The following is a 57,440-nucleotide window of genomic DNA, read 5'->3' as shown; positions in this document are numbered from 1 at the left end:
ACACGGCCTTGCCCTGCCAGGAAATGAATACTTTCCTGTCTTTGGAGATCCGGTATTCAAACGGATTCTCATCCAGTCTATTTCGCTTGTCGATCGGCACTCAGCTTCACCTTCGCTTAGAGTTCGGCTGCTCTCATTGTAAAGGAGCCCGAGCCTCTCCGGCAGGTGAATAATGGCTGAACCCGAACAAACCCAGGCTGGCCCCGAAGGGCTTCCCAGGTCTGTTCCAGCTCTGTTTAAAAGCTGCCAGAGCCTAGTTTCTGCCGCTACCAATCAAGATTCATTCAGCTGCTCCAGCACCTTGCGCAGCCAGCGGATGTCGTTACGGATGGACTCATCGGCATGGTCGATGATCAGCCTGACGGCGGACCGCTTCGCGTCGGGCACGCTGCCAAGCGCGGGATCGGACTCCTCGATCTGGCGGATGCGGCTCTCGAGCCTGGCGACCGCCTCCCCGATCAGATAAATCAGCTTCTGCTTGTCCACTTTGTCCAGGAACATGAGGGAAGAATACAGCGAGGTCGCCGAGCTGAATTTCTGGAAGGCGGCATAGATTTCCTCCTCCAGCGCTAGCCTTCCTTTTTCCGTGATGCCATAGGTTGTTTTCTCCGGGCGGTTGTCGGTTTGGACGACCTCTATTTTACGGATGAGCCCTTTTTTGGCCAGCACCTCGAATTGATAATAGAGCGTTCCGTCGTTGATCGTCACATTGCCGTCCAGCGGCTTCAGAACCTGCTTTTTGATATCGTAGGGATGTCGATCCCCTTCGCTGAGCGTTCCGAGGATGAAGATTTGAAGCGACATCGGCGAGCCTCCTTAACGTCCATCGTGAACCGAATAGAGGCCGACCAGGCGGCAATGCCCGTCAGCCCCTTTGGTATTCAGTTTACATGAAAAGCGGCTGTCCTGCAGTCTCGGCATGGTCCAGAGGTTTCCTGACCGCCTTGAAATGATGGATCACGCTGTTGACGATCAGCGCGCCGAGCCCGACGAGGCCGAGGCCAAGCAGATAATCGGCCGTCCGGCCGCCGCCGAACAGGATGTTGTAGTCGAGGTGGACCGTATAGTACATCGGAGAAATGTAGCTGAACCACTCGAAGTAAGCCGGCATCATCTCGCGCGGCACGACGGCTCCGTTCGCGATCGTCTGCGTCAGCAGGACCGGCAGGTTCACAATCATGCCGGCCTGGCCGAGCAGGAGGCAGAACAGGCTCGTGAACGTGATGGCGACGAACATTTCCAGCGCGTGGACCATCCACATCTGCAGGAAGGCTTCGGCGCCGTAGCCATGGACGGAGAAGTAGATCGCGAGCCCGACCAGCGGAGCGATCAGCGAGAGCAGCGCGTTCACTCCCTGCAAGGCTCCGAAGGCGCGCCATTTGCCCATGCGTCCCTTGAGCTGGTTCAGCGTGCCGATGCTCATCATGGAATAGATCATCGCTCCGACGTACGTAGCCATCGTCAGGAACATCGGCGCCATCTGATTATGCGTTCCCGCAGGCTGCGGGTTGGTGGACACGATAGTCGTCTCGACCTTGCCCATGATGCTTTCCACGGTCTGCTTCGACTGGTCGGCAGGCATCTTCATGCCCTGCAGCAGTCCCTCGAAGCTCTGAGACTGGATCTGAGCGATGATCTTGGACGAGACCTGGTTCACCACGCTGTGCATGCTGCTCGTAACCGTAGCGGGATTGGATTCATTGATGAAAAAGTCCAGCTTGGCCTGCTCGCCTTGCGCAGACAGCTTGCCTGTAAAATCGGCCGGAATATGCATGATGAACTGAATATCCCTGTCCTCAAGCTGCTGCTTGGCCTGATCGAGGCTGGCATCCGTCACGACATGGAAGGGAAGCTGCTCCTTCAGCTGCTCGACGAACTTGGCTCCGGACTGCTGATCCTCGTTGACGATGGCTACCGTCAAATCCGGAAGATTTTTAGGAACCGCGCTGTAGCCCGACATAAAGATGCCGATCATGATGATCTGGTAAAAAACGATCATGAATACGCCGCTCATGATCATCTTGTTTTTCAGAAATGCTTTCATGCTTCCACTCCATCTCTCTTTACTTGATATTGAATACTTTATTTAGAGTAATCTAACTAAAGTGATGAAGTCAATGCGGATCGGCATGCATTTCTTTTAGTAGGCAAGCATTTCATGGCGATATCATGAACGTTCGCGCATGCATTGCCTCCCCGGAGAGGGGGAAAACGCGCAGCCGATCGGCTGCGCCTTCCTCATGGAGCTTGAATAGAATGCCGCTAAGCGGCGCCTGGCGCAGAGCCTTCCTTCTGCAGTCCATGCGCCTGAAGCCGTATGCCTCTGCCAAAGCAATACCGTACCAACCGCCTTACTCTCCGGCCAGCTCCAGCCAGCGGTCCGTCAGACCGGCCAGCTGCCGCTCGTCCATCTCCCGCTCCTCCCATCGCTTCTCCAGCGCCTCCGGGCTGCCGTTTACGGCAAGCCGCTCAAGCTCGGCGCCGGCTGCCGCGACCCTCGCTTCCAGATGGGCAATTTCCTTTTCGAGCCGCTCCATTTGCTTTTCAAGCTGCTCCGGTTGCTTACCGAGCAGATCCTTTCCAGGCTGCTCCGTCTGCTTCACGTTTGCCTTGCTGCCGCTCCTCGCGTCCTTCCTTTCACCGGGAAAGGCGGCCTGGGCCGGAGGAGCCGCAGCGCTCCCGATCGCGGCAGGCTCCGGATTGCGGTCTCCTGCGAAGCGGCTGCCCGCTGCCGGCTGCTTGGCCTTCTCCGCCTTATACCCGTCATAGTTTCCATTCCAGGAAACGATGCGGCCTCCGGAGAGCTCCCAGACGCGCCCGGCGATGCGGTTGATGAAGTACCGGTCATGGGACACGGCCAGGATCGTGCCCGGGAACTCCTCGAGCGCCTCCTCCAACGCTTCTCGGGAGGCGGTGTCGAGATGGTTCGTCGGCTCGTCGAGCAGCAGCAGGTTGGGCCGCTTCCGCACCAGCAGGGCGAGCCGCAGCCGGGACCATTCTCCGCCGGACAGAGCCTTGAGCGGACGGAACACGGCGGCTCCGTAGAATTGGTACCGCGCCAGCAGATGGCGCGCCTCGCCTTCTTCCATGCCCGCTTCCGTCCGGAAGTAGTCCAGCACGGACTTCTCCGGCTCGGAGGCAGGCTCCTGCTGGGCCAGATAGCCGATCTCCAGCCGGGTTCCCAGCTTCAGCTCGCCTTCATCCGCGGACTCCCGGCCCAGAAGCATCTTCAGCAGAGTCGTTTTCCCGCTGCCGTTGTCTCCGATCAGGACCGTCTTCTCCCCATAGAGGAGCTTTCCTTCGGCTCCCTGCAGAAGGATGCGGTCGCCGTACCGCTTCGAAACCCGCTCGAAGGCGATGACCTGCTTCCCCGACCGGTCCTGCGGATTCAAGCTGAATTCCGCCGTCTTCGGCTCCAGGACCGGGCGCTTGACGGCCTCCATCTTCTCCAGCGCCTTGCGGATCGACGCCGCGCGCTTGAAGAACTTTTCGTTGTCCCCGATTCGCCCCCATTCCTCCAGCCTGCGGATCGTCTCCTTCATCTTCCTGATCGCCTTCTGCTGTTCCTGGAATTCGGCGAACTGCCGCAGCAGAAGCTCCTCTTTCAACCTGAGGTATCCGCTGTAGTCGGACAGATAGGTGTGGGCTTCGCCGTCCTCCAGCTCGATCATTTTCGTTCCGACGGCATCCAGGAAATAACGGTCATGGGAGACGATGACGCAGCTGCCGGCATACCCTCGCAAAAATGGCTCCAGCCACTCCATCCCTTTCAGATCCAGATGGTTGGTCGGCTCGTCCAGCAGCAGCAAATCGGGACGCGTCACCAGCTGGGAAGCCAGCACGACCCGGGTCTTCTCCCCGCCCGACAGGCTCCCGAGCGTCTCCCCGTCCCGGCTGCGGTCGATCTGCAGGCCGCTCGCGACCTGATCGATGAAGGTATCGATGTCGTAGCCTCCCCCCTGCTCGAACAATTCCTGAACCTCGGAATAGCGGACCAGCAGCCGCTCCAGCGCGGAAGGAGCCAGATCAGGATCGGCCATCCGGCTTTCCAGCCCCGCGAGCTCTTCCTTCGCCTTCATCAAGCTGCCGAATCCGCTGGCGAGCACCTCGTACACCGTCATCGAATCGTACGCTGCGGGAATTTGCGGCAAATATCCGATGCGGGCATCCCTGCGCACCGTCAGCATGCCTTCGTCTGCAGAGTCCCGGCCGGATAGGAGCCTCAGCAGCGTCGATTTGCCGCTGCCGTTGCGGCCGATCAGGCCTACCTTCTCTCCATCCTGGATTTGAAAAGCGGCACCGTCCAGCACAAGATGGGCGGCGTGATATTTTCTTACGTTCTGAGCGTTGACGATAATCATGGATTCATCTCCTATTAGGGAAGACGCTGCCTCAGCGCAAAAAAGAGCCGCGGCAGCTGGCCGCGGCTCTATGGATGGCATGGCGATCCGTAGAGGTCAGGGCAGGCGTCTTCTCGCGATGGGGCCGTTCGTACAGGGCAGAATGGACAGAGCAATCCCGTTCGCCGAACAATCATGCACGATGCCAGCCATGGCAATGGGCAGCCGGCTGACGATAGAATGGGCACATTCGCGGTTCACCTGCTTCACCTCCTGTAGGGCGCGCTCCTCCATCCATGGAGGGTCAACGCGCGTAGTTCCCTTATTGTATCCACTATGAAGCCGGAATGTACAGGTACCGTTTGGCTACAAGCCAATTCTGCCCGGCCGCTTCCGCGAAGGCGGCGGCTTCGCATGGCGGGCGCCCTGCGAGAATCTAGTTCAATTTGATGCCGCTCAGCACTCGGTCCCACAGCGCATCGTCCTTGATATCATGCGGTACTTCCAAGACGCACACCTGGCTCATTTTCCAATCGGCTTCCTGGACCGTCTTCAGCTCCGCGACCGGATTCAGAACAAGCAGCGTGAACTCTTTGCCGCCCAGCACTCTCGTCAGCGCAGCTTGCATGGCGGCCGCCTGGTCATATTCGGCATACCACCGGATGAAGAGCGGATGCCGGCTCTGACTCAAGCCCTCCCACAATCTCGCGACGCGCATGTCGAGCTTGGCCTTGTAGGCCGGATACGAGGAGCTCCAGTGCTGGCCCTCAAATATGGGGAAATCATGGACGGAGATGATATTGTACAGCGCATCCTTGATGAAATAGGACTTGATCAGCTTTTTTTCGACCGGCTCCAAATAAATGGGCTCCCCGTCGTCCAGATAATATTGGGGATAAAAGGTCTCCTCTGCCATGACCAGATGCTCCAGCTTCATGAAATCATGGAAACGATGATCGAACAGCCGGGCCACATCGCCGAGCGAAAGCGACACCATCCAGTCGAGCGGCATGGAGAACTTCCTGAGCCCATGCCTTCTCATATGAATGGCCGGGGAGCAGGACGATCCCAGACTGACGATCAAATCATAGCTTTTCATCACCTTTTTCAGCCTCATGTCATCCCTCTTTCCTACTCTTCCTTTCCCTATCAGACTATGCCGGAAAAATCAGCCGGGATTGGACACGTCCGCCTTGAAGGAAAGGAAAGCGCGCGGAGAAGTTGATTTCGCTTTCTCCGTCTGCAGACCGATTCGCCGGGCGGCCTTTCTTCCTCATAATGAGGAGATGGAACGGACCGTGTACGAAAAGGGAGCCAAGAAAGGGGAGCTCGGAATGGATGATGGAAGAGATTACGCCATGTATGCCTCGGTATTCGGCTTGTTCAGCTTCAGCTGGTTCGGGTGGGCGCAGGAGAATCCGCCCAAGAGCTGGCGCCTGTATCTCGGCATCGCAGCCGGGATCGCCATGCTGGTCTGCCTGTTCGGCGTCTATTCCAGCATCCGGAACTGGGATGCCCCGTCGGCATTGGATGAAGCGGGATCATTCCAAGGCTATCTGATCTCGGTCTATGCCGAGGTGCTGCTCGGAGGGCTCGGCGCCTTCTACCTGATTGCGACGCGAAGATCGGCGTACGTATCCGCATGGATCGCCTTTGTCGTCGGCATCCATTTCTTCGGATTGGCCGGCGTGTTCGACGACTGGAGCCTGCATGTGCTGGCGGTTCTCCTCGTGGCCGTTTCACTGGCGGCGGCAATCCTCTCCCGCAGGCTGAAGCTGGCCGTCAGCGCCTTGACGGGCATCGGCTCCGGGACGGCGCTGCTGGCCTTCGGCCTGCTCGGCCTGATCCGGTTTCTAATGGCCTGATTCCGGCAGAAAAAAGCGCAAGGCAGACCGGCCGCCCCGGCAGCTGCAAGCTGCGGGAACAAGCCATCGGCTCCGATCCTAGAATCGGAGCCGATGGCTTTGTTTGATGCAGCCTTGCAGCCGGCATCCTTGCGGACCATGAGGTCAGTCCTGCACGATCGCCAGCGCGAAGCCGTCGTAGCCTTTGCGGCCGACAGTCTGGATCGCGGTCGCGGACAGCCTCGCCTCTGCCGCCATCAGGTCGATGAAGGCGCGGACTCCATGCACCCGCGGATCGGTGCTGTGCCTGCCGACCACTTCTCCGCCGCGCACGATGTTGTCGCCGATGATGACGGTGCCGGGACGGGACAGGCGCAGCGCCGACTTCAGATAGGCCGGGTTGTTCGGCTTGTCGGCATCGATGAAGATGAAATCGAACGGCTCGATTCCCGCCTTCTCCATCTCCTCCAGGCTGGCGCGAGCATCGCCCGTCCTGACCTCTGCCTGGGCTTCAAGGCCGGCAAGCGCGATATTGCTCCGGGCGACATCCGCATGATGAGGCTCCAGCTCAAGGCTGACGAGCGTTCCGTCCTCGGGCAGGGCGCGCGCCATCCAGATCGTGCTGTAGCCTCCAAGCGTTCCGATCTCCAGAATGCGCCTGGCTCCCTTCATTCGCACGAGCAGCTGCAGCAGCTTGCCTTGGGCGGCGGTCACGTCGATCTCCGGCAGCCCTTCCCTGCGGTTGGCGGACAGCACCTCGCTCAGAACGCGGTCTGCCTCGATAAGGCGGTCTTCGATATAATCGTCTACTTGCGTCCAGATCGGCATCATCATGAATCACTCCTTCGGCGAAGTAGCCGAGCGGCCTCGGCTCTTGATTTCACTTTATCCGAAATGAAAGCATAAATATAATATATGTTATGCTTTTAATGATACATTTTAATTATAATATAAAGTCGAAAAGCGGCTTCCGAGCAAAGGAGAATGAACGATGAACCTGCATGCCCTCCGCTTGTTCCACGCTGTCGCATCCTCGGGCAGCGTAACCCGGGCGGCCGAGCGGCTGAGCATCAGCCAGCCGGCCATTACAGCCCAGATCAAGAAATTCGAGAAGGAGCTTGCCCTGCCGCTGCTCCAGCCGGAAGGCCGGGGAATACGGCTCACGGACGCCGGAAGGCAGGTCAAAGAGCTGGCGGACCGCCTCTTTGCCGTCGAGAGGCAGATCGAGACGCTGGCGGAGCAGTACGGACGAGGCGAGCAAGGACGGATTTCGCTGGCGGCCACCTATTTGCCCGCGAACTTCCTGCTGCCCGCCTGGCTCGCCAAATTCAAGCAGAAGCATGAGCGAGTGGAGATGAGCGTGACGACGACCAACTCCAGCGGAGCGCTGCGGCGGCTGCAGCGGATGGAAGCCGATCTCGCCCTGTACGGCGGGCTGCCGGAGGAGCATCCCGATACGATCCAAGCCGAAGAGCTGTTTCAGGACGAGCTCTGGTTCGTCGTCGCTCCGACGCATCGGCATGCCGGCCGCGCGATCGGCCTCGACGACATGATGAGAGAGCCCTTCATCATGCGGGAGGAGGGCAGCTCCACAAGAGAAAGGCTGTTCTCCCTCTGCCGCACCTATAATGTCCCTTCCCCCCGGATCGCTCTTCAGTTCAACGGCCTCCATGAAGCGGTCAGCGCCGTCATCGCCGGTTACGGAGCCAGCTTCGTGTCCTCGCTCGTCGTCCGGGACGAGATGCGCCGGGGGGAGCTGAGCCGGGTGCATGTGGAGGGCGTGAGCATGCGGAACAGCATCGCGATCTGCACCCGCCGAGGGGAGCGGCTGTCTCCCGCCGCCGCCAGCCTGGTCGCCTTGATCCGGGAGAACAGGGACGGAATGGGCGGCGGACAAGCCGGCTCCCTCTGAGCTCCAATCCGGTTGCACCTCTCCCGTCCTCCCCTTCCGATCACCTCCAGGATGGCTTCAGCGCCTATTCGCGTCTCGCAGCGATTGCTGTCAAGGACGCACCCTCAGCCTTGCTTGCGCGATGCGCTCAGCCTCGGCCGGCAAGCAGCTTCTCCGCGAAATCGGCATCCTCCATCATCGGGCTGCCGAGCGCGATGAAATCCGCCAGACCGTCCCCCAGAACGAAATTGGCTAAGCTCTCCGTGTGGATCTTGCCTACCGCGATGACCGGAATGCGGATGTGCTGCTTGATGGCGGCGGCATAAGGAACTTGATACCCAGGCTGGGAAGCGAGCGGCTGAACGGGCAGCAGCCCGCCTGCGGACACATGGACGGCATCGAGCCGCGACTCCAGCAGAGCGGCTGCCTGAGCCACCTCCGCAGGCGCAAGTCCGCCTTCGGCAAAGTCGGAAGCCGATACCCGAAGCTGCACCGGATAGCGGGGACCGACCTCCTCCCGGATGGCGTCCAGCACTTCGCCGATGAACCGGACCCGGTTCTCCAGCGGCCCGCCGTACATGTCGCTGCGGCGGTTGGAGAGCGGGGAGAGGAACTGATGAAGCAGATAGCCGTGCGCCGCATGCAGCTCGATGCCGTCGAAGCCGGCTTCCAGGCTTCTTCTCGCCGCCTCCCGGAAGTCGACGAGCAGCCGCTTCAGCTCTTCCTTCATGAGCGGCTCAGGCATGCCATAGTGGCTGTCGTAGGCCAGCGCGCTCGGAGCGGCGAGGCGGCTCGTCACGTCAGGCCATGATTTCCGGCCTCCGTGCGAGAGCTGGACGAATACCGGCGTCCCCTCGCGATGGACCGCTTCGACGACCTTCCGCAGCGGCTCGACATGGGCGTCCGTGAAGATGCCGATATCGCTGCTGTACAGCCTTCCATCCGCCGATACCGCCGTCGATTCGACGATGACGAGTCCAACGCCTTTGGCGCGGCTGGAGTAGAATTCGACATGGTGATCGGTCGCCATGGCGTCGATCGTCCCCTCGTTCTGCTGCAGCGGGGCGAGCATGAGACGATTGCCTAGCTTCAGGCTTCCGATGGCTCCCGGACTGGCGACCGTCGTGGAACGGAATGTGGTTTTAATGGTCATAAGGCTTCTCCTCCCGGCTTGCGGCTCTAGTTGTTCTCATTGTACTCTCCAGCGAGGACAGGAATACAGGCTGCATTCAAGGCATTCGGAGCCTGAAACCTTGAAATCATCGCCATTTTCCTGCTCCAAGGATAAAATGGACTTATTATAACAGGCAAGGAGGTCTTCCTTCATGGACGCGATCGACCATCAGATTCTTCAGCATCTGCAGCGCAACGCCCGCATGCCCCTGTCCGAGCTCGGACGGGCGATCTCCATGACTCAGCCCGCGGTGTCCGAGCGGGTGCGCAAGCTGGAGGAAAAGGGAATCATCGACTCCTACCGCGCCATCGTCTCGCCGGAGAAGCTCGGCAAAGCGGTGACGGCGTTCGTGCTCGTCCAGACCGGCAGCTGCGGCAAGCTGGCGAAGTTCGGCGGCGAATCGCCGGAAGTCGCGGAGATGCATCAGCTCAGCGGCCAATACAACTTCATACTCAAGGTCCAGACGAGGTCGATCGCTTCCTTGGAAGCTTTTCTGGTCCGCTGCAGCGAATTCGGCTTCACGACGACGATGACGGTGCTTTCTACACCGCTTGCATTCAAGCCGCTGTCCGAAGAAGCGGACGGTTTCCGGGCGATCTGACCGGGAAGGAACAAGCGGTCGGATCACGGCAAGTAGGATTCGTGGATTCATCCGGAATAATGCGGACGGGAATCAACCGTATGTCCGCGCTGATGTGTGGGGAACGCCAATCTATCTGGGCTGCGTCCTGCTGCCGCAGATTTCTTGAACGGCTCACAGATCGGGCCGGCTTGTCCTTCTCCGGAAAGTGTCGCGCCGGTTAAAGGATTGCATGGAGCGGACGGAGAACTAGACTTCCTTAAAGACAAGAAAGCAATCAGAGCGCCGGAGGGATGACGACCATGCAAAATCGGATCCTTGCGCCTGGCCCCGTGCTGACGGACAACGGCACGCTGGCTCAACGGGGGTACTCGACGGAAGCCGTGCTGGATTTCAACCGGAACCGGATCAAGGCACCGCCTTGGAGGATCAAGGAATGGGATTTTTACCAGGTGTCCAATGACGACTACTGCCTGCAGATGACGATCGGGCATGTGTCTTATGCGGGGGATGTGTCGGTCAAGCTGTTCGAATATGCCACGGGCAAGCGCTACGACTATTCCGTCATGCTCCTGCTGCCGTTCGGCCGGCTGAACATGCCACCCTCGGCGGATGCAGGCGATCTTGCCTATCGCAAGAAAGGAATGTTCCTGTCGTTCCAGCCGGGAGAATCGGAGCGAAGGCTCACCTGCAGATGGGAGGGAGGCCGACAGCCGCCGCTGGAGATCGACGTCACGCTCTCCCAGCGGGACCGGAATTCAATCGTGATGGCGACGCCCTTCGACGAAAGGGAGACCTTCTTTTACTACAATCACAAGATCAGCTGCATGCCGGCTTCCGGTTTTGCCCGGATCGGGGAGCAGGAGTATCGTTTCGAGCCTGATTCGTCCTTCGGCTTGCTGGATTGGGGGCGCGGCGTATGGCCGTTCAGCCATGAGTGGTTCTGGGGCAGCGGCAGCGGTCATGCCGCGGGGAAGAGGTTCGGCTTCAACATCGGCTTCGGCTTCGGGAATACCGCCGCCGCAACGGAGAACATGCTTTTCTATGACGGCAAGGCGCATAAGCTCGGCCGGGTGGACTTCGATCTTGCCGGAAGCGGCGGGTACCTGGCACCGAAGAAGTTCACCAGCGACGACGGCCGGTTCGAAATGGATTTCGTTCCGGTCTACGACCGCTGCACGGAGACCAAGCTGCTGAAGATCCACACGAGCTGCCATCAGATCTTCGGCCGCTTCAGCGGCTGCGCGGTGCTCGATGACGGCGAGAGGATCGAGGTCAAGGATCTGATGGCGTTCGCCGAGCACGCGGTCAACCGCTGGTAGCCGTCAAGAAGGATATTCCAGCCTTCTGCCGGGTGGATTTCAGTTGATTCGCCCGCCGGGATCGGATCGGCCTCAGGCTGCATTCGATTCCCTCCTGCATTCGGAGCGTTTTGTCCCTCGCGGACAAAGCGCTTTTGTTCTTTTTCGGGAGCCTCAGCTTCTTGCTTCTTGCTCCTTGCTCCTTGCTCCTTGCTCCTTGCCTGCCTTATCGCAGCCATCCCCCATGCATTGCCTTTCTCTGCTACCTCTTCCACAAAGATGTTTGATGATCAAGATTCTCGATAGATGAAATTTTTGTTTGAATGAAGTAAAATAAAGACCAGCGATTCACAGCTGGAGAAACGAAGTCGAAATAATCCGTTGGAACCGTCTCAGCCGAAAAACAACCGACAAAAAGGGGAGAACGTCATGGCAACACTCGTTCTGTACGCGACCAAAACAGGAGCCGTCAAGCAGTGCGCCAACGTATTGGCGGAGGAGCTTCCCGGCAGCATCCTGTGCAATATCGAGACCGGGATGCCCGATCTGGCCGCTTTCGATTCCGTAATCGTAGGCGCCGGAGTAAGAGACGGCAAAATCTACAAGCCGATCCGGGACTACATCAAGAAAAACAAGGACGCGCTTCTGGGCAAGCGCGCCGGGTATTTCATCTGCAATGAAAAGCCGAAAAAGACGGAAGAAATCATCGAGGCGAACTTCTCGGAGGAGTTGAGGCAAGCGGCCGTAGGGATCGAATCCTTCGGCGGCTACAAATCCTATGCCGCGCCAGCGGAGGGCGCCGACCAGCTCAAAGGCCTTTTCGTGGACCGGATCAAGGCTTTTTCCGACCTTTTTAAATAAAGCGGCAGCAGAGGGAACAATCGAAAAGCAAGCCGTGTTCCCGAAAGACGCTTATACGGTTGCATTCCCTTTTCTTCCCATCCGGATCTCAGGCCTGCCTACCATTCATCTGTCATGACAATCGGCCTGATGATGCCGTCCTCCACCTGCATCCGGTCGATGCAGAGGATCCGGCTGCCGGGATCGCGGTCGCCGATGATCCGCCGATGGTACACGATCAGCCATTCGTCCTCTTCCGCCAGATGCAGATACCCGTGATGGCCCGGACCTTCGGCGACCGGAGGCTGGCTCTCCAATATCGTTCCCTTGTTCTCGAACGGTCCCAGCGGACTGCCGCTGGTGCCGTATGCGACGCGGTAAGTGCCGTTGGTCCAGCCGCCCATCGACCACATCAAATAATAGAGGCCGCCCTTCTTCAGCATGCAGGGTCCCTCCACATACCCGGGCGGAGTGATGGAGTGGATCTCCTCCCCGCATTCAAGCGGCTCGAAGCCGGTCATCTCCTCATTCATGCGGGCCGCGTTGCAATGCTTCCAGCCGCCGTAGTAGAGATAGACCGCTCCATCGTCGTCCTTGAACAGATGGGCGTCGATCGGCTGCGCCCCATGAACGAAGCGGTCTACGAGCGGCCGGCCGAGATAGGCTCGGAATGGGCCTGCCGGACTGTCCGCGACCGCTATCTCCAAGCCTCCGGTCTCCTCGTCCGACTGGATGTCGTTGCTGGCGAAGATCAAATAGTACTTTCCGCCGCGCTCGATGATCGTAGGAGCCCAGACCGCCCTCCATATATGCGGGAAGCCTTCCATCTCGACAATGCCCTCATGCTTGTGCCAGTGGATCAGATCATCGGAGCTGAATGCGTCCAGATTCATCTGGTCGGTGTAGGCCGTGAAGGAACGGGTCGCGTAGATCCAAAACTTCCCTTCATAGATCCGGGCTTCCGGATCGGCATAATAACCCGGTATCACGGGGTTCACGATTCCTCTCATGCATGTCTCCTCCTTCAATGGAGGCATCCCTCTTTATTGGAGGGATGCTTTTTGCGCCTCATAGGCTCCGAGCTTTAACGGCAGCGGACAACCAAGTCGATCGGATACCGGCCGGCGTTGCGTCCGTACAGGGCGAGCCCGCCCTCCGAGGCCCTCAGCTCCAGCTTGAAGCGGCGGGCTGAATCCAGCTTGGCAACCAGCCGCGGCGGCAGTGACGCCCGGCACAGATAGCCGTAGGAACCGGCTTCGTCCAGCTTGTTGTCAACGGGCTGATAATGCCAGGAGAGAATGCCGCGCGCGTCGGCGGGATTGTCCGGCAGCGCGAAGCTGGCGGCTGGTTCGCCGTCGATCAGCACCTCAACCCGGGATTCATGCCTCTGTTCTCCCGTCATGGGGTAGCTGTTCTTGTTCCATTCGGCGTCCGCGGAATCCCCGTGCATATAATTGATGTCGGTCCGCTGCTCTTTGCCGCCTTCGCAGTTGCGGGCGAGCAGCCGCTTGGAGCTGGCTTCGAACCAGATGTCCACGTCCGTGATCAAGGCCTGCTCCCCGGCATCCGGCAGCACCGCGTCGAAGAAGAACGAGCCTTCCTTGCCGCCGTTCTGCTTGTGGCCGCCGATGGCCTCCCATTGGGAAGCAAAGCTGTGCTCCGAGAACGAGCCGACCGGAATGCCGAGCGTGCTGCCGTCCGTTCCGTATCGTCCTCCCTGACGCCCGCTCCGGACGTCGAACGAAGTGAAGTTCCGCGTCACGACCGTCCCTTGGCCGTCCACGAGACGCAGGCCAAGGATCGCCAGCGCGTCGCGCTGCGGCATCGTCAGCACGAGCGGCGGCAGCTCGGAGGCTCCGTAGCCGTCCCAATCCAACGGGACGGCTCCGCTGCTCTCGACCCGGCGCACCCCGAGCTCGTCATAGGCGAGCTCCCATTCCAGCGTCAGCCTCTCGCCATGATAGCGGTCGGAGAAGCTGGAGCGGAGCAGCGGCACCGTCGCTTCCGCTCCGGCATCCACCGTCGCGCATGGAGCCGCATCCACGACGATGAAATCCGCCGCATGCAGGTCGCGCAGCGTCATGCCCGGTACGATGCCGTCATAACCGAAGTCTTTGGCCGAGCCGTCCAGCCGGTAGTAGCCGTTGAATTCGTTGGTGACGTCCCGGAATTCCGTGAACACGAAGCCGCACAGCTTGTCGTGGCGCCGGAACTCATTGAGCATGTACCGGTAATGCCAAGCCAGGTCGCTGTCGCCGGCCCCTCCCTCGATGCCCCAGACGTTGCCGCATTCGCTGTTCATCAGCGGCGCGTCCGACTGCTTGTTGCCGCCGATGTAGTTCAGCTCCGACCCCGGGAAGGTTCCCGCGGCGACATGCTCCAGGTGGTCGCGCAGCTGCCGGTAGCCGTTGATGTAGAAGTGCCAGGAGTTGAGATCCGACTCCACATGGTCCCAGTTGCACGGAGAATTGTCCTCCACGATGCGCGTCGGATCGATGCTTTTGGCCCACCGGTAGCGCTCCCTGACCCATTCCTGCGTCTCGGGAAGGTACAGCTGCCGATGCGCCGCGTCTCCCGTCACGGATACCGTCCTGCTGTCCGTTTTCAGCCCCCAGGTCTCATTGAACATGACCCACGAGAAGATGGACGGATGATTGATATCCCTCTGTATCGTCTCCAGCGCTTCGCGCTCATACGACGCCCGTGCCGACTCGTCCGGATCGCCCCAGAAGCAGGGCATGTCCTCCATGACGAGAATGCCCAGCTTGTCGGCCCAATACAGCTTGCGGGGCTCCTCCGGCTTGATGTGGATGCGGACGAAGTTGAGGCCGAGCCGCTTCATCATATAGATCTCGTCCTGCATGTCCCGGTCGCACGGATAGGTGAAATAACCGGTCCGGTGATAAGCCTGGTCCAGCGTTCCGTTCAAATAGACCGGCTTGCCGTTCAGCGTCAGCCAGCGGTAGCCGCGCTCCCCGAACCGGGCTGTGCCGATCTCGCGGATGCCGAAGTACGTGGACACCCTGTCCTCTCCGGAGAGGGTAGTCAAGGTGACGGCTCCTTCGTACAGATGAGGCGTTTCCGGACTCCACAGCTGCGGCTCCTCCACCTGGAAGGACACGGAGACTTCATTGTCGCCCTTCTTCAGCCGATGCACGGATTGAGCCGTGACGCCGCCTTCCGGGAAATCGAGCGCAAGCCGCGCTTCCCCATCCTGCGCGGCGCTGATGACCGCGCTGAGCTCCACGGTTCCATCGATGAAGGTGCTGAATTTCGCATGCCGGATATAGGCCTCGGGACGGGCCTCCAGCCATACCGTCTGCCAGATGCCGCGGATTTCCCCGTAGCCTTGCTTGCCCCGGGCCTGATGGCTGTGATCCTCATCCTGCGCGCGCACGACGATTACGTTCTCCTCCTCCGTCTTCCAGGCCGAGGTGACGTCGAACTCGAACGTGCCGTACCCGCCCTGATGGGAACCGGCATGCAGCCCGTTCACCCAGACATCGCATTCGTAATCTGCCGCGCCGAAGCGGAGGAACACGAGAGAGCCGGCTTCCGAGGGAGCCCAGCTCGCTGTGCGGCGATACCATCCGGTCCCCTTCACGTTCTCCCCGATTCCGGATAAGGGACTCGCCCATGAAAACGGTACCATAATGGTCGAGCCGAAGTGGCTCTCATCCTTGGACTGCCAGCCTTCCGATGCGCCTATTCCTTCCTGATCCAGCCGGAAAGACCAGGATCCGTTGAGATTGAGCCAATCGCCCCGTTCCCAATCCGGTCGGGGGTATTCAGGACGGGGAATCAGGAGGCCTGCATGGGCGGTTATGGATTCAAGCATTCGGCACACACCTTTCGAATGGGAATTGAACCCATTCTATCAGCTATATATGAATTAGGCAATGTACATTATAATTTTACAATGTTTCGAATTCCTTGTAGACTGAAGCTATTCATTTATGTAAAGGAAGCGTTGACATGAGCGAAACGAAACAGGAACTGATCCGCTACCCGGCTTCCCGGATGATCGACGTGGCAAAGGCTCTCTCCAGCGACGTCCGGCTGCGGATTCTGGAGGCGCTCGGAGAGAAGCCGATGAGCGTCAGCCAGCTGGCGGAGGTGCTCGGCGCGGCCCAGCCGACCATATCCATCAACGTCCAGACGCTGGAGCAGGCCGAGCTGATCGCCTGCCGCCAAGGCTCCGCCCGGGAGAAGATCTGCTCCGTCAATTACCGCTCCATCCTGCTGGAAATGCCGGCCAGAGCCGGCGACGCCCTGCACCGCACGGAACAAATCCGCATGCCGATCGGCATGTTCTCCGCCTGCTCCGTCCAGCCGCCCTGCGGCATGGCTTCGCGCGACGGCTCCGGCATCGGATCGCCGGACGATCCGCGGGTGTTCTACATGCCGGACCGCATTCACGCCTCCGTAGTATGGTTCTCAGGCAGCGGGAGCCTCGAATATCGCTTCGCCAATCTGATGCCGCCCGGCACCGAGCTCGAGGCGATCAGCCTGACGGCGGAGCTGTGCTCGGAGGCGCCGGGCTTCCGCGAAGAGTGGCCGTCCGACATCTCGCTCTATATGAACGATCTGCTTGTCGGAACCTGGACGAGCCCGGGCGATTTCGGCGGCCGCAAAGGCCGGTTCACGCCGGAGAAATGGCGGGGCAATACCGAGTATGGCCTGCTGACGGAATGGAAAGTAACCCGGACGGGAAGCCTGATCAATGGCGCTTCTTGCGGAGACCTTTCCATCGATGCGCTCGGGCTTTCCTACAGCGAGCCCGTCCGAATCCGCTTCGAGATCGCCGAGAATGCCGCCAACGCGCGCGGACTGAACCTGTTCGGCTCGGATTTCGGAGACCACGCCCAGGACATCGTTCTATCCTTTACAAGAAAAGCGGAGCCGGGGGAATAACGGAAGCATTCCTCGCTCTGCACTGCCCTTCATTCTTGCAGGCAGCCGAATTGCTCCGATCTTCTGTTTCCGGAGAAATGAAGCCAAAAAGGCCGCAGCGTCAGCTGCGGCCCTTGTCAGTTGGTTAATGGCGCTCCGGATTGCGGTTCCTCATGCCTGCAAGGCCGAACAGGCCGAGCAAGCCGAGCCAGCCCCAGTTGGAGCCGCTCTTGCCGTTGGCGGCTTTGGCCGTGTAATTTTTGGCGGCAAGGCCGTTCGTGTTGTAGCTGTTGGTCCGGTAGTCGTTCATGCGGGTGCCGTCCAGTCCGGTTCCATACGAGGAGACGCCGTTCATTCCGTAGCCTGTGCCGGTGCCGGTGCGGTTCAAGCCTGTTCCGTACGTGCTTGGATAGCTGGGAGTGACATTCAGTCCGACTCCGTTCGTGCCTGCGCGTTTCATGCCCATGTCGTTCATCCCCATGCGGCCGGCGCCCTTGCCGTCCATCAAGCTTGTGCCGTTAAAGTCGGCATTGATTCCACGCTCCATATTCCGCATCATATCGTTGTTGTTGGCGAATGCGGGACTTGCGAGCGATGAGGCGATTCCTGCTGCGGCAACAAGCGTAAGAGCGAGCTTTTTCATTGGTTTGACCTCCATTTGATCTATAATGGCGAACGCAAATAGGTTGCCCTCCGCGAAGGCCGCTATGCATGGCTGATTCCGGCATGTCTTCTGCCGCTTGTGCCGGACGGGTCGATTCAAAGGAATGCAAAAAAACCGCCGCGGCGGGCGGCGGTTTTTTCAACCGTGAAAAGCGGTGGATAACGGGAGTCCCAGGACTTCAGGACTTCGAAAGATGCGGCCCCTTGCGGAACGATCCGAACTGCCCCACTGCAAATGCCATTCCATCGTTTTGGCGGCGGCCTGCACCCGAGTGTCCACAGCTGGCTTCTGATAACCCGGCTGGCCTGCTTCGCTCCTCTAGGTCCTCTTCATATACGCGCGGACAGTGATCGGGGCGAATATGGCGACAATGACGGCCGCGCCGATAAGCGACAGGCTCAGATCCCAGCCCACCGTCCCGTTGTTGGCCAATTGCCGGACAGCGCTGACGAGATGGGTGATCGGATTGATCTTCACGAAAAATTGCAGCCAGTTCGGCATCGTATCGACCGGAACGAAGGCATTGGACAGGAAGGTCAGCGGGAACAGAACGAGCATCGAGATGCCCTGCACGCTGGATGCGGTGCGCGCGATGACGCCGAAGAAGGCGAAGATCCAGCTGATCGCCCAGGCGCATGCGATGACCAGCAGCGCGGCAAGGACGATATTCCCCAGTCCGCCCTCAGGTCTGTAGCCCATGATGAAGCCCATCGTGAAGGTCAGGACGGTTGCGATCGTATAACGGATCGTATCGGCGAGCAGCGCTCCCGCCAGCGGCGCGATGCGCGCGATCGGCAGCGATTTGAAGCGGTCGAACACGCCTTTGTCCATATCCTCCCGCAGCTGGACGCCGGTGACGACAGAGGTGCCGATGACCGTCTGCACGAGAATGCCGGGAATGATGATCGGCAGGTAGCTCGCCACATCGCCCGAGATGGCGCCTCCGAATATATAGGTGAACATCAGGGTGAAAATGATCGGCTGAAGCGTGACGTCGAACAATTGCTCCGGCGTGCGCTTGATCTTCAGCAGCCCACGGTAGGCCATCGTGAGCGAATTGCGGATCGTTTGGCCCAAGCCCGTATGGTTTTTGAGCGTGCGTGCGGTTGGTTGGCTCATGCCGTCGCCTCCTTGGCGGAAGCGGCTTCCGCTTCCTGCTTGACCTCATGGCCGGTAATCGTCAAAAACACCTCGTCGAGCGTCGGTTTCTGCACGCTGAGCTCCGACAGCGATATCCCCTCAGCACGAAGCTCGATGAGCAGGTCGGTGATGACATCGGCGTTGGCCATCGGCGCGGTGATTTTGCCGGCTTCCGACGACAGGACGGATGCGACGCCGAGCACGCGGTCGACGATTCTGCGCGCGCTGCCGGTCTGCAGCGCATTCTCAAGCTTCAGATGCAGCGATGAGGTGCCGACCGAGGCCTTCAGCTCGTCGACGGTGCCCTCGGCGACGACGCAGCCCCGGTCGATGACCGCGATCCGGTCGGCCAGCTGATCGGCCTCGTCGAGGTATTGTGTCGTAAGCAGCACCGTCGACCCCGTTTTCACGAGGCGGCGGATCGTATCCCACATTTGCGTGCGGGTGCGCGGGTCCAGGCCGGTCGTCGGTTCATCCAGGAAGATGAGCGGCGGCTGCGCGATGAGGCTTGCCGCCAGATCGAGCCGCCTGCGCATGCCGCCGGAGAAGTTTTTGAGCGGCCTTCTGGCCGCTTCCGTCAAGCCGAATTCCTCCAGCAGCTCCTCCGCCTTGCGCTTCGCCTCCTTGCGTCCGAGCCCGAGCAGACGGGAGAAGATCACGAGATTCTCCGTCGCGCTGAGCGACTCGTCGACGGACGCGTACTGCCCGGTCACGCCGATCAGCTGGCGGACGATCTGGGCTTCCTTCACCGTATCGTGGCCGAAGATTTTCGCCGATCCGGCATCGGCTTTGAGCAGCGTGGCCAGCATGCGGATCGTCGTCGTCTTGCCCGCTCCGTTCGGCCCGAGAACGCCGTAGATCGACCCGGCCCGCACGTTCAGATCGACACCGTCCACCGCCCGGTTGTCTCCGAACGTCTTGACGAGCCCCCTGGCCTCGACAGCCCATTCTCCTTTGGTCTCTTTCCTATGATTTTGGTTCACAGCAGGTTCCTCCTCTAACTGATTCTGCATGAAGGATAAAACATCTCTGTGAACTGAATGTGAACCGGGATGGAAAAGAGAAGGCTTGACGGCAAAAATCACTAAGCCCGTTCACCCTATCCTTCCTTATTCCAGGGCAGCTCGTCGAGCGTAACGACTCTCTCATCCGCATACACCTTCCGAAGGAAATCCGGATTGTTGTGCCTGCCGTCCTGGAGAAACTCTCCGGTCCAGGTGCAGAACCAGCTCCAGAAGGCGCCATGCATCTTCATCTGATCCGGATCGGGAATGGCGCCGTTTTCCGCCAACGCGATCAGCTTATGGCCGCCGCTCAGCTGGACAAGCTTCTCGAACCGTCCATTCACCGCTCCATGATCGCCGGGCTCAGGATAATGATCGACGCTGACGATATCGACGACATCGTCCCCGGGGTACCACTTCGGATCCTCAGAGTTCCATACCCAGATGAGGTTGTCGAAGCCATGCTCGATCGCCAGCTTGTCGTATAGGAGCCGGTACAGCTTCTTGGCCGGTTCAGGCCCTTTCGCTCCCCACCAGAACCAGCCTCCCTCCGCCTCATGGAGCGGACGCCATAATACCGGAACCTTCGCGTCGTACAGACGTTGCAGCTGGACAGCGACGGCCTCGATGTCGCTCAGGAGCAGCTTATGCTCCACCGACTGCGGATCGTCCATCGCCTTCTCCACGTCGAAGGTTGTCGCCCGTGTATAGAAGCCGCTCCACCATTCTTTGCCCGGCTCGTCGATCAGGTCCTTGGGTGCGTTCCAATGCCAGCATAACGTCGCGATCCCGCCCTTGGCATGCCAGTCGAGCATATGCTCGATCTCCTGCGAATGCGCCCCCCGTATGACGCGGGAGGGCGAATACTCGATCAGGTCGAAGCCCATCACCGCCGGCTGCTTGCCCGTAAGCTCATGGATCCAGCCCAGATTGCTGTATTCCTGCTGGCCGGACAGGGTCGCCTTGCCGAAGCTGACCGCCAGAAAGCGCATCAGCCGCTTCGCCTCGGGCGTTGCGTTCTTGTTGACCAGGCTGCCGTCGATACGTGGGGCTTTCACAGGCTTCGTCTCCTTGTAGGTCAAGTAATCGATGTCGTAATAGCCCCATCCGCGGGAGAGCACGATCCGGTTTTCTCCTTGGCGCAGAAGCGCCTTTCCTGCGGATGTTTCAGTAAAACCGCCGCTCTGCTTTAAGAAGATTTCGCCGAGAGGCTCTCCGTTCAAGCCCAGATTCGTCCTTTTGTCGCCGCTGTCCGAACGGTAGCCGAGCCGGATCTCGTACAGTCCGGACTTGGCCGCCTCCAGCTTGAATACGACGGCATCGCCTTCGGCGACGAAGCCGGTAACATAACCGGCGCCGGAATATCCGGCCGCATCCGTGCCAACCGACGGACCTGCCAGCTCGCCGTCCTCCGCTTCAAGACGAATCGCCGTAGGCTGCTGTCCGCGAAGCAGCCCGTTGAACAACGGCTCTGCTCCTCCGATCAGGACCAGCGCAGCGGCCGCCAGCAAGCGGCGGAGCTTCCTGTTCATCCCGACTCCTCCCCAGCGGCGGTCATCCAATGATGCCTGAGCGCTCGATGCTTTCCACAAAGTATCGCTGCACGGCCAGATACAGCAGGATGAGCGGCGCGATCGCGAGCAGAATGCCCGTATCGACGATCATGGCGACATGGTTGGGATCGGATTTGATGCCGGAGCTGGACGCATAGCCCATCAGCTGAGGAATGAGCTGATTGGCCTGCGCCGGCAGCGAAGCCACCTTCAACGGCATCAGCGCGCTTTCGCTCATGAAGAGGGAGGTATAGAGCGTGTCGTTGTACTGCCATACAAACGAGAACAGGATGACCGTAATGAGCGGAGAAACCGCATTGGGCAGCATGATGCCGGTAAACGTGCGGATTCCGCCTGCGCCGTCGATCAGGGCGGCTTCCTCGATCTCCTTGGGCATGCCTTTGAAAAACTGCCGGAAGATGTAGATGAACAGTCCCGCCTTCAGTCCCATAGCCGTCGCCGCCGTAATGATGGACGGCCAATAGGTGTTGAGCAGATTCACGCCGGAATGGCCGCTTACCCGCTCATAGAGGCCGAACAGGTCGAAGCTGCGGAAATGCAGGTACATCGGCACCATCAATGTGCTTGTCGGCACCAGAATGGTCAGGATGACGAGCGCGAAGAGCACATTGCTGCCCGGGAAAGAAAACCGGGCGAAGCCGTAGCCGGCCAGCGCGCAGGACGCCGTCGTCAGAGCTGTCGTCACAGCGACGAACAGCAGCGTGTTGGCCAGCAGCGGACCATAGTCCATGATCTGCATCGCCATCCGGATATTGTCCAGCGTGTAATGCTTCGGAATGACAAAAATCGTCGGATCGTACAGGTCGATCTTGTCCTTGAAGGCGACGGAGATCTTGAGCAGGATCGGATAGAGGATGATGAACGATATGCCAATGACAAGCGCATACCTGAAAATGAAGGATAAGATGTCCGACGCCTGGCCGCCTGCTTTCTTGAGCCGGATAGAGCCGGAGCTCATCTTGCGGATGCCGGAAGGAATCGAACGGGCCGGATCGGCTGCCATGCCCTGCACCCCCTGTGAATTCATTAATGGTAGTGAATGCGGCGCGACAGCACCCATCCGATGACGATCAGCAGGACGCCCACGACAAGCGTGTACAGCCAGGCCATGGACGAGCTGAGGCCGAAGTTCTGCGTCTTGAAGGCCGTCTCGTAGATGATTTTGGTTACGGGGCTGCCGGCAAAGGAATCAATGACCGTATAGATCACATTCGTCAGAATCAGCGGGCTGACCATCGGGAACGTAATCTTCCAGAAGGACTCGTAGGCGGTTGCTCCTTCGATCTTGGCTACCTCATACATGGAGCCCGGCACGGACTGAAGCGCGGCGATGAAGATCAGAATCTGCACGCCGGAGCTGCTGATGATTTCATAGATCCGCAGAATCGCTTCCACGATATAGTCGGTGAACGCGGAAGGAATGCCGACATCCGAAAGCATGCGCACCATGGACAGAATATTGTAGGAAACCCCCGCTCCGCTAGTAGCCTCGATGGCGTTGGCATCTCCCATCAGGTTGATGAGTCCGGCCGACTCCGCTGCGGCCACCGCGCTTGATGCCAGAATGACAGGGAGGAAGAACACCGACCGGGCAAGGGCCCGTCCGCGGAACTTCTGATTCAGCAGCGTCGCCGTGAACAGGCTGAAAAACAGGATCATCGGCACGTTGAGAGCCATCTGGGCGATGGAATCCGCCAGCACCCGGTTGAAGCTCGCATGGACGAACAGCGATTCCTTGAAGTTGGCCCAGCCGATCGGTTCAAGAGCGTATCCTTCCGGCGCAATGCTCAGCTTGCTGAAGCTGAAGCGCAGGGATTGGACCAGCGGCACCGCGAACAGAAGCAGGAAGCCAGCCAGCCAAGGAGAGATGAAGGCAAGGCCAAGCAGCGTCCTGCGCGTGCGAAAAGAGATTCCGATCGTCTTCATCCAGCCGTCCCTCCCGTCGCGTAGCTTTCCGGCTCTATCGTCACGCCGCCTACCGTGGCAGATCGCTTCGTGTAATTGACGGCGACCCATGCTCCGTTCTCATAGCTGACCAGGACGAGCCCTTCCTTGATGATCTCATGACTCTTGATCCTCACCCCTCGCAGTGGACCGAGAACCTTGTCCGCCTCCTTGTACAGCTCGGCCGCATCAGCCAGCCAAGCCTCGTATCCGGTTGAGTATAGCTGCTCGAAATCGGTCAGCTTGAGCGCCGAAGATGGCAGCCAGCTCCACTCGAAGCGCGGAGCCGCTCCGAGCTCGAGGCTTTTCAGGAGCTGCAGCCGCAGATCGGAGTCGCCGGAGCGGTTCATCGGCTCGCCCGCGTAATCGGCGTAGCCATGGAGCACCATTTGATAAAAGGGGATGGCTTCGTCCGTCAGAGTAAAGCCGCTGGAGCCGGACGGAACGCCGACCAGCCGGCTGCTGAATGGAAGCGCATAGGCATTCGGAGACTGGATGAGCAGCTGCGGATAGGCCAGCTTCAGCTTTCCGAGCTGCTCCTTGGCGATAGCCTTGGCCGTCTCGCGGAATACAGGCCGGCTGTCCCTGTAGTCGGCTGCCAGCTCGCCGCCAAGATCCCGCAGCGACAGCGATCCGATGCCGAGCTTGCCGTAATCAGAGCTGAACTCGCCGACATAATAAGGAAGCTTGGCCGGGGACAGCAGGTAATAAGCCGGCTTCGTGCTGTCCATGCGGCTCAGCGCAGGATTGTACGGATACAGCTTCGCCTGCTCTTTGGTCACGAATCTGGCCGCATCGGAGGCCGGGGCGAAACCCCGGTCATTTTTATATGCCGTCTGGAAAGCGACATCCGGGAACAGCATGCCTCCTCCGCCATCCAGCTGTTTCGCCAGCGACCTCAGCCCGGCTGCGCTGCCCGCCTCGGAGTCGATTCTGACCGAAGAAGGCGAATGGTGGTTGACGCCTCCTCCGAACCAGCCGAGATAGCGCATCTGCACGGCCGTGACGCCGTTCTCCCGCAGCAAGCTGTGCATCTCGCCGGCTTGCTTGAAGGTAGTGAGCGCTGTCGTCTCGCGGTAAGGGACGCCGGCCAGCGACGCCCGCTTGTCTACCGTTCCGATGACGTCCAGGAAAAAGGGAAGCGGGCTCTCCCCATCGAGCCGCCTCAGCGCGCCCCGCTCCTCCAGCTGCCGCTGGTATAGTCGGGCCATGCCGGAATAGCTCGCTTCTGCTCCGCCGAGGAAGCTGTAGCGGATCTCGACGTCTCCCCGGTAGCGCTCCTCGGACAGCAGCTGAATCTCCTGCATCTTCTGGCCGGTGTACATCTCCAGCTCATCCTCGCCGCGAAGAGCGAAGCTGCCGAATACATGGTTGTAGCTGCTCTGCCTGCCGCCGATATCGGCGGCAATGCTGGCGATGGCATCGCCCTTCTCGATGACGGCGAACCAGCCCCCGTCTCCGCTCTTCATGCCGAAAACCGGAAGCTTCGCATCCTCGCTCACCTGTCCGCGGGTCCGGCTGTTGTCGTTGCGGTCGGAGCCGTATACCCGCTGGACATATTGCTCCTGAGCGACCTTGCCGTTGTTCAGGTTGATCAGGCTGCCCGAGCCGTCGGGAACGAGCATGTATCCTTCCGCCTTGTCGTCCGCCGCCCCGAAGTAGGACAGCAGATCGAGGCTGCGGAGGCGGAAGGGGCCGCTTTCCTGCAGCTGGCCGAGCGGCACGGTGACGAGCAGGCTGCCGCGGTCGAGCCTGTATTCCACCGGAATCGTGAAGCTCGGCTTGTCGCTGCCCTCCCCATCCCCGATTCCGTTCTCGGCATTGTCCGCCGCCAGGTCGTCGGCGGCATACCCCGCCTTCTCGAAGGCATCGACCATCTTGTCGAGCACGAGCTTTTTGGATATTTGGCCGTCAAGCCTCTCCAGCACTTCAGGGTTCGCTTCGGAAGCATAATAGCGCGCCGATACGTACTTGGCGAGCGCCGGCTCCAGCCTGGAGACGACCTTCTCCTCCAGCCGCTTCCTGGAGATGAGCCTGGGGAGAGCGTTGATGCCGAGGGAAGTGTCTCCGAGCGTGTACTCGATCCGGATGCCGCCCTCGATCGAAGCCGCCTTGAACTGGCCGCCGCTGATGCTGCGGGCGTAGTTGGTGTAGATCTGGTTCGTGCCGACCGAATCGCGGAACTGGACGCTCAGCTGCGAGGCCAGCGATTCCTTCTCGTAGCCGGAGGCCAGGCTGTCCTCCACGCGTCCTGGCGGGTTGCTGTACCAGATTCGGCCGTTGACGTCGCGGACGGCGATCTCCGTCGTCTTCTCGTTGTAGTACAGGGACATGCCGCCGTCCTTGGCGACCAGCCCCATGCCTTCCACAGGGTCCGCATCCCCGTCCAGATACGCCAGCGCCACCGCCTCGGCCGTCGCAGAGGCGGCTGCGCGGGACGGCTCCGCATAAGCGGACAAGTCCGCAGCCGGAACTCCCCGGCTGCCGAGCAGCAGCGCCGATAAGACGATGGCCGCTGCGCATGCGCAGGCAAGCGCCGTGTAGGTTTTTTGCCGTTTGTTCACGGCTGCCGCCTCCTTTACGTGCGATAAGTAAGCTCACGGTACACATTGATGAGAAAGTCGGCCAGCTGCTGCAGCATGCTGAGCACGAGCGCGCCGAGGAAAACGATGATTCCCATGACGATGACCGACAGGGCCATGGTGACGACGGTCTTGACGACCGAATACTGATGGACCGTCATGTTGCCGATGAACAGCAGCAGCAGGAACCAGGCGACGGCGATGGAATTGAACAGGTCGTAGAATGACGTCTCTTCCTGGACCATGAACCGGCTCGCGGCGATCATGGGCAGGTAGATGAGGAAAATCGGAATGAGAGAGTAGCCGCTCGCCAGGACGATCTCCTTGAACTTGCCCTCCCCTTCCATCAGCGTCGTTACGGCCCAGTTGGCGATGCACCACAGGAAGAACGGCGCGACGACGGCAAGGATATCCATCAGGCTGTTCATAGACCTGGGATCGAAATCGTTGACCAGAAAGCCTGCGTACTGCTTCTGAAGCACCATCGTCAGCGCCGTCAGCCCCAGCGCGGAGAAAGCGACGCCAAGCCGCCCTCTATTGTCGGCTTTGAGATCCCAGAAGGCGTCGAACGGATGGAAGATCAGATGCAGCGGAAATTTAATGTAGGTTCGCTTCACGATTCCGTTCCCTCCTTCCCCTCCAGGCTGCCGCGAGCTTCAGACCTGCCAGCAGCGCCGCGGCGGATACGGCTGCCGTAAGGGCGGTGCCGAAATGTTTCTTCATCATTTCCCTGCGGTATCGCTTGTACGCCACGGAATAGCTCTTTTTGTCCGAGCCCAGCTTGAAATAGTCCAGTGCGGCCTTGTTGTTCTTGTCCATCAAATAAGCCTTGCCGATTCCGATGTACGCGAGGTCGAAGTTGGAATTGAGCTGCAGCACCTTGCGCCACAAGCCCAGCGCCTCCGCATCCTCTCCCCGGTAATGAAGAGCCGCGGCTTCATTGATCGCAGCCCCGTAGACTGTCGGCTTGTAGACGACCAGGCTGGCTCTGCCCCGGTCGAGCACGAGGCGGTCGCCTCCCAGCTTCTCGACCGCCACCGGCGTCTTCAGCGTGCCGAGCTGATTGCCCTTGCCGCCGAACACGTACAGCAGATGGCCTTCGTCGTCATAGGTGAAGATTCGGTTCTGGGTGGCATCCAGCGCGCTGTATATGCCGTCGCCGATGAATTTGATGTCGATCATTTTGGAGGGTCCGACGGAGGTCCGATAGATCAGGTCGCCTCTTACGTCGTTGTAGCCGAAGCGCTTCAGCACATCCTCGCCGGACGGATTCAACCGCTTGATCGGAACCGTAGAGTTCGGATCGATATTGGTCGCATACAGGAAGCCCTTGTAATCGGCATCCGCATTCGAGAACTCGGTCGGCACGAACAGCACGCCCTGAGCCCGCTGGGCATCCGTGGAGAACAGCCGCCAGATATACTCGCGGTAGTCCCTCCTGACCTTGTTCGTACCGATATATCCGATGAAGCGGCCCTGCTCGTCGAACTGCATCAAGCCCTCGAATACACCTTGGGCGACCGCATAGATGCGGCCCGCACGGTCGGCAGTCACCTTGAGCGGGAGGAACTGGAAGCCTGAGGCCAGAATATCCGACTGCGGATGGTCGACGACCCGCTGCAAGCGCCCCTCTGCGTTCAGGACGACGATCCGCTTGCCCGCCGTATCCGCTACATAGAGGAGTCCTTCCTCGTCGGCATAGATTCCGGACGGCCCCTGGAACCCATCTTCTGTCCCGTTGTTGTCAAAACTCTCCAGCACACGCTTGAGCCGGTACTCCTGATCCAGCACGACTATGCGCTTGTTGCCGCTGTCCAGGATGAATACCTCACCGGCCGGAGAGACGGCGACATCGGACGGCTCTGCGAAGCTGCCGATGCCCAGATCGTCGCCTGTGACAGCCTTATCCGGCATGTAAGCGTCCGGCGCGGGCACCGCATCGCCCCAATAATTGTACAGATAGCTCTCATACGGGGCGCCTGCGGCGGCGGGCAGCGCTCCGCCCAGCAGCAGCGAGGCGCCAAGGAGCAGAAGCAAGCTTTTTTTGACGGCCATGTCTTCTCTCCCCCTAATCCTTCATGCCCGAGCTCGCCATCGTCTCGATGATGCGGCTCTGCGAAAATACGAACAGCGTGATCGGCACGCTCATCAGAAGGAGAGCGACGGCGGCTCCGGCTCCGGCGCGTGCGATGCCGCCCTGGACGATCTGCCCGGCGGCGTAATGCAGCGTCTTGAGCTGCTCGCTGTAGATGTAGCCGTTGCCGTCGCTGCCCCACAGCATCTGGAAGAGCAGGATGATCAGCGTCAGCCAGGCCGGCTTGACGTTGGGCATGACGATGGTCCACCAGATGCGGTACTCGCTGGCTCCGTCGATCTTCGCCGCCTCCAGCAGCGCGTCGGGAATCTGCTCCATGAACTGCTTCATGAGATAGAGTCCCAGCGAGTAGGCGAAGGCGGGAATGATGACCGCCCAGTAGGTATCGATCCATCCGAGCCAGGACAGGATCATATAATTCGGAATCGCCGTCACGGCAGGCGTGAACATGAGCGACAGGACGACGATCTGGAACAGGAAGCCCTTGCCCGGAAAGACATGCTTCGCCAGCGGATAGGCTGCCGCCGAGGCGAGCAGCACATGGCCGACGATGCCGAGGCCGGTAATGAAGATCGTATTGAATGCATACCGGGTGAACGGCACCCAGGTATTGCCGAGCAGATTCATCAGATCGGTGAAATTGCTGAACGTTGGATTTTTGACGAACAGGGTAGGCGGAAACGTAAAGATTTCATCCAGCGGCTTGAACGCGTTATTGACGGCATAGATGAGGGGCAGCACCATGAACGCTCCGAACACCAGCAGCAGGAGGAAGAGCGAAACGCTGCCGGAGAGCGACCGATTGACGCGCTTGCGCGGCGCAAGGATGGCAGCCATGTTATTCCCCTACCCTTCTAAGCAGTTTTTGGACGAGCAGATTCGTGCCGACCATCAGGAGGAAAAGCACGGTCGCGATCGCCGAAGCATATCCCATCTCGAACCGGTTCGTGCCGAAGTCGATCAGATGCGTGACGACGGTCTCCGCGGCGTAATTCACGCTCGGGAAGCCGGCCAGGGCGATCGAGACGTCGGCCACCGCAAACGAGGCTGTCAGCTGGATGACCGCTCCGAACATCAGCTGAGGCCGCATCGAAGGCAGCGTGATATACCAGAGCTCCTGCCAGCGGTTGCGGATGCCGTCGACGGCGCCGGCCTCATACAGCGTGCGGTCTACCGTCTGCAGGCCGGCGATGAAGGCCAGGAAGCCGGTGCCGAGGCTGAGCCACAGCTGGACGAGAATGATGATGGGCATGACGTAGGCTTCCGTCTTGAGCCACAGGATCGGCTCCAGAATGACGCCGAGCTTGATCAGCAGCCCGTTCGCGATGCCGTAGCGGTCTCCGGAGAAGATCATCAGCCAGATGAAATACACGTTGCCCGATATGGACGGAGCGTAGAAGACGAGCGTCATGAACGCTCTCAGCTTGGGCGGAAGCTCGTTGATGATCCATGCGAAGACGAAGCAGGCGATATAGCTGATCGGCCCGGTGATGATCGCGAACAGGATCGTATTCTTGATGGCGATCAGAAAAACGTCGTCCTCCAGGAACAGACGGACATAGTTCTGCCAGCCGATGAATTTCGGGAATTCCAGCATGTTGAAATAAGTGAAGCTGAGCAGAATCGAGATGACGACAGGCACGACGGTGAACAGGAAGAACAGCGCCATATAAGGCGCCATGAGAAAATAGCTGTGCCGTGAGGCCTTGATTTGCTGCCACAGCAGGCTTAGCCGAGCCGCAAGCCGGGACCGGGCCGGGGCTTGGGCGGCAGTCTGTTCGTTTTGAACCGATGGTTGCGGCATGGTCAGTCCTCCCCCCAAGCTTTACGGCAGTCCGAATTCCTTGCGCTTGGTGCGAATTTCATCTTGAATGTATTCCGTGTAGTCCATCATGGACTCTCTGGCCTCCACGCCTCCGACGACGGTCTGATAGAAGGCGTTGAACAAATGCCTTCCGGTAAAGTAGCCTCCCGGCACCTCGGGCACGCCCTTGACCTCCGCGAACTGCTCTTTGAGGCTGGCATAGTCCTGAGCCGGCCAAGGAAGGGAATCCAGCGCGGCGATGTTGGCTGTCGGATAGCGTGCGGCCGCCCCCATCAGCCCTTCCATCTCGCGGCCGAATTCAGCCTGGATGCCGGCGCTGGTCCACCACTTCATGAACTGCCAGGCAGCCTCCTTGTCGCGCGCTTCCCGCAGCATCATGACGCCGCTTCCGGAAGCCGGCGTGTCCCTGCGGATGGAGCCGTCCTGCTGCACCGTTCCGGGAATCGGGACGAAGCCCCATTGCCCGCGGATCTCCGGAGCGAAGACGGAGAGCTGGTTGTACATCGTGTAATCCGCAATCCCGATCGGCATCTGGCCGGTCCGGAACCGGTTGGCGAAGTCGTATTCGCGCTCAAGCTTGTAGTCCGTATAGAATTCCGTCCACTGCTTGAAGGTTTCGATCCCTGCGCGCGAATCCAGATCCGACTGCCGCCCCTGATCCCGATAGAAGGAACCGCCGTTTTGCAGCAGCAGAGTGGAGTATTGGGAGTTCGGAGGGATATTGACGCCCTGCATATTCGCCTGGGCGACGACAGGCAGTCCGAATTCCATATGGTTCTTGCTCAGGATGGACAGCAGATCCTGCACATCCTCCCATGTCCGGGGCACCTCGAGCCCGAGCTCCTGCAGGACGTCCTTGCGGTAGAAAAGCATGTTGAACGTCTGTGTCTCGGGCAAGGCGTATACGCCGGACTCATAGCGGTAGGGCACGATGGCGCTGTCGCGGAACTCCTTGGCCGCAGTCCCGAAGTCCGGGAATCCGGTCAGGTCGACCGCGGAACGCCGCATGGCGAAGTTGACGGGAAGGTCGTTGCCGATCTGCATCGCCACATCCGGACCTTCTCCGGAAAGCGTCGCCGGCAGCAGCGTCCCCATGTTCACGAGCTTCAGATTGACGCTGATGCCGCTGCCCGGAGTGAAGCTCTCGTCGATCATCGCCTTCATCGTATTCGCCTGGTCGCGTCCGCTGCCGATCCATACCGTGACCGTGCGGCTCTGCTTGCCGTCGGACACGTTGCCGATGTTGTTGTAGTCCGTGAAGAAAGAGCTCATGAAGGTGCCCGCTTCATGCTTCAGCTGCGCCCAGATGCCCGTTCCCGTGTCCGGAATCTTCATGTCGGGGGAAGCCACGTACAGCGCATCGATCTCCAGCGGCTGCTCCCTCGCCTGCTGCACCCAGGTGCCGAGGCCCCCTGTGTTGGTCTTGTAGGCGTTCAAACGGCGCGGTATCGTATCCGGGCTCGCGATCATCTCGTCCAGCTGCCTGGACATCGTGTTCAGCAGCGCTTCCTGGTCGCTCGATCGGCCGGACAGCTTGCGAAGCTCCGAGGCGATGTCTTTCAGACGCTTGCTCTCCGCTCCGAAAACCTCCAGCAGGTTCGGAATGTGGCGTTCGATCCGGTAATCCCGGAACTCATCCGGCTTCGTCCCCGTAATCATCAGAATCTGACGGTACATCGCATTCAAGCTGTAGAGGCTGTCTTCGACGCTCTGGATCAGCGGCGCGAAATCCCCCAGAACCGCCTGCAGCCGGATGACATGCTTTCCTTGCTCAAGCCGGAACAGAAAGGGCTCCTCTCCACCCATCACATCCAAGCGGTATCCGCTCTTGTAGCGGAACGGCACGGCTTCCATCTCGGCAAAAGGAGCCTTCCCGTCGATCGTGAGCTTGCGGGTGGCATAGATTCCTTTGACGAAATTCTGCTGGCTGTTGAAGGCGATCCGGTACAGTCCCGTTTCCGGCACCTCGGCCACCCATTCGATCCATTCGCCCGGCAGCCGCCAGTTGTAGCCGCCGATCGTGTTCACCCGGATCTTGGAGGCGCTGTAAGGCTTGACCGCGGGACTCGATCTTTCCGTCATCGGGTAGAGCGTCGGGGAAGACTTGGCTGCGGCCGACTCTCCTTCCACTCGCAGCAGAACGCCAGATGGCCGGCCGTCTCCCGCTCCGTAGGCCGCCTTCGCCTCCTCGTAAGAAGGCGGTTTCGGCGCCTGATACAGCTTCAGGGAACGAATCGCCATCGGCTCGCGACCCGATGTGAGCGAGAGCTTGTGGGCTCCTTTTGAAAAGTAGAACCGGTAAGGCTCCTGCTCGTAGCCGTTCGGATCCTCGAGCGGCTGCTCCATCCAGCGCGGCTGCTCCTTCTGCCTGGGACGGAGATCGTTGTCCTGATTGTCCCTCTCCACATCATCCTTCTCGTTGACCCATACCCGGTCGAACTGAAGGTACTGCGCCTCGGCGAAAGGAAGGCTGCCGTCGATCCTCAGCTCTCTTTCGATCGCCGAGCTTTTTCCTTCCGTCGGAAAATAGGCGAGCGCCAGCTGGTACAAGCCCTCCTCGGGAATATCGACCGTCCATTCGACCGTGCCGCTTTCGCCCGTAAGCAGGGAAGCTCCGCTCATCCCTTCCCAATTGTTCTTGATGGCAAAATCGCCGCTTACGGCGGAGGAATACGATGCCGCTTCGATGACAATCTCCCGCTCCGGCTTCGGAGCGTTGGAATGCGGCTCTATGTAGGCTGCATAGCTGCTTGCCTTGCTTGCCGTCGGCCGAGGCCATCCACTCGCCGGGGCTCCGGCAGCCTCGGCTTTGCTTGCCGGCGAGCTCACGGCTCCTGCCGCCAAAGCCAGCAGCAGCGATACGCTCAGCAAAGCGGCTCCCGCCCTGGCCATTCCCTTATGTAGGCTCAATCCAGCCATGCCTCATATCCTCCCCTTGCAGTTCGGTAGCTGACGGCGTGAAGGCAGCGGACGGCTCCCAGGAGGGTCGCCGTTCGCTGCCCTTGCCGGTCCTTTACTTCAGCTTGTCGATGGAAGCCTGGGCCTGGGCTTTGTACTTCTCCGCTGTAGCCGCAACGGAAGCGTTGTTCTTGATGATATCCGACACGAACGCCCCGGTCGGATATTCCGGATAAGCGTCATCGAGCGTGATCTTGCCGGTACCGGCGATATGCTCGCGCATCATCTTGATATCCGCTTCGTCGGTATACAGGCTTTCGAGGTAATCCTGGCCCGGATACTCTTCGATCTGCGGAATGTCGAAGGTCTCTTCGTAGATTTGGTAGACGAGCTTGGGATCCTTGACGCCCTTCGGAATGAATTTGCCGGATTGGGCCGTATTCGCATACGTGATCTCCTTGCTTCCTTGTGGGCCGTTCGGAATCGGCACAAGGCCGACCTCGAATTTGAGGTCCGGCAGCTGCCATTCAGCCGCCGTGAACAGCGCGACATCCCCATCCTTGAATGTATTGCTCTCTTCCCAGTTCGTTTTGTCGCCCGTCTTGACCTTGACGACGTTCTCCACGTTGTAGAGGCGCTTCACGAACTCGGCTGCTTCGATCGTTTTCGGATCGCTCAGGCCCTCCTTGCCGTTCTGGTCGTCCACGACGGAGCCGCCGTTGGCCGCGGTGAAATGCTTGAAGGCATCGTTCGCCCAGCCCGAGAAGCCGAATACGTCGTTCTTGCCGTCATTGTCCGTATCCTTCGTCGCTTTTTTCGCCAGATCGAGGAAAGTGTCCCAGCTCCATTCGCCCTTCGCGTACAGCTCCTGCGGATCCGGCAGCGAAAGCTTCTTGAAGATGTCGCGGTTGTAGTGAAGGCCCAAGCCGATGCTAGTCGGATTGTCGAAGGCGTACTCGCCGCCGGCGATGGCCGGATATTTGGCGATGAGATTGGCTTCCTTGTTGATGTTGCTGTCGGGAGTCGTGAACTCGGAGATCGGCAGCAGCTGGCCTTTCTTGATGGCAGGCAGAGCGGACTTGTACTCCATCTGCATGATATCCGCGAACGGCTCTCCTGCCAGCACGGTTGTCGTGAACTTATCCATGTAATTCTCGAACGGGACGTTGACGAATTCGAACTTGACGTTGTATTTCTTCTCCACCTCGGCGATCTTGTCCAGACGGGCCTTGTCGGAGGCGGTTGTGCCTGCCGGCTTCAGATCCCACCAGGCCGACACCTTGATGATGCGGCCGCCGAGATCGGGCGCCTCGGCAGGAGCTGGACCCGAAGAAGGGCTGGGAGAAGGGGATGCGCTTTCATTTGCCGGCGCTGCCGTAGGAGCTGAAGAGGTTGCAGGGCTTCCGCCGTTGTTGGAGCTGCAGCCTGCTGCCAGCAGCAATCCGCTGAGGGTGAGGACGGACAATGCTTTCCATTTGCTTGTCATCGATAAGACCTCCCGGGAATGGTGATGAATTCGGCGCTCTCGACACATAACATTTTTTAATATTTAATTATTTTTGTTAGGTATCAAGTTATTATCATTGCAAAATGAACGGTACCATAAACTGTATGTAAGCGTCAACAAAAATAATTCTCTCCTTTTTAGAGAAGAGGTTCTCTGTCTGAAACTTTCGAATTGCCTCCTATTCAAGGGACTTTCGGTTCGTTCAGCTTCCTGAAATAAAGTTTAGGCTGAAGTTGAATTTTTGTTATTTGTAACCTAACATATTAGGCAATATGAAATTCACTATCAGCATTAGGACTAACGGATTATTTTCGACATCGGTACAGGGAAGGTTAGTAGAGCTCAGCGGCTTGTTGTATACTGGAGCGAGGTAGAGAAACAGGAAATTTGGAGCTTAAGGATGATTGTATGAAGACTAAAGTCACCATTCAGGAAATAGCCGCTTTCACCGGATTGTCCAAATTCGCCGTATCGCGAGCGCTGTCCGGCAAATCCGGCGTGAGCGAGCAGACGCGGGACTTGATCCTGAGGGCCGCCGGACGGCTCGGATACTTCAAGGACAACCCCGCGGCGGCGCCTGCGGAGCCCTTGTCCAAGGCAGAACTGCCTGTGATCGATGATGGCGCCTTCGGCGGAACCGTCGTCATCCTTTTCCCCAACATCCGTTACCAGAATCCGGAGTCGATCTATTGGGGGCCTTTGTTCAACGGAGTCACCTCCCGGCTCAATGCCCGGGGAATCCATATTCTCACTTTGACGGAGCCATCCGTCGACCAGCTGTTCACCCTGCTCAATCCGCAGGCGATCCGGGGCATCATCACCCTCGGCAGCATTTCGACCTCGATTCTGCTCGAGATCAAACGTCTCCGCATCCCCGTCGTCATGGTCGACCATCTGGATCCCGCCTTCCACTGCGACAGCATCTTTACGGACAACCTCGCCGGCATGCAGGAAATCATGCTGTATTTGCTGCGCAAGGGCTTCCGGAGCTTTCAGTTCGTCGGCGATATCACGGACGCGCACAGCTACTATGAGAGATGGCTAGGCTTTCGCTTTGCGCTGGATGAGCACAAGGTCCCGCATCAACAGATTCCCGAGCTGACCGGCAAGAGCATCGGGAACCAATTTCACGAGACGTTTGTCGGGCATGTGCAGCCGGATAAGCTTCCCGAGGTTTTTGTATGTGCGAACGATTTCTGGGCCAGGATCACCATCGAAGCGCTTGCGGGGATGGGAGTGTCTGTGCCGGAGCAATGCCTTGTGACGGGATTCGACAACACGTACAGCGAGGATCCGATTCTGGCCACCGTCCACGTCAATACGGAGCAGCTCGGCGTCCGCGCCGTCGATCAGATGCTGTGGCGCATCTCCAACCCCGAGAGCTGCCGCGAGCGCAAAATGATCCATGCCGACGTGATCGTCCGCGATGATATCGCTTCGCGCCGTTAGGCAGCTCTTGGTTTGAACGAAAACCGGGGCTTTCCCAAAAAAGCTCCTTTCCTGTGAAATCCGGCAGATTTTATGCCGAAGCCGGAAAACGGGACGAAGCCGAGGATCATTCGGCTTCGTCCCGTTTTCGTTTTTTCCTTACCTATATTCGGTTCAATCATGGGACGACGGAAAGCCGGCAGCCTTTATCATCAGGACCGGTTCGAATCTCGTAGCCGGTTTCAATCGCTTTGCCTTTCAAAAAAATCAACGTTTTCAAAAAAATGGATCCACAACTCTAAAAAGGGGGGAACCAAAGCCAGATGAAAGAATTATTTGCCGGTCGTCCCATGAATGGTCGGCAGCCCGCCAAATATGTTTGCCTCACAATGCTGGGAGCTATGCGAGTCGCAGGCCTCTTGACGGTATGATAAATTTGAAATACATTAATGTCAGTCACCACTGACAGACACTTCTTAATCTACAGAAAGGGAGTTGATCATGCGTCAAATTAAGCAGGGGAGCGCGGAGAAATTGCTAAGGGCTGCAATCGACTTAATATCAGAGAGAGGCTACCACGGCGTCACGACACAGGAAATAGCCTCATCTGCCGAATTAAGCGAAAAGACGCTTTTTCGACATTTCGGAAGCAAACAAAATTTGCTGGAAACCGCTCTTGAGCGTTTTCAGTATGCCGAAGAAATGCGAGTTCTCTTCGACGAGCAGATTGTGTGGGAGTTGGAAATCGACCTACTAGCCATCAGCAAAAAATATCATGCCATCATGAACCGAGACCGAAAGCTGATTATGATCGCCTTAAAAGATGAGGTCCATATCCCTGGCTTTAAAGAACGTCGACTGCAGCATCCCCGCCAACTATTGACGTTTCTGACAGATTACTTCATTGCAATGAGCGAAAAAGGAAAAATAGCTTGCCCGAACCCTATCATGCAAGCATTTACATTCATGATGGCTCAATATGGCGCGTTCATGAACGATTTGGAAGCTGGAACCAATTATTCTGGCATCAGTCTCGATGAGTTCATACAAGAGAACGTGAAAATCTTCGTTAGATCTTTAACTCTTCCTGCTACACAGTGTGAAAAGGAGCTGCAAACGAGATGATGAACGAGGAAGTTTCCGCATTTATCGAGAACCTTAGTCAACCATGGCAAAGCGAGGTCAGCAACCAGCTGCGCCAGATGGTACATCAGGTTATTCCAGAAGCCGAGGAACGCATTCAGTACAAAAAGCCCCACTTTCTGAAACATGGACATTATGCAGCGGTTATTTCACCATCGAAAGATGCCATTGCATTCATGATCATGAATGCTTCCGGCCTTACGTTTCCAAAAGGATTTGAAGGACCGGAAGAGAGAAAATGGATAAAAATCCGTAAAGAGGATACACCCGATTACTCCCTCCTGGCCAATCTGCTGGTTCAGGCTTCAAGCACTCTGTAGCATGGACTGATTGTCGGAACTTTCACATTTATCTTGCAGGGCATAGGTTCCCTGCAAAATACAAGGAGGATTCTCATGAACAACAATAGGAATCAATCGGTTGAGATTGCATTTACACGTGTATTTGATGCCCCTCGCGAACTCGTATTTCAAGCATGGACAGAGCCGGAACATTTCGCGAAATGGTGGGGACCAAAGGGGTTTACCCTCGAAGTCGTCAAAATGGACGCTCGATCAGGTGGCGAGTTTTTAGGTTATCAGACGTCTCCTGACGGACACCACGTCATGTGGGGAAAATTTGCATACCAAGAGGTTGTTGAACCCGAGAAAGTGGCTTTTATCCAATCTTTTTCCGATGAACAAGGCAATACGATCCGAGCGCCTTTCAGCACGAACTGGCCTCTTGAAGCGATGAATATCATCACGCTAGAAGATGACGAAGGGAAAACTGCCTTAACACTGAAAGGCGGCCCTGTGAACGCATCCGCTGAGGAGCAAGAAGCCTACAACGGTATGGCTCCAATGATCCGACAAGGTCTTGAAGGCACTTTCGATCAACTTGCCGATTATCTCGTCTCCCAGAAGTAAAAAGCGCTAAACGCTAATTGGCCATAACCAACGGTATTAAGAATGCAGATGTCCCCAATCAGGTTCCACGATTCTCAGACATACCGCAGCCACTCTTATGCTACAATCCTCTCAGGCGGGGTGAGTCTGAAGCGCTCCATAACCGTTTCGAACTCATTCTGCCCTGTCGCCGGGTTGAGGTAAGCAACCTCGCCGTCAAGGACGATGTGCTCCACGCTGACGGCACGCTGTGCAGCTCGGGGTAACGATCGGTCACTTCGTTTCCATTCCGGGCGAGCAGCCGTACACCGCCTCCCGAGAGCGTCAAGAGCAAATGGTGTCCGTCGATCTTTGGTTCATAGATATAGCGGTCATCGTCCCATGGCTCTTCTCGCTTACTCAGCAGCATTGCCTGCGGTGCTTTCACGGCTGCACCTCCCTTCATAGTCTAATATGCCGATTCTACCGCTCTTCCGATTGGGTGCCTGGAAGCAAATTCAGGCAAAGAAAAAGCGACCTTATTGGGTCGCGGGTACAAGCCTATTTTGCAAAATGCTTATACACGTTAAATAGAAAGTGGGCAATCAATGTGCAAGCAATAATACCTAACCACATGTTTGTCTTGTCAGCAGTATCAGCAGCAGTGTAAATGACTTCATTTAGTTTAGCACTTATTTCCTGAATGCCACTTGCAATGTTATCCATTGAATCCGTTACGGAATTGTCCTACGACTTTCGACCAAAGAAGAACTCGATGTAATCATCAATCAACTGCTCTCGGAGGTACTCCGCCTCTTGATGCGTCAGCTCCAGCTCCCCTGGAAACGAACGGCATGTGTAGCTCATAACGATCATCCCCCGCCGTGGCACCACTTGCCTTACATGGATTCGCTCGTTTGAAAGCCTCCGACGCTCCCGCTGAAGCTCTTCGCTCGTCCTTTGTGCAAATACCTCCAGCGTCATTCGGTAAGCCCGCTGCAGCACTCCCTTGTGCTCCAGAAGCTTTTGCCTGTTGTCCTCAATGACCGGCCGCATCAATTGCAAGGCAATTACACGTTTGATTTCATCTTCTTCGTTTGGCTTAAGCCGCCCTTCATCCGGCCATGGTTTTGCAGTCCGCATATGTATCACCTCATGGGGATAGTATATTACGAACACCCGTTCTTATTCCATGGAAATTTTAAACGGCATGCTTTTGCTCTCCTCACGGTTGATAAAACGGACACGGTTTGACTTAGCTAGATTGCAAGCCTGCTCGGTAAAGTCTGAATTGGTTACGACAATCGCGTCTTGAGCTCGGTAATGAGCTCAGGAGAGCGGAAAAGATGTCCGAGGTAATGTTCAAAAACTGCCGCCCGTCCATTTTATCGATTTCAGCAATGCCTGAACGCTTCAATCGCTCGGCGTGCTAACAAGACTTTGCAGCAAATCTGCTTGAGCTTTCTTCTTGCTTTTTCTTTTTGTCATTTAACCTTCCTCCTCGATTCAGTGTAAAAAAGGTATCGATAGGAAGAAGCTGGGATTTAAGTCTTACGAACTACTTTATCAAGAAAAAAAGTCCTTGCTCTCAATCGCTTACGTTCCCTATAATTCCCATTATACTTAATCCAGTTGAGGGATCTCTTCATAAAAAAGTGTTTTACTAGGAAAATAATGTTGTAGACTTAGAAAATAAAGTATTAGACTAGCGTCCGTTGATTAAGCTAACGGGCAGTTTCGCTGAATAGATCTGGAGAAAAGGAAAGTGAATTATATATATACCTACTGTAAACTAAGTTCTTCCACTTGACTGAGTATGTGGAGCATCCGACCTCTCACGGCTGGGCTGCGGTCGAGAAAGGATAAAAAATTGTCAGATAAATTTGCTAGGTGGTCCTTCGTGTGAGGGGAGAAGAATCCGGCAGATGCGATTGTGATCAAAAACCACCCATGACGCACGTGAGGTCATGGGTGGTTTTTGATCATTTTCATACGTTCAGGAGGGGGCCGTGGTGCAATAGCGATGTTTATAATCACTTCGTTGGACAGAGTATTGCGTGAAAATGGCCGCCACCACCCGGGAACGGCCATTCTTCGTATCCATTTCCGAACCCGACTTACTTGACCGGCCCCATCCAGGTTGTAATCGTCTTCCTCTGGTGCGGCAACGGCGCTTTCAACTTTCCGTTGTCGGTCAAATGCTTCAAAATATAAGCGACCAACCGGCCGCCGCCGGTATTGCCTCTCACCATGTAGGCAATCTGCGGCTCCAAATGCTTCGGCTGATTTTGCAAGAACAGCTTGAGCATTTTATCGTAGAGCTTACCGACAGCGGGCGCATACAAGTCGGACAAATCCGGCATTGCCTTGTTCAGCCGACCCATCGTTTGTGGAGAGTCGATCCAAACCGCATTGAACTTGTACCCCTCCTCCGTCTTGCGGATGTACCCCTTCTCCAGCAGAAACGAATATAACTCGCGGTTTTCTTCGTTGTCGGGCAGTTCGCCTTGCCGGAACGCATGGCAAACCTCGACATCCCGGTATTCCAGGTGACGCCAATCCTGGCGGTCGCTCCAGTACGTATTGAATTGCCACAAGTATAAGGGGCTGTCTTCGACGTAGCGGAGCATCGGACCTAAGGTGACGTAACGATTCAGATCAAACCCCGGATCGGCATTGCGGCTCCGGTTCAACGCTGCATAGGCGATATACTGCCCCCCGTCCTTTCGCATCGGCGCGACCGCATCGAAGTTGTCGCCCGCCGGCATGCACGGCCAGGATTGCTCCCCGACGTTCTTGGGCAGCAAGGTCCAGAGCAGAAAGTTATAGTCGCCGTCCGGACTATACACTCCGCTATCTTCGACTTGCCGGCGAACCTCCATCAACGCGTCGAAATGAACATCGGCCACTTCGGCGGCGCAATCTTGATAGAATCGATGACTGGCTCCGGCCAGCTCGATCGTGTCCCAGACAATGGTATTGCTTTGATATTTGCCGGGAGAGGTTTGGACGAGGAAATTGTAATCGGCCAGGTGTCGGACTTCGTCTTCCAGCAAAGACGGCGGCATTCCGAGCTCCTCCGCGATTTCATGGACGGTATGCGCCTTGCGATAAGCCGCGTAAACGATATTTTGCGCCAAGGCGCGTCCAAGAAAATCGTTGGTTTCGCCCAGTCTGCCGGCCAAACCGGAATGGCCCATTTCCCCCATGCTGACGGGATTGACACTTAAAGCTCCTGTTGCGCGCATACGGTTCATTCCTTTCCTTAACTCCTTTTTGGCCTCGCTCAGATGCCACTTCACCGTATTGGCAGGAATGTTCAGAGCATTCGCGATATCGACGATTTTAAGCTCGTCGTAGTAATACATGACTACGATTCGGCGATGAATGTCGGACAGAAACGCGACTTCCCGGCGCAGTCCGCGATAAGCTTCGGTTTCCAGCAGCCGGTCAAGCGGATCCCAGGAAGGGTCGGCCGGCAGTTCGGACATGCCGTTGATTTCAATTGCTTGGGGAGCGAGCGCACGCTTTTTCAACCAATTCACCCAAGTGTATCGGGCAACCGTCCAAACATAAGCGTCCAGGCTCCGAATGTCCGGCTTCCCTGAGAAGGATTTCAACAACTGCAGCATAATCTCCTGAGCCAGATCCTCCGCCTCCGCCCGCTGCTTAACCCGGTTCAACGCAAAACCGAAAATCGGTTTGACATAGCTCCGAATCGCTTCGGCCGCTTCTTTTCCGTTCCACCCGATCGAATCCATCATTCGCCTCCGCAATTGCCTCTGTAATTCCTGATAATCAAATAGTGTGCCTAGCGGAAAAAAGGTTGGGATATTTCCAAAAAAAAATTGGACGTCCTACCGGTTCGCTCATACTTGTAAACGAATGGTTTAAGAGACGTTATGAATTTGTTGAGTATAATGGAACAAGAATTAAACAAGCCGAAGATTAAGAATCTCACATTGGACCTGCACAGCCACCTTCTCCCGAAAATGCAGAAAGAGATGGCGGACAAATTTGTTGCCATGCTTTTCGGCACCAGTTCATATGTAAGTTGTTGTCCATTACGGCACTAAAAAACTAATGGTACTAAAACGGCACCAAATTCGTTTCTGAGCAAAAAGAAAAGGGCCTCTGCCAAGGCCCTAAAAAGCAGAAAACCCTTGATATACAAGGGTTTTCTGCATGAATGCTATTATGGAGCCTAGGGGGATCGAACCCCTGACCTCATCGCTGCCAGCGATGCGCTCTCCCAGCTGAGCTAAGGCCCCGTATGATCGGTCTCGACTATGTATTTGTTCTTCATTCTCTCAAACAAATCAGCACCGCGACAAGAAAGATCATACCATGGGCATATTATTAGTGTCAACTGTTAATTTAAAAAAGTTGACCATGGCTTTCAAACGGGTTTATACTGAAATAGTTAAAAGGTATTAACTATTAAATGATTTCAACCAATATGTCCGAGGTGATGCCGGCTGGAACAGCAGGATCGACTCTCCCAACTGATCAGTCTTCATATGCAGACGATTGTCGACAGCTACGCCAAGCTGCAGGATGCCAACATGACGGCTCCTCAGTACTCTATCCTGCAGACGCTCGCTCATGAGGGCAGCAAAACCTCTTCCGAGCTTGCAGCCAAGCTAGGCGTGACTCCGTCGGCCGTGACGAATCTGAGCGGCAAGCTCGTCGACAAGGGCTACATCGAGCGCGTCGTCAGCGAAGAAGACCGGCGGCAGGTGAATCTCCGCATCACGGAATCCGGCCATGCGGCCGAGCAAAGGCTTGTAGCCCGGTTCATGCAGCTGACCGAGGGGCTTTGGACCGAGTTTTCATCCGAGGAATTGGATCTCCTGATCCAGTCGTATGAAAAAATGATCGCCCATCTCCACAAGCGAATCCAAGAAACCTAAACCGAATCCACAGGAGGAAACGAAAATGGACAGACTCAAAGGCAAAGTAGCGATCATTACAGGCGCGGCAGGCGGCATGGGCAAAGCGGACGCCCTTCTGTTCGCCAAGGAAGGCGCGAAGGTCGTCATCACCGATCTCCAGGAAGAAAAAATCCAGGAAGTTGCAAAGGAAATCGAAGCCCTCGGCGGAGAAGCGCTTGGCCTCAAGCATAATGTTGCCTCCGAAGAGGACTGGGTATCCGTCGTCGACGCCGCGATCGCCAAGTTCGGCCAGATCAATGTCCTCGTCAACAATGCCGGCATCTCCGACGCCGTTCCATTCATGGATCAGACCGTTGATCGCTGGGAGCGCACGATGAAGGTCAACGTCACGAGCATCTTCCTTGGCCAGAAATACGTGATTCCTCATATGATCGAAGCCGGAGGCGGCTCCATCGTGAACATCTCCTCCATCGCCGGCCTTACGGGCGGCAGCGGCGCAGGTCCCTACACCGCGAGCAAAGGCGCCGTACGCATGCTCACGAAGGCGACAGCGGTCGATTACGCCAAGCACAACATCCGCGCGAACTCCATCCACCCGGGCTACATCGAAACGCCGATGACCGTCGATCTGATGAAGGACGAGCAGATGGTGCAATGGTTCCTGATGCAGACTCCGCTGCCCCGTCTCGGCAAGCCGGAAGACATCGCGCAAGGCGTCCTGTTCCTTGCTTCCGACGAATCCTCGTACATCACCGGCGTCGAGCTGCCGATCGACGGCGGCTACTACGCAAAATAAGATCGCCATGAAAAAAGCATCCTTCGAGGGTGCTTTTTTTGCTGCTGCCGAGCAGACTGGAACCGCAATTCCAGCGTTGCAGATGAGGATGCTGAAATTCTGCGCGTGGTAACTCGCGAGGTGCAGACTGACTGCGGCTTGCCGTGTTCAATGGTTGAATGGATGAATCGCGGAGACGAACCTGAGCATGATCCAGAATCCCCTTCCATTGACCCATGTAAAAAAAGACCTTCGCTTTTTTCAGCGAAGGTCTTTCCATTTTGCTGCAAATCAAGCGTCCGCCGGGTTTTTGGACAGCAGGCTGGACAGCTCCTTCATGAACATGTCGATGTCCTTGAACTGCCGGTACACCGATGCGAAGCGCACATAAGCGACCTCGTCGACCGGATACAGCTGCTGCATGAGGATCTCGCCGATATCGCGGCTCTCGACTTCCGCCTGCGCGGTCGTGCGGATCTCCTTCTCGACCTCGGAGACGATCTCCTCCAGCCTCTCGGCAGGAACGGGACGCTTCTCGCAGGCGCGGATAAGCCCGCGCAGAATCTTGTCCCGGCTGAACTCCTCCCGGCTTCCATCCTTCTTGATGACGATCAGAGGGGTCTCCTCGATCATCTCGAAGGTCGTGAACCTGCGGCTGCAGCGCTCGCATTCGCGCCTTCTGCGGATGGACTTGTCCCCGTTGGCGGGACGGGAATCCAGCACCTTCGTTCCGGAATGCTCGCAATATGGGCATTTCATGGGGATTCCCTCCCTTGATTCGGTTGATGGCATTTATTTTTCGTCTGAAATCCGCATGGCTGCGGGATTTGTGGACTGTCGGACAAATTATTGCCGAGCTCGCCGTATGATCCGGCTAATTCCGCACATAATACTTTTACCAACAGCGAGGAGGTGAACAACAATGGCTAACAACAACAGCGGCAGCAACCAACTGGTCGTGCCAAACGCAAGCGCGGCGCTGGATCAAATGAAATTCGAAGTTGCTCAAGAACTGGGTATCGCCATCCCGCAGGACGGCTACTACGGCAACTTCACGACGTATGACGCAGGTTCCCTTGGCGGTTACATCACGAAACGCCTGGTAACGATCGGCGAGCAATCCCTGGCAGGTCAATACAAATAATTTGGCCTGATATCGGAAAGCCCGGCAACGTCTCCCCGAAACGGGAGGCGTTCCGGGTTTTTTTGCATTCAGCTGAGCCGGCCTGATGAATCGCTGGCCATGTCGGGATACAGGTCCTTATACTTATTATAATAATAATCGACACGTTGTACATAGTGGCGCGTCTCTCCGTACGGAATGCGGCTCAGGTTTTTGAGCGTTCCGTCCCACGTCCCGTTCTGCAGCCACTTGGACACTTTGCCGGGTCCGGCGTTGTAGGCTGCGACCGCCGCGACCGAATTGCCCTTGAACTGCTGATGAAGGGAGTGTATGTACCAGGAGCCTGCCCGGATGCTGAGCTTCGTATCGGAGGTCACTCCCTCTGCGGTCAAAGCCTCGAGCTTGGCCGTCTCGATGATCCACTGGGCCGTGTCGGGCATGAGCTGCATCACCCCTGCGGCTCCCTTCTTCGAAACCTTGCCGGTACGGAAATTCGATTCCACGCGGATGATGGCCGCGATGAGATACGGATCGACTTCATAATCGGAAGCGCCGGCCTGGATCTCGTCGACGTAAGAGATCGGATACATCATCCGGCCCATCCAGTCGGACTTGAGGAAAAGCAGGAGGACGAATCCCGCCAGTACGACCAGCAGCACCCTTTTCTTGGCCAGCCATCTCATGACGGCACAAGCTCCGTCATCCAGCGCCCGATCTGGGTTCGGGTATCCTCCAGGCTGCCGCTGTTGTCGATGACCCAGTCTGCCCGCCGCTTTTTCTCGTCCAGACTCATCTGCAGGCCGATTCGCCGCTCCGCTTCCGCCTGGTCCATGCCGTTTCGCTCCATGAGGCGCTTGACCTGCAGCTCATGCGGCACATGAACGACAAGGACGCCGTCGTAAGCCTTGTCCTGCCCTGTTTCGTACAAGAGCGGGATATCCGCCACAATGAGCCTTCCGGGCGATTCGGCCTCGGCACGGTCCATTTCATCCTTCATATGCGCGCGTATCGCCGGGTGCAGAATCGACTCGAGCCGCCTCAGCTTGTCCGGATCTCCGAATACGACCCGCCCCAAGGCGGCCCGATCGAGGATGCCGTCCGGCAGCAGCAGGCTGCGGCCGAAAGCCTCCACGATGCCGTCCAATGCCGGCGTTCCGGGCAGAACAACCTTCCGGGCCGCCTCGTCGGCATCCGATACGAAGGCTCCCGCCTCGCGCAGAAAGCGGGTTGCGGTGCTTTTGCCGCTGGCGATTCCGCCTGTAAGACCTATTCTCAAGAGATGCGAACCTCCTTTGTGCAGCCCTAATTCCTCTTGTAAAGCCCAATATCCCTCCGCTGCGGGAGGGATAGGGAGATGTTACCATAGTTTGCCGAATCCGATCAGAAGCAGCAGGACGCCGGGCAGGAAGCTCAGCGCCTTCATCCGGTTGACACCGGAGAACCGGAAGCCGAAGCGCAGTCCTCCGACCAGGAACAGTCCGCTCGCCAGCATGATGCAGCATGCCGTCACCCAAGGCACGAGGCCGACCATGGCGGCGCCGAGGCCTGCGCCGAAGGCGTCCAGCGACAGCGCGGACCCGAGCAGAAGAGCTTCGCCCGCGCTTATGCTTCCCGAGCTGTCCATATCGGCGGCTTGAGGCGTCTTCAGGATCTGAATGACGAGGCCGAGCTTTTTGATTTCAAGCGTAAGCACCGCAGCCGGCGGCAAGGGAGCCCCGTTCGGGCCGCCCTCCGGCATCGCTGCCGGATCCGGATTGTCGCGGGCTGAGCCCGCATCCGGCTTGACCTCTTCCTCCTTGACGCGGCGAAGCTGCTGCGCAAGGGTATAAGATCCGATCAGCATCAGGATGGCGGCCCCGATCAGCTTCGCACCTTCGGGGGATACGAATCCGGAGAGCCAAGCCCCTACCTTCATGGCGAGCAGGATGACGATGCCCGAGCAGCCCGTAATGATCAGTACAGACAGCATCGGGATGCGGATACGCCTCAGCCCGTACGTGACTCCTACGCCGAATCCATCCACGCTGACGGCAAATGACAAGAGCAACAGCGGCAGTATGTGGGCGAACACGTTCCAGCCCTACCTCCCTGCATTTGACTTAGGATCATCATATGCAAGGAATGGGCGTCTGTTCCTGTCGCTTCGTCGTGCGCCGGGCGACACCGGCTTCGGCGCCGCTCGGCGGCGCGTCAGCCGCTCTTGCGGACGCGCGCCTTCGGGAGCGGCTGGCAAGCCGCGCAAGTATGCGTGCCGCGCCCGCCGACGACGCTCTTCTCGATCGGCCTGCCGCAGTTGCGGCAAGGCTCGTTCTTGCGGCCGTACACAAGCAGCTCATGCTGGAACTTGCCGGGGTCTCCCTGTCCGTTGACGTAGGACTTGATGGAGGAGCCTCCCGCATCGACGGCCCTCTGCAGCGTTTCGCGGATCGCCGCGTGAAGCAGCTTCCACTGGGCCGGCTTCAGGCGGTCCGCCGTCAGCTCGGGATGGATGCCGGCCTGGAACAGCGCCTCATCCACATAAATATTGCCGAGCCCCACGATATATTCTTGATTCAGAAGCAGCGGCTTGATGCGCGTCGTCCGCCTGGCGAGCCTTTCCACCAGCGACTCGCACGTAAACTCCTCGCTCAGCGGCTCCAGCCCAAGCTTCAGCAGCGGAGGCATCGTGAATTCCTCGCCCGGCTTGAACAGATGCATCGTTCCGAACTGACGGACGTCCTTGTACCGCAGCTCGGTTCCGTCCGTGAAGCGGAAGCGCACATGCGTATGCTTCGCCACCTCGTCCTCGGCGTCATGCAGGCCGTACTTGCCCTCCATCCGCAGATGGGAGACGAGCACGAGCCCGTCCATCACGAAACGGATGAACTTGCCCCGGCGTTCCACGTTCAGGATCGTATGGCCCTCAAGGGCGGCCTCGAAAGCTTCGGGCTCCTTGGGGCGCTGTATAATTCGCGGCAGGCTGACGGCGACCTTCTCGATCGTCTTGCCCCCTGCGAGAATATTAAGCGTTCGGGTTACCGTCTCTACCTCCGGCAATTCCGGCATGATGTCATCACCTCTTCGGCTTCTATTATACCGGAACCATCCTGGCGGCGCATTGCGCAGATTCTGACTGCAAAAAAAGGCTACTTCGCCTCGTACCAGTTGGCTCCGAAACTGACTTCGGCCTTCAGCGGCACATTCAGCTCCAAGGCGCTCTCCATCACTTCCGGCACGAGCTTTTTCATGATCTCCAGCTCCTCCGGCGGCACTTCGAACACCAGTTCATCGTGCACCTGCAGGAGCATGCGGCTCTTCATGCCGTCGGTCCGCAGGCGCTCCTGCATTTTCACCATCGCCAGCTTGATGATGTCGGCCGCCGTTCCCTGGATCGGCGTGTTCATCGCGGTCCGCTCGGCGAACGAGCGCAGGTTGAAGTTCGACGCCTTGATCTCCGGCAAATAGCGGCGGCGCTCCAGCAGCGTCTTCACATAACCGTCCTTGCGCGCTTCCAGGACGATGTCGTCCATGTACTTGCGCACGCCCTTGAACGCCTCGAAATACTGCTCGATGAAGCGCGACGCCTCCTTGCGGGTGATGTTCAGGTTCTGGGACAAGCCGAAGTCGCTGATGCCGTATACGATGCCGAAGTTGACCGCCTTCGCCGAACGGCGCATGTTGGAGTCCACCTCCGACTCCTCCACGCCGAACACGTCCATGGCCGTCTTCGTATGGATGTCCATGTCATGCGTGAAAGCTTCGGTCAATCCCTCGTCGCCCGATATATGGGCCAGCACGCGAAGCTCGATCTGCGAGTAGTCGGCAGCCAGGATGCTCCAGCCCGGCTCGGATGGCACGAACGCCTTGCGGATCTTGCGTCCTTCCTCCAGGCGGATCGGGATGTTCTGCAGGTTCGGGAACTGGCTGCTGAGCCTGCCCGTAGCCGCGATCGTCTGCCGGTAGTACGTGTGGATCTTGCCGCTGTCCTCGCGGATCTCCTTGAGCAAGCCCTCCACATAGGTGGACTGCAGCTTATGCAGCTGGCGGAAGTGCAGGATGAGCGGAATGATTTCATGATAGGGCTCCAGCTTCTCCAGCACGTCGGCGTCCGTGGAATAACCGGTCTTGGTCTTCTTCATGACGGGCAGTCCCAGGCGGTCGAACAGAATCTCGCCAAGCTGCTTTGGAGAGTTGATGTTGAATTCCGTCCCCGCCAGGCGGTAGATCTCGGCCACGTCGGCGCTGATGCCCTTCTCGAGCTCCTGGCCGAGCTCGCGGATCGCGCCGGCATCCGCGCAGATGCCGAGCTTCTCCATGTCCGCCAGCACGCCGGACAGCGGCTGCTCCAGCTCGAAGTAGAGACGGTTCATGCCGCTCTGCTCCAGCTTCCCGCGCTGCAGCGGCGCAAGCCCGCGCACGGCTTCGGCCTTGGCTGCCAGGTGGGCGTACAGCGTTTCCTTGTCCGGCACCTTGAACTTGGCCCCTTTGCCGTAGACCGACTCGTCCGAAGGGACGGATGGAAGGCCGCTGCGGGCGGCGATGCCGGTGACGCTCTGGTCGGTATCCGTCGGATCGAGCAAGTAGGCGGCCAGCACGATGTCGAAGCCGGCTCCCTGCAGATGGACGCCGATCCGGTTCAGGACGAGCTCCGCACGGTGCAGATCGCAGCCGGTCTTGGGCCGGGACGGATCGGCCAGCCAGCCTTTGAAGCCGTCCGCGTCCTCGCTGCGGAGCCAGTCCGCATCCATGACGAACACCCTATCCTCCACCGCATATGCCGCTCCGAGAATATCGGCATGATGGGGGTTGTCCCCATGCGATTCCAGGAAAAAGCCTCCGGATCCGTCCAGCGCGGCTTCCAGCGCCGATCGCGCGGCGGAATCCCCGATCTCGACCGGGACGACAGTCAGCTCCCGGCTCGGAGCCGCATCCGCCGTTTCCCCTCCGGCTCCTGCCGACAGGTCCAGCCTCTCCATCAGGGAGCGGAATTCAAGCCGGCCGAACACATCCGCCAGCACGGAAGGCTCGAAGCCGCTATATGGAAAGTCCGCCGTTCCTTCCTCGAGAGGAACCTCGCGGAAGATCGTCGCCAGCTGCTTGCTCATGAGCGCGGCTTCCCGGTTCTCTTCCACGCGCTCCTTGAGCTTGCCCTTCAGCTCGCCGGAATGCTCCAGCACGGCTTCGACCGTGCCATATTCATGCAGAAGCTTGAGCGCGGTCTTCTCCCCGACACCGGGAATGCCCGGGATGTTGTCGGACGAATCGCCCATCAAGCCCTTGAGATCGATGATCTGGCTCGGCACGAGGCCGTAGCGTTCCTTGACTGCGGCGGGATCGTAAAGCTCCGTCTCGCTTACGCCCTTGCGCGTCACGGCGATCGTCACCTGCTCCGAGGCCAGCTGCAGCATGTCCTTGTCTCCGGACACGACGATCGTCTTGACTCCCTTTTCGTCCGCCAGCCGGGTCATCGTCCCGATGATGTCATCCGCCTCGTAGCCGCTCAGCTCGAACTGCTTGATGCCGAACGCGGCCACGACCTCCTTGATCAGCGGGAACTGCTCCGACAGCTCGGAAGGCGTCTTCTGGCGCGTTCCCTTGTATTCCGCGAAGCTCTCGGTGCGGAACGTCACCTTGCCGGCGTCGAAGGCGACGAGCACATGCGTCGGCTTCTCTTCTTCGAGAACCTTGAGCAGCATCGTCGTGAAGCCGTATACAGCGTTCGTATGTAATCCCGCCGCGTTCGTCAGCGGCGGCATGGCGTAGAAAGCCCGGTTGGCAATGCTGTTGCCGTCGATCAATATCCACTTGTCCATTGGGCACCTCGTCCTGTTCATGGTTGCTTCCATCATACCATAAACGGCCCTCCGATTCCCGGACGGGAGACTCCCGGCTCGATCGGCTTGAATCCCCTGGATGGAATTCTTCATATGTAAATTTATCTTATCGTTGGAATATTAAGGATTGATTGAATGGTTTCGGGAGTCGGACTTTTCGGAATCGGATTTCTATTCATCGGATTCCTGTTTTTCGCCCTCCACGCCGCCCTCTGCGCATGGGCCTACCGCGATGCGAGAAGGCGGAGGCACAGCAGCGAATACGCGCTGATCGTCCTGCTCGCCCTGCTTGTGGCGCCGATGCTCGGACTCATCGTCTATCTGCTGATCCGCGGCGACGGCTCCTGCGGTGACCGGCGGTACGGATAAAAAACAGCCCCGGGATCATCGATCCCGGGGCTGTTTCCGTCTTCGGAAGCTTACGCTTCTTATTTCGCTACCGTCTTGTTGTAGATGCCGATCTTCTCGGTGATCTGCTTGGCGGCATCGTCAAGCGCGGCCTTGACGTCCTTCTTGCCGGTGAACGCTTCCTCGATCGCGCCTTCCACTGTCTGGCGCGCTTCCGGGAAGACGCCCATGACGGCGCCTTGGCTGGCCGTGCCCGCCTTGGACGCGTGCAGCTGGTCTACAGCCGTCTGGAACTGCGGATACTTCGCCAGATTGTCCTTGACGATCTGCTCGTCGTACGCTTTCGTCGTGATCGGGAAGTAGCCGGTGTTGATGTGCCACTCTGCTTGTACGGCCGGCTCGGCCAAATACTTGATGAACTCCCAGGCGGCCTTCTGCTCCTCGGCCGGCTTGTTGTTCAGAACCCACAGGCTCGCGCCGCCGACGACGACGCCGCCTTCGGAGGATGCGTCCGGCTTGGGCAGGAAGGCCGTACCGACTTCGAATTTGCCTGCGGCTCCGTCGACGATGCCGCGCAGCGAGGCCGTCGAATCCAGCGTCATGCCGATCTGGCCGGCCAGGAACGCTTTTTTCGTGTCGTCCGTCTTGCGTCCGAGATTCAGCGCGGACTTGTCGTCGACCATGCCCTTCCACCAGGTCAACGTCTTGACGGCCGCTTCCTGGTTCACGAGCGATTCCGTAGCGGCGCTGTCGCGGCCGTTGCCGTTGTTGACGAGATCCTTGCCCTGATTCGCCAGCAGCTGCTCCACGAACCAGCCGTAGATGGCGAAGGAAGCTCCCGTCACGCCGCCCCCGGTCAGCTTCTTGGCCGCGTCGGCTACCTCCTGGTAAGTCGCAGGCGGCTTGCTCGGATCCAGTCCGGCTTTCGTGAACAGATCCTTGTTATAATAAAGAATCGGGTTGGACGTATTGAATGGCATCGAGTACTGCTTGCCGTCGAACGTGTAATAGCTCCGGATATTCGGCTCCAGCGAGGACACGTCGTAGTTTTCCTCGTCGATGAACTGCTGCACCGGCGTCACGGCGCCGGAATCGATCATGAATCTCGACCCGATCTCGTACACCTGGATCAGGGAAGGACCGGACTTCGAATCCATTGAAGCCTTCAGCTTGTTCAGGCTCTCGTCATAGGTGCCCTGGAAGACGCCTTCCACTTTCACATCGGGATGCGAGGCGTTGAAATCGCTGACCAGCTTGTCCGCGGCTTTGCCGAGCTCGCCGCTCATGGAATGCCACCAGACGACCTTGACCGGCTCCTTGGCAGGCTCCGTGGAAGCTCCGCCCGCATTCGCGGAGGCGTCCGTATTGGAAGACGCGGAGGTTGGTGCCGGATCGGCGCTTTGCCCGCCGTTGCTCGGATTCGATGCGCAGGCAGACAGAGGCAGCACGAGCATAGCCGCTACAGGCAGCGCCATTTTCCAATTGCGTTTGACCATGGTTGGATTTCTCTCCCTTTGAATCGATATTTGTCTATATGGCAAGTCCCTAAGGACGAATACCCGAATGAAGACTGGAATCATGCCGGCTGCATCAGTTCCATACTTGGCCCGGCGTCTTGCTCAGTTCATCGCAGCCTCAGCTCAGCCTTTGACCGCTCCCGCTGTAATTCCCCGCACGAGCGGCTTGAGGCCAAGTCCCAGCAGCACGAGGGACGGCACGAGGACGAGCGCCACTCCGCAGAGCACCAGATTCCAGCTCGTCAGCTCCTCGAACTGAAGCATCGCGATCCCGATCTGGACCGTCCGCATGGCGTCGCTGCTCGTGATGAGCAGCGGCCACAGATACTGGTTCCAGCCGTTCAGGAACACATAGACGGCCAGCGATGCGGCAGCGGGACCGGACAGCGGCAGCACGACGGAGACGAAGTGGCGGAAATGCCCGCAGCCGTCGATGCGCGCCGCCTCGAACAGCTCACGCGGCAGCTGCAGGAAAAACTGGCGGAGCAGGAACACGCCGAATGCCGAAGCCGCGAAGGGCACGATGAGTCCCTGGAACGAATCGAGCCATCCCCAGCTTTTGACCGTCAAATAATTCGGGATGATCGTTACTTCCCATGGAATCATCATCGTGCTGATGAACAGCGCGAACCAGAATCGGCTTCCCGAGAAGCGGATGTAGACGAATGCATAAGCGGCCAGTGCCGCCGTCAGCACCTGGAGAACCATGATCGCGATCGCCAGAACAAAGCTGTTGACGATGAAGCCGAAGATCGGCACCGTTTCAATCGCGTTCTTGAGTCCTCCGGTGTACAAGCCGGATGGAAGCAGCTTGGGCGGATACTCGCTGGCTTCGGCCGGGGTCATGAAGCTCTGGGCGAGCAGGTACAGCAGCGGTCCGAGCACGAACAGCGCCAGCAGGATGAGCGAGCCGTAAAGGCTGAATAACCGGACCGGATGGCGCGGGTGGCCGTATCCCCTCACTGGTAATGCACCTTCTTTCCAAGTACGAGGAATTGGACCGCCGTCAGCAGGAGCATAAGGGCGAACAGCACGATCGCCAGCGCGCTGCCGGTGCCGAACTGGTAGTTGACGAAAGCTTCGCGGTAGATGGAATACACCAGCACATCCGTGGAGCCTGCAGGGCCTCCCCGAGTCAGGATGTTGACCTGTCCGAACGATTGGAAGGCGCTCATGATCGACACGACCGCAAGGAAGAACAGCGTCGGCGACAGCAGCGGCAGCTTGATCGAGAAAAACGTTCTCCACATCGAAGCGCCGTCGATCCGCGAGCTGTCCATGACATCGTTGTCCAGCCCTTGAATGGCGGCCAGGAGCAGGACGAAAGGAAACCCGGAGTTCATCCATATCGTCATGAGCGAGACGGAACCGAGCGCTGCGGACGGATCGGTCAGCCATTGGACCGGCGCGATGCCGATCTGGCCCAGCAAGTAATTGAGCATGCCGAGAGTGGGATGATAGAGAATCATCCACAGGATGGATGCCGTGCCGACGGAGAGGGCGAGCGGAACCGAGAAGACGAAGCGGAAAAGCTTGCTGCCCCTGCCCGCGGCATGGACGAGGCTGGCGCACAGCAAGCCGAGAGCAAGCCCGGCCGGCACGGTGAGCAGCGTGAACTTGACGGTGATCCAAAGGCTGTTCCAGAATGCGGACGATTCCATCATCCGCGAATAATTGTCCCAGCCCGCATAAGCGGCGACCCTGCCGCGGGGATCGGTAAGCTGAAAGCTCAGATAGACCGAGCGTGCCATCGGATAAAAGAGAAACAAGGTGAATACAGCCAGGCTCGGGGCCAAAAACAAATAACCGAGCAGCTGCTCCCGGATCCGCCTCAGCTTGCCTGCTGCGATCGGGGTACCGGCCGAGGCTGCGGAGGCCGGAGACAGGACCGGTTCAGGCTTGTCCGAATATAAGGATGAACTCATGGGTGATTGCCACCGCCCTTTCAAGAGATTGCATGGCCGGAGTCGGCTTGGCAACTCCAACGATAACGCCCTTTTGTAACCTCTATGTCAGCAATTTATTAAGATTAGGAAATGTGATGGCGCTTGCGTGATAGCAGGGATCTCTTTCTAAAGATTTCTTTAGATTGCAAATCCATGGGAGACAGGCTTATAGAGACGGCATATAATGATGGCGAACAGGATCGCCGAAAGCGGCTTCTGCCGGAACGGAGCCACACTGGGAGGGAACAAGAGGATGACAGGAGAAATCGAGCAGGACGGAAATGCAGGCGGCCCGATCGTGATCGGGCATAGAGGCGCAGCCGGGGAGGCGCCCGAGAACACGCTGGCGAGCTTCAGGCTTGCGGCCGAGCAAGGAAGCCATATGGTGGAGCTGGACATTCACTTGTCGGAGGACGGCAAGCTCATCGTCTGTCATGACGATACGCTCGACCGGACGACGGACCGCACCGGAGCGATCCGCTCGCTGCATTCGGACGCCATCCGCGGGGCGGATGCCGGGAGCTGGTTCTCGCCTTCGTTTGCCGGGGAAAGGGTGCCGTTTCTGGAGGAAGTCTACGACCTCCTTCCGCCGCACATCGAAATCAACGTTGAAGTCAAGGATGCCGGAGGCGCGCTGCTCGACGAAGTTCTGCTGGACTACCTCCGCGGCGGCAATCGCCTGGAGCGCACCGTCGTGTCCTCCTTCGACCACAAGCTGCTGCTGAGGCTGAAGCAGGCGGAGCCGGAGCTCCGCATCGGACTGCTGTATGCCGCCGATCTCATCCATCATGCTTCTTATGCGGCGCTGCTGGAGACGGAGGTATGGTCGCTCCATCCGCATCACGGCCTGATCGGAGCCAAGGATGTCGAGGACGCCGTCGCCGCGGGGCTCCGCATCTATCCTTACACGGCCAATCACCCCGCCGAATGGGACCGTCTTGCAGCTATCGGCGTGACGGGCATCATCACCGATTATCCGGGCCGATTGATGGAGCATCTGAGCCGCCGTTGAAATCATGAGCAACGCAAAGCAAACAGCCTGCACAATTGTGCAGGCTGTTCTTTATTTTCATGTCAACGGCCCTCCTCTGCTCAAGCCTGGAAATAGATGCCTTTCCGATGCGAGAACTCGCGGAAGCCGTAGATCCCGTGATAGGAGCCGATGCCGCTCTGGTTCACGCCGCCGAACGGCAGATTCGGCTCGCTGAAGTGGACAACGACGTCGTTGACCGCGACATTGCCGGAGGTCGTGCCTTGCAGCACCTTGTCGACCAGCTCCTTGTCGTCGCTGAATACATACAACGCCAGCGGCTTGTCCCGCTCGTTGACAACATGTATGGCTTCCTCGATGGCTCCATAGGTCAGGATCGGCAGGATCGGACCGAAAATCTCCTCTTGCATGATCTTCATGTCCGCGCTCACGTTTTTGAGAACCGTCGGATGGACGGTACGGTCATCCTCGTCGAACTGGCCGCCGAACACCGTCTCCGCTCCCTTGGCGACAGCGTCGTCGTAGAGGGATTTGATGCGGTCGAAGTTGCGCTTGTTGACGATCTGGGCGAGCTTCCGCTTGTCCAGGACGCCTTGACCGTCGGCATAACCGGACCGGACGACGGCTTCCAGCGCTGCGGCGAACTCGTCCTGCTGGCCGGCTTGGACAAGCATGTAATCAGGAGCGATGCAGGTTTGGCCCGCGTTCATGAATTTCCCGCGGGCGATTTTCCTCGCCGCATCCTTCACATCGCAGCCGGGTCCGAGCAGGGTCGGGCTTTTGCCTCCCAGCTCCAGAGTGACGGAAGCCAGATGCTTGGCCGCCGCCGTCATGACGATCTTCCCGACGGGCGTGCTGCCGGTGAAGAAAATATGGTCGAACGGCTGCTCCAGCAGCTCGGTAGCGACCTCGACCTCGCCTTCAAAAACCGCGGCTTCCTTCTCGTCGAACGCCTCGCGGATAATCGATGCGGCGGCGCGGCTCGTCTCAGGGGTGAAATCGGACAGCTTCACCATCGCGCAGTTGCCGGCGGCGATCGCCGTGGCAAGCGGCACGGCTGTCAGCAGGAACGGGTAATTCCATGGGCCGAGGATGAGACATACCCCTTTGGGCTCGTAGACGAGCTGTCCCCGCGCTTTGGGATTGAGCGCCGAAGGAACCGTCTCCGGCTTCATCCATTCCTTCAGATGAGCGATCATATGGTCGATGGAAGCGACCGTCCCCGTCACCTCCACCCGCTCCACCTCCGAACGGGGCTTGCGCACATCGGTTCGGATCGCCTCGATCAGCTGGTCCTGGCGGGCCAGGATCGCCTCCTTGAACCGGATCAGCCTGGCGATGCGCTGCTCGGCGGAAGTATCCCGCATGGAGTGCCTGTTCTGTTTCTGCAAGCGGAACACGGTCTTGATCTCTGCTTCCGTAGCGGAATCCATGCCTGTCACTCCTTGTCGATAAGATGTATCTTATTGTCCCGCAAGGCGGAAATTGAAAACGACAATTATGTGACTGCTAAGAAGCTTACAACCAATGTAGCGGGGAGAGTTCTTCTTCCGCCCCTCGCGGACAGAACATCAGCCAGGATGTTGAAACGAAAAAGCCCCTCGCATGGGAGCGAGGGGCTAAGGGCATCATACGTTCAAATCCGGGCGCTTGCCTGTGACGAGGTAAGTGACGCTCTCGCCGATGTTCGTCGCATGGTCGGCGATTCGCTCGATATAGCGGCCGACGAAGCTGAGCAGCATCGCTTGGTTGATCGTACGGGGATTCTCGACCATGATCGTGAACATCTCCCGGATGATCTGGGAATAGAGGGCATCGACGATGTCGTCGTCCTTGGCCATCTTGTAGGCCAGATCCACATTCTCCTGCACGTAGGACTGGATGGATTCGAAGATCATCGTCTGCACGGTCTCCGCCATGCGCGGCAGGTCGATCAGCGGCTTGATCAGTTCTTGGCCGTCCAGACGCATGACGACCTTGGCGATGTCGACGGACAGATCGCCCATCCGCTCCAGGTCTCCCGAGATCCGGAACGCCACGAGAATGCGGCGCAGGTCCTTGGCGACCGGCTGCTGCGTCGCGATCAGCTTGGAGCCGAGCTCGGTGATCTTCTCCTCCAGGCGGTTCAGCTCCGGATCCTCCTGGATGATCTGAGCGGCTTCCTTGGCATTGATATGGATGAGGGAATGCATGGATTTGGTCAGCGCCGATTCGACATGGTCTCCCATTTCGACCAGCATGGCCTTCAATTGATCCAGTCCTTCGTCAAGCTCCTTGCGTTTGATCACGTTCTCTCTCTCCCTCTCCCGGCTTCAGCCTTAACCGAATCGCCCTGTAATATAGTCTTCCGTCCGCGCATCCGTAGGATTGGAGAACAGCTTCTCCGTCTCTTCCGCCTCCACAAGCTCTCCGTTGAGGAAAAATACCGTGCGGTCGGAAACCCTGGCCGCCTGATGCATGTTGTGCGTCACCATGACGATCGTGTACTCTTTCTTGAGC

Annotated in this window: 52 protein-coding genes and 1 tRNA gene (2 of these 53 running past the window's edge); 15 read left to right on the top strand and 38 right to left on the bottom strand. The window is 58.3% G+C overall.

The genetic code is table 11. The annotated features are described in order from the left end of the window. From CIC07_RS08940 to CIC07_RS08920, 5 genes are all read right to left on the bottom strand, one after another. Positions 1–100, bottom strand: partial view of a hypothetical protein gene (locus CIC07_RS08940; protein ID WP_076358233.1) — the 5' portion only. Its footprint begins 122 nt before the window's first position; 100 of the gene's 222 nt are visible here — the first part of the coding sequence; the start codon lies at positions 98–100; its stop codon lies off the left edge, out of view. A gap of 173 nt (positions 101–273) precedes the next feature. Next, complete coding sequence (locus tag CIC07_RS08935; protein ID WP_076358234.1) at positions 274–804, bottom strand: PadR family transcriptional regulator; 531 nt, start codon at positions 802–804, stop codon at positions 274–276. 82 nt (positions 805–886) lie between these two features. Then, the gene (locus CIC07_RS08930) at positions 887–2,044 is read right to left on the bottom strand and encodes a YhgE/Pip domain-containing protein (RefSeq protein WP_076358235.1); all 1,158 of its coding nucleotides are present in this window, start codon (positions 2,042–2,044) and stop codon (positions 887–889) included. 307 nt (positions 2,045–2,351) lie between these two features. After that, a complete protein-coding gene (gene abc-f / locus CIC07_RS08925) occupies positions 2,352–4,361 on the bottom strand; it encodes a ribosomal protection-like ABC-F family protein (RefSeq protein ID WP_076358236.1) in 2,010 nt (669 codons plus the stop codon). 415 nt (positions 4,362–4,776) lie between these two features. Continuing rightward, entirely contained in the window at positions 4,777–5,457 is a 681-nt protein-coding gene (locus CIC07_RS08920) for a DUF1796 family putative cysteine peptidase (protein WP_076358237.1), read from the bottom strand. A gap of 217 nt (positions 5,458–5,674) precedes the next feature. Between CIC07_RS08920 and CIC07_RS08915 the strand changes: the two genes are divergently transcribed. Then, positions 5,675–6,205 carry a hypothetical protein gene (locus CIC07_RS08915; RefSeq protein WP_076358519.1) on the top strand — a complete coding sequence of 177 codons (531 nt, stop codon included), beginning with the start codon at positions 5,675–5,677 and terminating at the stop codon, positions 6,203–6,205. 144 nt (positions 6,206–6,349) lie between these two features. Here CIC07_RS08915 and CIC07_RS08910 read toward each other — a convergent pair whose 3' ends face one another. Beyond that, positions 6,350–7,018 carry an O-methyltransferase gene (locus CIC07_RS08910; protein ID WP_076358238.1) on the bottom strand — a complete coding sequence of 223 codons (669 nt, stop codon included), beginning with the start codon at positions 7,016–7,018 and terminating at the stop codon, positions 6,350–6,352. Positions 7,019–7,175: 157 nt separating this feature from the next. On the opposite strand from CIC07_RS08910, the gene CIC07_RS08905 reads away from it, so the two are divergent. Beyond that, on the top strand, positions 7,176–8,096 hold the full coding sequence (locus CIC07_RS08905) for a LysR family transcriptional regulator (protein ID WP_076358239.1): 921 nt from the start codon (positions 7,176–7,178) through the stop codon (positions 8,094–8,096). A gap of 127 nt (positions 8,097–8,223) precedes the next feature. On the opposite strand, the gene CIC07_RS08900 is transcribed toward CIC07_RS08905, so the two are convergent. After that, a complete protein-coding gene (locus CIC07_RS08900) occupies positions 8,224–9,228 on the bottom strand; it encodes an oxidoreductase (protein WP_076358240.1) in 1,005 nt (334 codons plus the stop codon). A 172-nt stretch (positions 9,229–9,400) separates the two neighbouring features. On the opposite strand from CIC07_RS08900, the gene CIC07_RS08895 reads away from it, so the two are divergent. From CIC07_RS08895 to CIC07_RS08885, 3 genes are all read left to right on the top strand, one after another. Then, positions 9,401–9,850: an Lrp/AsnC family transcriptional regulator gene (locus tag CIC07_RS08895; protein WP_076358241.1), complete on the top strand. Its 450-nt coding sequence runs from the start codon at positions 9,401–9,403 to the stop codon at positions 9,848–9,850. Between the two features lie 281 nt (positions 9,851–10,131). Beyond that, on the top strand, positions 10,132–11,151 hold the full coding sequence (locus CIC07_RS08890) for a DUF2804 domain-containing protein (protein ID WP_076358242.1): 1,020 nt from the start codon (positions 10,132–10,134) through the stop codon (positions 11,149–11,151). Positions 11,152–11,559: 408 nt separating this feature from the next. Beyond that, a complete protein-coding gene (locus CIC07_RS08885) occupies positions 11,560–11,991 on the top strand; it encodes a flavodoxin domain-containing protein (protein WP_076358243.1) in 432 nt (143 codons plus the stop codon). 98 nt (positions 11,992–12,089) lie between these two features. Here CIC07_RS08885 and CIC07_RS08880 read toward each other — a convergent pair whose 3' ends face one another. Both CIC07_RS08880 and CIC07_RS08875 read right to left on the bottom strand, forming a co-directional pair. Then, entirely contained in the window at positions 12,090–12,980 is an 891-nt protein-coding gene (locus CIC07_RS08880; protein ID WP_076358244.1) for a glycoside hydrolase family 43 protein, read from the bottom strand. 74 nt (positions 12,981–13,054) lie between these two features. Beyond that, positions 13,055–15,808 carry a glycoside hydrolase family 2 protein gene (locus CIC07_RS08875; protein WP_076358245.1) on the bottom strand — a complete coding sequence of 918 codons (2,754 nt, stop codon included), beginning with the start codon at positions 15,806–15,808 and terminating at the stop codon, positions 13,055–13,057. Between the two features lie 137 nt (positions 15,809–15,945). Between CIC07_RS08875 and CIC07_RS08870 the strand changes: the two genes are divergently transcribed. Continuing rightward, the gene (locus CIC07_RS08870; protein WP_076358246.1) at positions 15,946–16,884 is read left to right on the top strand and encodes an ArsR/SmtB family transcription factor; all 939 of its coding nucleotides are present in this window, start codon (positions 15,946–15,948) and stop codon (positions 16,882–16,884) included. Between the two features lie 124 nt (positions 16,885–17,008). Here the strand turns inward: CIC07_RS08870 and CIC07_RS25380 are convergent, their stop codons facing one another. The 13 genes from CIC07_RS25380 to CIC07_RS08805 all read right to left on the bottom strand — a co-directional run bounded on the left by CIC07_RS25380 (position 17,009) and on the right by CIC07_RS08805 (position 34,075). Next, positions 17,009–17,506 (bottom strand): WGxxGxxG family protein, encoded by a 498-nt coding sequence (locus CIC07_RS25380; protein WP_076358247.1) that lies wholly within the window; start codon positions 17,504–17,506, stop codon positions 17,009–17,011. A gap of 339 nt (positions 17,507–17,845) precedes the next feature. Further along, entirely contained in the window at positions 17,846–18,646 is an 801-nt protein-coding gene (locus tag CIC07_RS08860) for an ABC transporter permease (RefSeq protein WP_076358248.1), read from the bottom strand. After that, entirely contained in the window at positions 18,643–19,650 is a 1,008-nt protein-coding gene (locus tag CIC07_RS08855; protein ID WP_234993017.1) for an ATP-binding cassette domain-containing protein, read from the bottom strand. The genes CIC07_RS08860 and CIC07_RS08855 overlap by 4 nt, the downstream gene beginning before the upstream one ends. A 116-nt stretch (positions 19,651–19,766) precedes the next feature. Then, entirely contained in the window at positions 19,767–21,203 is a 1,437-nt protein-coding gene (locus CIC07_RS08850) for a glycosyl hydrolase (RefSeq protein WP_076358250.1), read from the bottom strand. A 22-nt stretch (positions 21,204–21,225) separates the two neighbouring features. After that, positions 21,226–22,203: a carbohydrate ABC transporter permease gene (locus CIC07_RS08845; RefSeq protein WP_076358520.1), complete on the bottom strand. Its 978-nt coding sequence runs from the start codon at positions 22,201–22,203 to the stop codon at positions 21,226–21,228. 68 nt (positions 22,204–22,271) lie between these two features. Next, positions 22,272–23,171 carry a carbohydrate ABC transporter permease gene (locus tag CIC07_RS08840; RefSeq protein ID WP_076358251.1) on the bottom strand — a complete coding sequence of 300 codons (900 nt, stop codon included), beginning with the start codon at positions 23,169–23,171 and terminating at the stop codon, positions 22,272–22,274. Then, positions 23,168–25,753, bottom strand: coding sequence for a DUF5696 domain-containing protein (locus tag CIC07_RS08835; RefSeq protein WP_076358252.1), 2,586 nt, complete (start codon positions 25,751–25,753; stop codon positions 23,168–23,170). The genes CIC07_RS08840 and CIC07_RS08835 overlap by 4 nt, the downstream gene beginning before the upstream one ends. 14 nt (positions 25,754–25,767) lie before the next feature. After that, positions 25,768–26,388, bottom strand: coding sequence for a Yip1 family protein (locus CIC07_RS08830; protein ID WP_076358253.1), 621 nt, complete (start codon positions 26,386–26,388; stop codon positions 25,768–25,770). After that, positions 26,369–27,826: an NHL repeat-containing protein gene (locus CIC07_RS08825; protein WP_076358254.1), complete on the bottom strand. Its 1,458-nt coding sequence runs from the start codon at positions 27,824–27,826 to the stop codon at positions 26,369–26,371. Before CIC07_RS08825 ends, CIC07_RS08830 begins: the two co-directional genes overlap by 20 nt. Before the next feature lie 13 nt (positions 27,827–27,839). Continuing rightward, positions 27,840–28,703 carry a carbohydrate ABC transporter permease gene (locus CIC07_RS08820; protein WP_076358255.1) on the bottom strand — a complete coding sequence of 288 codons (864 nt, stop codon included), beginning with the start codon at positions 28,701–28,703 and terminating at the stop codon, positions 27,840–27,842. A 1-nt stretch (position 28,704) separates the two neighbouring features. Beyond that, positions 28,705–29,670 (bottom strand): carbohydrate ABC transporter permease, encoded by a 966-nt coding sequence (locus CIC07_RS08815; protein WP_076358256.1) that lies wholly within the window; start codon positions 29,668–29,670, stop codon positions 28,705–28,707. Between the two features lie 21 nt (positions 29,671–29,691). Then, positions 29,692–32,610: an extracellular solute-binding protein gene (locus CIC07_RS08810; protein WP_083688376.1), complete on the bottom strand. Its 2,919-nt coding sequence runs from the start codon at positions 32,608–32,610 to the stop codon at positions 29,692–29,694. Positions 32,611–32,704: 94 nt separating this feature from the next. Next, positions 32,705–34,075 carry an ABC transporter substrate-binding protein gene (locus CIC07_RS08805; RefSeq protein ID WP_076358258.1) on the bottom strand — a complete coding sequence of 457 codons (1,371 nt, stop codon included), beginning with the start codon at positions 34,073–34,075 and terminating at the stop codon, positions 32,705–32,707. Between the two features lie 429 nt (positions 34,076–34,504). Between CIC07_RS08805 and CIC07_RS08800 the strand changes: the two genes are divergently transcribed. The 4 genes from CIC07_RS08800 (at position 34,505) to CIC07_RS08785 (ending at position 37,575) form a co-directional block, all read left to right on the top strand. Continuing rightward, complete coding sequence (locus CIC07_RS08800) at positions 34,505–35,545, top strand: LacI family DNA-binding transcriptional regulator (RefSeq protein ID WP_076358259.1); 1,041 nt, start codon at positions 34,505–34,507, stop codon at positions 35,543–35,545. Positions 35,546–36,025: 480 nt separating this feature from the next. Beyond that, entirely contained in the window at positions 36,026–36,649 is a 624-nt protein-coding gene (locus CIC07_RS08795; RefSeq protein WP_076358260.1) for a TetR/AcrR family transcriptional regulator, read from the top strand. Then, a complete protein-coding gene (locus tag CIC07_RS08790; protein ID WP_076358521.1) occupies positions 36,649–36,987 on the top strand; it encodes a DUF1801 domain-containing protein in 339 nt (112 codons plus the stop codon). Before CIC07_RS08795 ends, CIC07_RS08790 begins: the two co-directional genes overlap by 1 nt. A gap of 75 nt (positions 36,988–37,062) precedes the next feature. After that, complete coding sequence (locus tag CIC07_RS08785; protein ID WP_076358261.1) at positions 37,063–37,575, top strand: SRPBCC family protein; 513 nt, start codon at positions 37,063–37,065, stop codon at positions 37,573–37,575. A 705-nt stretch (positions 37,576–38,280) separates the two neighbouring features. On the opposite strand, the gene CIC07_RS08780 is transcribed toward CIC07_RS08785, so the two are convergent. From CIC07_RS08780 to CIC07_RS08765, 4 genes are all read right to left on the bottom strand, one after another. Beyond that, positions 38,281–38,676 (bottom strand): YhjD family protein, encoded by a 396-nt coding sequence (locus CIC07_RS08780; RefSeq protein ID WP_076358262.1) that lies wholly within the window; start codon positions 38,674–38,676, stop codon positions 38,281–38,283. A 42-nt stretch (positions 38,677–38,718) separates the two neighbouring features. Next, positions 38,719–38,838, bottom strand: a complete 120-nt coding sequence (locus tag CIC07_RS25830; protein ID WP_083688470.1) for a PDDEXK family nuclease — start codon at positions 38,836–38,838, stop codon at positions 38,719–38,721. Between the two features lie 812 nt (positions 38,839–39,650). Then, positions 39,651–41,297, bottom strand: a complete 1,647-nt coding sequence (locus CIC07_RS08770) for an RNA polymerase sigma factor (protein ID WP_083688378.1) — start codon at positions 41,295–41,297, stop codon at positions 39,651–39,653. 434 nt (positions 41,298–41,731) lie between these two features. Then, positions 41,732–41,804, bottom strand: a tRNA-Ala gene (locus CIC07_RS08765). A gap of 249 nt (positions 41,805–42,053) precedes the next feature. Here CIC07_RS08765 and CIC07_RS08760 point away from each other — a divergent pair. After that, entirely contained in the window at positions 42,054–42,446 is a 393-nt protein-coding gene (locus CIC07_RS08760; RefSeq protein ID WP_234993015.1) for a MarR family winged helix-turn-helix transcriptional regulator, read from the top strand. A 25-nt stretch (positions 42,447–42,471) separates the two neighbouring features. Then, a complete protein-coding gene (locus tag CIC07_RS08755) occupies positions 42,472–43,224 on the top strand; it encodes an SDR family NAD(P)-dependent oxidoreductase (protein WP_076358265.1) in 753 nt (250 codons plus the stop codon). A 270-nt stretch (positions 43,225–43,494) separates the two neighbouring features. Here CIC07_RS08755 and nrdR read toward each other — a convergent pair whose 3' ends face one another. Then, on the bottom strand, positions 43,495–43,962 hold the full coding sequence (gene nrdR, locus CIC07_RS08750; protein WP_048745439.1) for a transcriptional regulator NrdR: 468 nt from the start codon (positions 43,960–43,962) through the stop codon (positions 43,495–43,497). Positions 43,963–44,125: 163 nt separating this feature from the next. Between nrdR and CIC07_RS08745 the strand changes: the two genes are divergently transcribed. Beyond that, complete coding sequence (locus tag CIC07_RS08745; protein WP_021877750.1) at positions 44,126–44,347, top strand: alpha/beta-type small acid-soluble spore protein; 222 nt, start codon at positions 44,126–44,128, stop codon at positions 44,345–44,347. Between the two features lie 68 nt (positions 44,348–44,415). Here CIC07_RS08745 and CIC07_RS08740 read toward each other — a convergent pair whose 3' ends face one another. From CIC07_RS08740 to polA, 5 genes are all read right to left on the bottom strand, one after another. Next, positions 44,416–45,009 carry a lytic transglycosylase domain-containing protein gene (locus CIC07_RS08740; RefSeq protein WP_076358266.1) on the bottom strand — a complete coding sequence of 198 codons (594 nt, stop codon included), beginning with the start codon at positions 45,007–45,009 and terminating at the stop codon, positions 44,416–44,418. Beyond that, positions 45,006–45,602, bottom strand: coding sequence for a dephospho-CoA kinase (gene coaE / locus CIC07_RS08735; protein ID WP_076358267.1), 597 nt, complete (start codon positions 45,600–45,602; stop codon positions 45,006–45,008). The genes CIC07_RS08740 and coaE overlap by 4 nt, the downstream gene beginning before the upstream one ends. 81 nt (positions 45,603–45,683) lie before the next feature. Then, the gene (locus CIC07_RS08730) at positions 45,684–46,397 is read right to left on the bottom strand and encodes an MntP/YtaF family protein (protein ID WP_234993014.1); all 714 of its coding nucleotides are present in this window, start codon (positions 46,395–46,397) and stop codon (positions 45,684–45,686) included. Between the two features lie 119 nt (positions 46,398–46,516). Next, positions 46,517–47,371, bottom strand: coding sequence for a DNA-formamidopyrimidine glycosylase (mutM, locus tag CIC07_RS08725; protein ID WP_076358268.1), 855 nt, complete (start codon positions 47,369–47,371; stop codon positions 46,517–46,519). Positions 47,372–47,451: 80 nt separating this feature from the next. Beyond that, complete coding sequence (polA, locus tag CIC07_RS08720) at positions 47,452–50,118, bottom strand: DNA polymerase I (RefSeq protein WP_076358269.1); 2,667 nt, start codon at positions 50,116–50,118, stop codon at positions 47,452–47,454. 156 nt (positions 50,119–50,274) lie between these two features. Here polA and CIC07_RS08715 point away from each other — a divergent pair, with 156 nt between their 5' ends. Further along, on the top strand, positions 50,275–50,508 hold the full coding sequence (locus CIC07_RS08715) for a PLDc N-terminal domain-containing protein (RefSeq protein ID WP_076358270.1): 234 nt from the start codon (positions 50,275–50,277) through the stop codon (positions 50,506–50,508). Positions 50,509–50,567: 59 nt separating this feature from the next. On the opposite strand, the gene CIC07_RS08710 is transcribed toward CIC07_RS08715, so the two are convergent. From CIC07_RS08710 to CIC07_RS08700, 3 genes are all read right to left on the bottom strand, one after another. Further along, positions 50,568–51,983, bottom strand: a complete 1,416-nt coding sequence (locus tag CIC07_RS08710) for an ABC transporter substrate-binding protein (protein WP_076358271.1) — start codon at positions 51,981–51,983, stop codon at positions 50,568–50,570. Positions 51,984–52,127: 144 nt separating this feature from the next. Beyond that, complete coding sequence (locus CIC07_RS08705; RefSeq protein ID WP_076358272.1) at positions 52,128–52,967, bottom strand: carbohydrate ABC transporter permease; 840 nt, start codon at positions 52,965–52,967, stop codon at positions 52,128–52,130. After that, on the bottom strand, positions 52,964–53,929 hold the full coding sequence (locus CIC07_RS08700; protein ID WP_083688380.1) for a carbohydrate ABC transporter permease: 966 nt from the start codon (positions 53,927–53,929) through the stop codon (positions 52,964–52,966). The genes CIC07_RS08705 and CIC07_RS08700 overlap by 4 nt, the downstream gene beginning before the upstream one ends. Before the next feature lie 274 nt (positions 53,930–54,203). Here CIC07_RS08700 and CIC07_RS08695 point away from each other — a divergent pair, with 274 nt between their 5' ends. Next, a complete protein-coding gene (locus CIC07_RS08695; RefSeq protein ID WP_076358524.1) occupies positions 54,204–54,962 on the top strand; it encodes a glycerophosphodiester phosphodiesterase in 759 nt (252 codons plus the stop codon). Positions 54,963–55,042: 80 nt separating this feature from the next. Here CIC07_RS08695 and CIC07_RS08690 read toward each other — a convergent pair whose 3' ends face one another. The 3 genes from CIC07_RS08690 to pstB form a co-directional block, all read right to left on the bottom strand. Then, positions 55,043–56,374, bottom strand: coding sequence for an aldehyde dehydrogenase family protein (locus tag CIC07_RS08690; protein WP_094247999.1), 1,332 nt, complete (start codon positions 56,372–56,374; stop codon positions 55,043–55,045). Between the two features lie 195 nt (positions 56,375–56,569). Then, positions 56,570–57,229, bottom strand: a complete 660-nt coding sequence (gene phoU / locus CIC07_RS08685) for a phosphate signaling complex protein PhoU (RefSeq protein WP_021877758.1) — start codon at positions 57,227–57,229, stop codon at positions 56,570–56,572. A gap of 30 nt (positions 57,230–57,259) precedes the next feature. Then, positions 57,260–57,440, bottom strand: partial view of a phosphate ABC transporter ATP-binding protein PstB gene (gene pstB, locus CIC07_RS08680; RefSeq protein WP_048745432.1) — the 3' portion only. The gene runs 575 nt beyond the window's last position; only the last 181 of its 756 coding nucleotides appear in the window; the start codon falls outside the window, past its right edge; it ends in the stop codon at positions 57,260–57,262.

Source organism: Paenibacillus sp. RUD330, assembly GCF_002243345.2.
Classification (GTDB): domain Bacteria; phylum Bacillota; class Bacilli; order Paenibacillales; family Paenibacillaceae; genus Paenibacillus_O.
Note: the sequence above shows the minus strand (reverse complement) of the source record. Positions and strands in the feature narration are given on the sequence as shown.

What these genes read in the sequence shown, in the direction of transcription:
- CIC07_RS08935 (WP_076358234.1), bottom strand. Translation starts at nt 804, where the DNA reads ATGTCGCTTCAAATCTTCATCCTCGGAACGCTCAGCGAAGGGGATCGA.
- CIC07_RS08840 (WP_076358251.1), bottom strand. Translation starts at nt 23,171, where the DNA reads ATGAAGACGATCGGAATCTCTTTTCGCACGCGCAGGACGCTGCTTGGC.
- abc-f (WP_076358236.1), bottom strand. Translation starts at nt 4,361, where the DNA reads ATGATTATCGTCAACGCTCAGAACGTAAGAAAATATCACGCCGCCCAT.
- CIC07_RS08860 (WP_076358248.1), bottom strand. Translation starts at nt 18,646, where the DNA reads ATGAGCCAACCAACCGCACGCACGCTCAAAAACCATACGGGCTTGGGC.
- CIC07_RS08880 (WP_076358244.1), bottom strand. Translation starts at nt 12,980, where the DNA reads ATGAGAGGAATCGTGAACCCCGTGATACCGGGTTATTATGCCGATCCG.
- CIC07_RS08905 (WP_076358239.1), top strand. Translation starts at nt 7,176, where the DNA reads ATGAACCTGCATGCCCTCCGCTTGTTCCACGCTGTCGCATCCTCGGGC.
- CIC07_RS08910 (WP_076358238.1), bottom strand. Translation starts at nt 7,018, where the DNA reads ATGATGATGCCGATCTGGACGCAAGTAGACGATTATATCGAAGACCGC.
- CIC07_RS08755 (WP_076358265.1), top strand. Translation starts at nt 42,472, where the DNA reads ATGGACAGACTCAAAGGCAAAGTAGCGATCATTACAGGCGCGGCAGGC.
- CIC07_RS08805 (WP_076358258.1), bottom strand. Translation starts at nt 34,075, where the DNA reads ATGACAAGCAAATGGAAAGCATTGTCCGTCCTCACCCTCAGCGGATTG.
- CIC07_RS08710 (WP_076358271.1), bottom strand. Translation starts at nt 51,983, where the DNA reads ATGGTCAAACGCAATTGGAAAATGGCGCTGCCTGTAGCGGCTATGCTC.
- CIC07_RS08815 (WP_076358256.1), bottom strand. Translation starts at nt 29,670, where the DNA reads ATGCCGCAACCATCGGTTCAAAACGAACAGACTGCCGCCCAAGCCCCG.
- CIC07_RS08895 (WP_076358241.1), top strand. Translation starts at nt 9,401, where the DNA reads ATGGACGCGATCGACCATCAGATTCTTCAGCATCTGCAGCGCAACGCC.
- CIC07_RS08870 (WP_076358246.1), top strand. Translation starts at nt 15,946, where the DNA reads ATGAGCGAAACGAAACAGGAACTGATCCGCTACCCGGCTTCCCGGATG.
- CIC07_RS08795 (WP_076358260.1), top strand. Translation starts at nt 36,026, where the DNA reads ATGCGTCAAATTAAGCAGGGGAGCGCGGAGAAATTGCTAAGGGCTGCA.
- mutM (WP_076358268.1), bottom strand. Translation starts at nt 47,371, where the DNA reads ATGCCGGAATTGCCGGAGGTAGAGACGGTAACCCGAACGCTTAATATT.
- CIC07_RS08890 (WP_076358242.1), top strand. Translation starts at nt 10,132, where the DNA reads ATGCAAAATCGGATCCTTGCGCCTGGCCCCGTGCTGACGGACAACGGC.
- CIC07_RS08825 (WP_076358254.1), bottom strand. Translation starts at nt 27,826, where the DNA reads ATGGCCGTCAAAAAAAGCTTGCTTCTGCTCCTTGGCGCCTCGCTGCTG.
- CIC07_RS25380 (WP_076358247.1), bottom strand. Translation starts at nt 17,506, where the DNA reads ATGAAAAAGCTCGCTCTTACGCTTGTTGCCGCAGCAGGAATCGCCTCA.
- CIC07_RS08745 (WP_021877750.1), top strand. Translation starts at nt 44,126, where the DNA reads ATGGCTAACAACAACAGCGGCAGCAACCAACTGGTCGTGCCAAACGCA.
- CIC07_RS08740 (WP_076358266.1), bottom strand. Translation starts at nt 45,009, where the DNA reads ATGAGATGGCTGGCCAAGAAAAGGGTGCTGCTGGTCGTACTGGCGGGA.
- CIC07_RS08785 (WP_076358261.1), top strand. Translation starts at nt 37,063, where the DNA reads ATGAACAACAATAGGAATCAATCGGTTGAGATTGCATTTACACGTGTA.
- CIC07_RS08770 (WP_083688378.1), bottom strand. Translation starts at nt 41,297, where the DNA reads ATGATGGATTCGATCGGGTGGAACGGAAAAGAAGCGGCCGAAGCGATT.
- CIC07_RS08695 (WP_076358524.1), top strand. Translation starts at nt 54,204, where the DNA reads ATGACAGGAGAAATCGAGCAGGACGGAAATGCAGGCGGCCCGATCGTG.
- polA (WP_076358269.1), bottom strand. Translation starts at nt 50,118, where the DNA reads ATGGACAAGTGGATATTGATCGACGGCAACAGCATTGCCAACCGGGCT.
- CIC07_RS08715 (WP_076358270.1), top strand. Translation starts at nt 50,275, where the DNA reads ATGGTTTCGGGAGTCGGACTTTTCGGAATCGGATTTCTATTCATCGGA.
- CIC07_RS08790 (WP_076358521.1), top strand. Translation starts at nt 36,649, where the DNA reads ATGAACGAGGAAGTTTCCGCATTTATCGAGAACCTTAGTCAACCATGG.
- CIC07_RS08760 (WP_234993015.1), top strand. Translation starts at nt 42,054, where the DNA reads ATGCAGACGATTGTCGACAGCTACGCCAAGCTGCAGGATGCCAACATG.
- CIC07_RS08900 (WP_076358240.1), bottom strand. Translation starts at nt 9,228, where the DNA reads ATGACCATTAAAACCACATTCCGTTCCACGACGGTCGCCAGTCCGGGA.
- CIC07_RS08930 (WP_076358235.1), bottom strand. Translation starts at nt 2,044, where the DNA reads ATGAAAGCATTTCTGAAAAACAAGATGATCATGAGCGGCGTATTCATG.
- CIC07_RS08915 (WP_076358519.1), top strand. Translation starts at nt 5,675, where the DNA reads ATGGATGATGGAAGAGATTACGCCATGTATGCCTCGGTATTCGGCTTG.
- CIC07_RS08820 (WP_076358255.1), bottom strand. Translation starts at nt 28,703, where the DNA reads ATGGCTGCCATCCTTGCGCCGCGCAAGCGCGTCAATCGGTCGCTCTCC.
- CIC07_RS08875 (WP_076358245.1), bottom strand. Translation starts at nt 15,808, where the DNA reads ATGCTTGAATCCATAACCGCCCATGCAGGCCTCCTGATTCCCCGTCCT.
- CIC07_RS08885 (WP_076358243.1), top strand. Translation starts at nt 11,560, where the DNA reads ATGGCAACACTCGTTCTGTACGCGACCAAAACAGGAGCCGTCAAGCAG.
- CIC07_RS08690 (WP_094247999.1), bottom strand. Translation starts at nt 56,374, where the DNA reads ATGGATTCCGCTACGGAAGCAGAGATCAAGACCGTGTTCCGCTTGCAG.
- CIC07_RS08810 (WP_083688376.1), bottom strand. Translation starts at nt 32,610, where the DNA reads ATGGCTGGATTGAGCCTACATAAGGGAATGGCCAGGGCGGGAGCCGCT.
- CIC07_RS08845 (WP_076358520.1), bottom strand. Translation starts at nt 22,203, where the DNA reads ATGAGCTCCGGCTCTATCCGGCTCAAGAAAGCAGGCGGCCAGGCGTCG.
- CIC07_RS08800 (WP_076358259.1), top strand. Translation starts at nt 34,505, where the DNA reads ATGAAGACTAAAGTCACCATTCAGGAAATAGCCGCTTTCACCGGATTG.
- CIC07_RS08780 (WP_076358262.1), bottom strand. Translation starts at nt 38,676, where the DNA reads ATGCGGACTGCAAAACCATGGCCGGATGAAGGGCGGCTTAAGCCAAAC.
- nrdR (WP_048745439.1), bottom strand. Translation starts at nt 43,962, where the DNA reads ATGAAATGCCCATATTGCGAGCATTCCGGAACGAAGGTGCTGGATTCC.
- CIC07_RS08920 (WP_076358237.1), bottom strand. Translation starts at nt 5,457, where the DNA reads ATGAGGCTGAAAAAGGTGATGAAAAGCTATGATTTGATCGTCAGTCTG.
- CIC07_RS08700 (WP_083688380.1), bottom strand. Translation starts at nt 53,929, where the DNA reads ATGAGTTCATCCTTATATTCGGACAAGCCTGAACCGGTCCTGTCTCCG.
- CIC07_RS08850 (WP_076358250.1), bottom strand. Translation starts at nt 21,203, where the DNA reads ATGAACAGGAAGCTCCGCCGCTTGCTGGCGGCCGCTGCGCTGGTCCTG.